Here is a 53,929-nt window from a genome sequence, read left to right as displayed (position 1 = left end):
CGCGGACGGTGCCCTGCGTGACGTGCCGGTGGTAGGTGATGTCGGTCAGGTCCTCGAATCCGGGGATCGGCTGCCACAGCTCCGGGTTGAAAGTCACGGAAACGACTCTACTGTGGGGGCCATGGTGGACGTCGACGAACTGGTCGCGGCAGCACGCGTGGTGAGTCTGCCGATGCGGGTGCGCTTCCGCGGGATCACCGCACGGGAGGCCCTGGTCTTCGAAGGCCCCGCCGGCTGGGGCGAATTCGGGCCGTTCCCGGAGTATCAGGACGCCGAAGCCGCGAACTGGCTGCGCGCCGGGATCGAGGCCGCGTACGACGGGTTGCCGGAACCGAGCAGGACCGGCGTCGCCGTCAACGCGACGGTCCCCGCGGTCACCGCCGAGCAGGTGCCCGACGTGCTCGCGCGCTTCCCCGGCTGCCGCACCGCGAAGATCAAGGTCGCCGAGAAGGGGCAGTCGCTCGCCGACGACCTGGCACGGGTCGCCGCAGTCCGCGCGGCGATGCCCGGCGGCGCGATCCGCGTCGATGCCAACGGCGGCTGGACGGTCGACGAGGCCACGGAGGCGCTGTCCCGCCTCGTCGCCGACGGCCCGCTCGACTACGCCGAACAGCCCTGCGCCACCGTCGAGGAGTTGGCCGAGGTGCGGCGCCGGCTCGACGGCGCGTGCGACATCGCCGCCGACGAATCCATCCGCCGCGCGGGCGATCCGATGCGGGTCGCCGAGCTCGGGGCCGCGGACGTCGCGATCGTCAAGGTGGCCCCGCTCGGTGGCGTCCGCGCGGTGCTCAAGGTCGCCGATGCGCTGAAAGCCGCTGCGGGCGTGCGGGTCACCGTCTCCTCGGCCCTGGACACCGCGGTCGGGCTCTCGGCGGGCATCGTCGCCGCGGCGTGCATCGAGGACGGCAACGCCGCCGGCCTCGGCACGGGCGGCTTCTTCACCGCCGACCTCGGCGAGCACCCGCTCGTCGACGGCGCCCTGCAGGTGCGCACCGTCGCGCCGACCGAGGAACAACTGGCGGCGGTGGAGGTCGTCGGGGAGCGCCGGGACTGGTGGCTGGCCCGCCTGCGTCGCTGCCATGCGCTGCTGTAGTCGGTTCGGCGCTCACGATGTCGTGTTCTGCTGCGTCGGAGGTGCGCGGGCGCGCCTCCGCGTCATCGAACGCCCACATCGTGAGTGGGCGGGTGCGGTCCCTACTTCCAGCGCGCGTGGCCCCGGCACAGCAGGCGGGTGCGGTCCCTACTTCCAGGGCGCGTGGGCCCAGCCCAGCAGCCGGTAGGGGCGCGGGTTCGGCGCATGGATCACCTGGATCTGGCTGCCGTCGCCGTAGCCGCGCTTGAGGCCCTGGACGCCGCCGCTGAGGTAGGTGCCGTCGCCGAGTGAGATGTCCACGTGGAAGCCGTAATCGCTCTCGGTGAAGACCAGCGCGCCGCGCGGCGCGGGCAACCGGGAGTGCCCGAGGCCCTTCGCCTCCAGCGCCTCGTAGTACGAGCGCGCATGGTCGCGCGGGATCCCGGTCGCCGTGGTCTTGCCGTAGGCGAAGTCGACGAAGTCCTCGCAGCCGTACTCGCCGAAGGTGTCGGTGCCGACCAGCGTCATGCCGCGGGCGATAGCGGCCTCCACATCGGCGGCGTGGACGGGCGGCGCCATCGTCAGGGCGAGCAACAGCGCGGAGAAGGCCGCCACCAGGATGCGTTTCATCTGTTTCTTTCTAGCAGTACCCACCCGGGGGATCTCGCGAACGCGCCGCGCCCGCGGCCCGCGTTCCTGTCGGTGCCGCCGTCTAGGGTGCGGGGCATGGAGAACCTGATGATCGATCTCGGCGCCGCGATGACGGGTGAGCCGGGGGAGCGCAAGCAGAAGCTCGAGGCGGTGTGGGCGCGGATCGATCCGTCCGATCACGCCGCGCGCTGCATCGCGGCGCACTACATCGCCGACGTGCAGGAGGAGCTGGACGCCGAGGTCGAGTGGGACGAGGTCTCCCTCGCGGAGTCGGCGCACGTCTCGGACGCGGAACTGCAGGCCATCCACCCGTCGCTCAGCGTGGCCGGGTTCATGCCCTCGCTGCACCTCAACCTCGCGGAGGGCTACCGCCGCCAGGGCCGCTTCGCCGACGCGGCGGATCGGCTGCAGACCAGCCGCGAGTTCGACTTCGCGCTCGACTCGGCGATCGATCCCTCCTACGCGACCGGCATCCGCGAGGCGCAGGAGGCGATGGCGGCCCGGATCGCCGCGGGCGACCGCGAGGGCCGAATGGGGCCGTCCGCCGCGTCCTGAGACGACGGGGCGCCCCGTCAGGCGGGGTGCTCGTCGCGGAGCGCGCGGGCCGCTTCCTCCTGCCCCTGCTCGAACAGGGCGCCGATCAGCATGGTGCGCAACGCCTTCTTCTTGACCTCGATGTCGGCGGCGCCGGGAAGGGCGGAGTCGATCACCGTGAATCCGTTGATGAGCGCGACCACGCCGCGCGCGGTCTCGGGGGTGATCGCGGCGCCGGCCAGTGCGCTGGCGCCCTGGGCCAGGGCGTCGGCCGCGCGCAGGTACTCCTCGATCACCACGCGGGAGGCGGGATCGCGGGCCGCGCGCAAGTAGGCCTCGATGAGGGCGAGGGACTCGGTGCCCCGTGCCTCGGTGGACTGCGCGAACGCGGCGATCACCTGATCCGGCGGCGCCGAGGTGTCGTCGAGGTGGGCGGAGAGCACGTCCAGGCGCTCGAACTCCTCCGCGACGAAGGTGCGCATCGCCTCGTGGGTGAGGTCGTCGATCGAGGCGAAGAAGTAGCCGATCGACGTGGTGGGCAGCCCGGCCCGCGCGGTCACCGCGCGGTGGGTGACCGAGGCGTACCCCGATTCGCCGACCATCTCGACCGTCGCATCCAGGAGCGCCCGCCTGCGCTCGAGGGTGCTCCGCCGGTGTTTGCGCTCCTCCACGCTCCGCAGTGTAGGCCGCACAGAAAGTCTGTACAAAGTTGCAGACTCGGGCTATCGTCCGTTTCTGTAAATTTGTACAAACTCGGCGGCCCGCCGCCGGAGGAGCAGCCATGACCACCGACATCACCCGCGCGGCCGGCCGCGCGAACGCCTTCACCGACGATGCGCTCGGCACCCTCGACGCCACCGGCGTCGCCGAGGCGATCGCGTCCGGCACGCTCGGCGTCGCCGAGGCCGCGGCTGCGGCGACGGCGCGCATCCGCACCGTCGACCCCGCGACCCGGGCGGTGCGCTGGTGGCTGCCCGAGGGCGGTGCGGGCCCGCAGGCACCCGCGGACGCGGCGTTCCACGGCGTCCCGTCGGCGATCAAGGAGAACACCGACTTCGCGGGCCTGCCCACCACGATGGGCTCGGCGGCCCTGCCCGCCACCCCGGCGAAGCGCTCCGGCCCGGTCGGCGCGCAGTTCGCCGCGACGGGCGTGAACGTCCTCGCCTCGACGGTCATGCCCGAGTTCGGGATGACGGCGAGCGCCGAGTTCGCCGACCGTGCGCCCGCCCGGAACCCGTGGAACACCGACTACTCCGTCGGCGGCTCCTCGTCCGGCGCGGCGGCGCTCGTGGCCTCGGGCGCGCTGCCGATCGCCCACGGCAACGACGGCGGCGGCTCGATCCGCATCCCCGCGGCCCTGAACGGCCTCGTCGGGCTCAAGGGCACGCGGGGCCGCCTCGCCGGGATGCCGGAGCTCGCGGTGCTGCCGGTCGACATCGTCTGCGAGGGCGTGCTCACGCGCACCGTGCGCGACACCGCGCGGTACGTCGCGGCCGCGGAGCGGCACCGTCGGAACCCCGCGCTGCCGCCGGTCGGGCACGTGCGCGGGCCCGGGCGGCGGCGCCGGATCGGGCTGGTCACCGAGTCGGTCACCGACTTCGGCATCGCCGAGGCGTGCCTGGCGCCGGTGCGCACGCTCGCCGACGACCTGGCCGACCAGGGGCACGAGATCGTCGAGCTGACCATGGCGGACCTGCGGATCGACGGCGGCTTCGTCGACGACTTCCTGCGCTACTGGGGCCTGCTGGCCGGGCTGGAGGTGGCGGCGACGGCCGTCGCGGCGCGCGGCCGCAGCTCCTTCGCCGCGCTCGACCCCGTGACCCGCAGCCTGCTGTGGTCGGGCGTGCGCGGCGCACCGTCGATGCCGGGAGCGATCGCCCGCCTGCGCCGCGTGCGCGGGAACTACGAGCGGATGTTCGTCGAGCGGGGCGTGGACGCGATGCTCTCGCCCACCATGACCAGCACGACGCCGCGGATCGGCCACCTCGCCCCGACCCTGCCCTTCGACGAGTTCATGGCCCGGACCATCGAGATGGTCGGCATCACGCCGCTGAACAACGTCTCGGGCGGCCCGGCGATCTCCGTGCCGTGCGGGTTCGACGATGCCGGGCTCCCGCTGGGTGCGCAGTTCGCCGGTCCGGCCGGAACGGAGGCGACGCTCCTCGAGCTCGCTTACGAGGTCGAGGAGCGTCGCCCCTTCGCACGGATCGATCAGTAGCGCCGGCTAGCGGCGGAACCAGCCCCGCTTGGCCGGCTGCTCGGCACCCGACGGTGCGGAGTGGCCCGGACACCAGTCCTCGGGCCGGACGGTGGCCCGGACGGCCTCGACGTGGGAGCCGCACCCGGTCCAGGTGGTCTTGCCGCACACGCGGCACGCGATCGGACTGCACATGGTGCGGACCCTACGCGCTCGGGCCGGGGAGGAGGCCGCCGAAGGGCTCGGTCATGGTGGCTCCTGGGTCGATGGTCGGGCGTCAGTCGTGGGCGAAGCTGATCTTCGGCAGGACCCGGTCGAGCCGGGCCGGGATCGCCCACGCCGTGCGGCCGGTGAGCCGCAGGGCGACGGGCAGCAGGATCAGCCGCACGAGGAAGGTGTCCAGCAGCACCGCGACGCCGAGGATCACGCCCATCTCCTTGGGCGGGAGCGGGCCGGAGAGCGCGAACGTGAAGAACACCGCGACCATCACCCCGCCGGCGGCGAAGATGACCCGGCCCGAGTGCGCGACCGCGCCGACCGCGGCCTCCTCGGCGTCGTGGGTGCGCTCCCAGTGCTCCTTCGCCGAGGACAGCAGGAAGACGGTGTAGTCCATGGCGATGGCGAAGATCATCGCGAAGAAGAACACCGGGGCCCACGCGTCGAGGAAGCCCTGCGACTCGAAGCCCAGCAGTCCCGCGCCGTGGCCGTCCTGGAAGATCAGCTTCGCCACGCCGAACGCCGCCGCGGTGGAGAGCAGGCTGACGGCGGTGCCGAGGAGCGCGATCAGCGGGGCGCGCACCGCGAGCAGCAGCAGCGCGAAGCCGAGGATCAGGATGATGCCGATGACGATGGGGGCGTAGGTGTCGAGCTGGGTCTTGAGATCGAGGTTCTCCACCGCCGCGCCCCCGAGGAGCGCGTCGTCGGGCAGCGCGGCCCGCAGCCGGTCGACGGTGCCGGACAGCTCCGGATCGGACGGGCCCACGGCGGGCACGGCCTGGATCATGCTCAGGCCGCTGCCGTCCCCGGCGGAGACGGCGGGCATGGCGCCGGCGATCCCGGAGTCCTCACGCAGGGTGGCCGCGGCCGCGTCCGCGTGCTCGGAGGGCACGACGATCTGCAGGGTGCCCGGCGCGCCGGGGCCGAAGGCGCGCTGCACCTCGGTGTAGCCCAGCCGGGCGCTCGCGTCGTCAGGGAGGACGGCGATCGACGGCATCGCCGTCTTCAGCCCGGCGACGGGGATCGCGAGGGCGACGAGCACGAGCAGGGCGCCCGCGCCCCAGACGGCGGGACGCCGCCACAGCCGCGCGCCCCAGCGCTCGAAGACGGGCGAGCGGTGCGTGTCGAACCTGGCCCAGGGCAGGGCGATCCGGTTGATCTTCGCGTCGAGCGTGAACAGCACCAGCGGGAGCAGCGTGAGCGTCGCGGCGAGCACGAAGATCACGGAGAGCACGATGCCGCCGGCGACCGAGCGGAACGACGGTGACGGGATGATCATCACCGCCGAGAGCGAGACCATGACGGTGATGCCGGAGAGCAGGACCGCCTTGCCGGCGGTGTCCATGGTCTGCGCGATCGAGCGCTCGCGGCTCAGTTTCTGCCCGAACCGGGCCGCGCGGTAGCGGACCACGAGGAACAGCGCGTAGTCGATGCCGAGCGCGAGCGAGAACATCATGGCGAAGTTCATCGCCCAGATCGACGTGGGCACGATCTCGTTGATCAGCACCAGCGATCCCGCGGACGCGACCAGCCCGGCCAGCGTGAGCAGGATCGGCAGGCCCGCCGCGACGAGCGCGCCGAAAGCGATGACCAGGATGGCCAGGGTGATCGGCCAGGAGAGCATCTCCGAGGTCAGCATCGCCTCGAGGTTGGCCGCGTTGAAGTCCGACCACAGCACCGACGAGCCGGTGGGGTTCACGGCGATCGACTCGGTCGAGAGCGCGTGCAGCGGGTCCTTCAGGTCGGTCGCCGCGCGCACCATGTCGTTCGGATCGGCGCCCGCGCCGCCGATGACGATCGCGGTGCGCCCGTCGGCGCTCAGCGTCATGCCGGATTGGGGCGGGATCACCTGGGAGATGCGCTGATCCGCGCGCAGGGTGTCGGTGACGGCGGTGAGGATGCGCGGACCGTCGCCCTCGTCGAGACGCCCCTCCGCGCTCGAGACCGCCACCTGGATGGCGCTGCTCGCGTTGCCGCCGAAGTGCTGCTGCGCCAGCTCGCGCGCCTGCACCGATTCGGAGCCGTTGGCCTGCCAGCCCGCGCCCGAGAGGTTCTTCTCGACGAAGGGCGCGAAGACGCCCAGGCCCACGACCACGGCGATCCAGGCGATTGCCACGAGCTTGCCGTGGCCGACGACCCAGAGGCCGAGCCTGCCCAGCGGCCCGGCCGCGCGGACCTCCGCGGCCGGCGCGGTGTGCGGCGCCGTCTCGTCGGTGGTCGATGACATCCCTGACTCCTTCCATGAACCCCCTGGGGGGATACGCACGCCCCGAAGCTAGCATCCCCCTGGGGGGTTATGCAATACTGGTGGCGCACCGCTGGTGACGGACGAAAGGAACGAACCCATGGCGGAATTCACGATGAGTGCGACGATCGAGGCGCCCTACGACGAGGCCGTGGAGCGCGTGCGCGCCGCCCTCGCGGACGTCGGTTTCGGCGTGCTGACCGAGATCGACCTGCGCGCGACCCTCAAGGCCAAGCTCGATGTGGATGTGCCGCCGAAGGTGATCCTCGGCGCCTGCCGGCCGCAGCTGGCGCACGAGGCGCTGGGGCTGGACCCGCGCGTCGCCGCGCTGCTGCCCTGCAACGTGGTCGTCTCCGCGCAGGACGCCGGGGCCTCGCTGGTGGAGGTCATGGACCCGAACGTGATGCCCGAGTTCACCGGCACGGCCGAGCTCTCCGGTGTCGCGGCCGATGCGCGAGATCGACTGGGCCGCATGCTCGACGGGCTGGCCTCGTGAAGATCCCGGACGAGGGCGCCAAGCCGATCCTCACCCGCCTCAAGCGCGCGCACGGCCACCTCGCGACGGTGATCCGGATGCTCGAGGAGGGCGAGGAGTGCGAGGACGTGCTGACGCAGCTCGCCGCCGTGAACAAGGCGCTCGGGCGCAGTGGATACGCCCTCGTCGCCACCGGGCTACAGCACTGCATCGCCACTGAGGGGCCGGAGAACGTGGACCAGCAGAAGCTGGAGAAGCTGTTCCTCTCGCTCGCCTGAACGTGTGCGCGCCGGCGGCTCGGGGAACCGGGAGCGCCTAGGTCAGCTCATCGACGGTGACGGTGAAGTCCTGCGCGCGTAGGCGATCCGCGAGCGCGTCGCCCAGTGCGACGGCGGGCGTGAGGACGCCGGCGTGCGCGGGCAGGGGCGCGCCGCCGCGGGCGGCGTCACCGTCGAGCGCGAGGGCGAGGCTGGACTCGCCCACCATGACGGCGGTGCCGCTGTAGCCGGGGTCGAGCTTCGCGCCGATGGTCGCGCGGTAGCGGCGCCCGCTCGTGGTGCGGGTGTAGACCTCGCCGCGGAAACTGCCCTTGGCCTGCGAGGACTCGCTCGGCCCTTCGCCCGGCGCGGGGAGGATGCGGTCGAGCACCGGACGCAGCGGCTTGATCGCGAGCGCGGCCATACCGACGGCCAGCGCGCCCTGCACCACGTGCGAGGCGACCTTCGTCACCAGCGCCGGACCGGGCACCGCCATCGTCTCGCGGTAGGAGAAGTCGGGCCCGTACGCGAAGTCCAGCAGTCCGTTCGAGCGGCGCACGACGCGGGTGTTGTAGCTCGCCATGAAGAACGGCGCGAGCGAACCCGAGAGCGACGGGTCGACGTCCTTCGCGTCCACGACGGACAGATCGCCCGGCTGCTTGGGGGTTTCGCGCGTGTGGTCGACGCTCAGCGAGTGCGGGCGGCCGGCGACGCGACGCGCGTCCCGGTCGGCACTCACCTCGTCGGCGAGGCCGATCGCGGAGGCGATGGTGCCGCCGCTCGCGCCGCCGCGCAGGTCGCGCATGACCAGTGTGGTGGAGCCGAGGGTGCCGGCACCGTCGGCCTTCGCCTTCTCGAAGACGAGGAAGGTGCCGAGGTCGGAGGGGATGGAGTCGAAACCGCAGGAGTGCACGATCTTCGTCCCGTTGGCGACGGCCTGCTCGTGGAACTTGTCGATCGAGCGGCGCGCGAAGAGCACCTCGCCGGTGAGGTCGGTGTAGTGCGTGCCGGCGTTGACGCACGCGCCGACCACTGTCTCGCCGTACAGCGCATACGGCCCGACGGTGCTGCACAGCACCGTGGTGCGCGCGACCATCGCGTCGAGGGTGGAGGGCTGGTCGACGTCGGCGACGACGATGCCGAAGTCCTTCGCGCCGTCGCCGAGCGCGGTGCGCAGCTTCTCCAGCTTGGCCTGCGTGCGTCCGGCCAGCGCGATGCGCACCCCGGCGGGCGCGTGCCACGCGAGGTGACGCGCGGTCAGCTCGCCGACGAAGCCCGTCGCGCCGAAGACGATGAGGTCGAATTCCCGGGTGCCCGCAGTCATGGTCGCGATGTTAGCAGCGTTCGCGTGGGGGTGCATGGCCCGCGTCACACACCGGTCGGCTCGCGCGCGCCGTCCTCGCGCCGGGAGCGGACACGCTGGAAGGCGCGGGCCGCGGCGGGCGCGAGGAAGAGCATCAGCAGCACGCGGATGAGCTGCGCCGCGACGACGAAGGTGATGTCGACGTTGGACGACGCGGCCACCGCGAGCACCGCGTAGATGCCGCCGGGCGTGGTCGCCAGGTAGCCGTCGAGCGCGGAGACGCCGGTCATGGCCGACAGTGCGAAACCGAGCCCGGCGCAGCCGATCCCGACGCCGATGATGAGCAGCACCGCCCACGGCAGGAGGCGCGCCATCGATCGCAGGGATTCGCGGGTGAAGCCCACGCCCGCCTGCCAGCCGATCACCAGGTACCCGGCGAAGACGAGCGCCGCGGGCACCGTCGCCCCCGCGGCGACGCCCGACAGCGACAGGGCGGCGGACGCGACGAGTGGCCCGAGCAGCCCGCCGGCGGGCAGCCGCGTGGCCAGCCCGACGGCGAGGCCCCCGCCCACGCACAGCGCGGTGAAGCCGAGGTCGAACCACCAGGCGCGCTCCGGGCCCGCGGCGACCGACGAGGATCCCGGCGTGTGCGGATACAACGCCGCGACGAGCGGCAGCGACACCGTCACCAGGCCGACGCGCAGGTACTGCACGACGGCGACCACCTTCTCGTCGCCGCCGAGCTCCCGCGCGATCGCGACCAGCCCGGACGCGCCGCCCGCGACCAGCGCGAGCGAGCCGGTGATCGAATCGGTGTCGCGGCGCCGGCCCAGCAGTGCCCCGGCGCCGACGGAGAGCAGCAGCGTCGCGAACCCGACGAGCAGTGCCGCCGGCCACCGCGAGCCCAGCGCCGCGACGGTGTGCGCCTGCATGAGCGTGCCGATGTACGCGCCGAGGACGCCCTGCGCGCCCAGCTGCACCGACCGCGGGATCGGCCCCGGCGCCCGGCCGGCCAGCGCCGCGACCACCGCGCACGCCAGTGCGGCGAACAGCGGCGCGCTCGGCACGCCGACGGCGATCAGTGCGGCGGAGAGGGCGCAGGAGGCGACGATCAGCCCTGTCCATCTCCCCCACGCACTTCGCATGACCACAAGTATCTGCTTGAAGAACACGCGGTGCAACTCGCGAAATGCGCAAAAATGTGAAGTAAAATCTTGCTATGTCCGATGTCAGCGACCTCCGCTACGGCGTGCACTCCCTGAGCCGCGAGATCCGCGCCCACCGCCGCCCCGGTGCGCTCACCGAGACTCAGTACCTGATCCTGGGCAGCCTCGACCGCGGCGGACCGGCCACGCCCGCCGAACTCGGCGACGCGCACCACGTCCGCGCGCAGACCCTCACGCCCGCGCTCAACGCCCTCGCCGACGCCGGCCTGGTGCGCCGGCGCCGGGACGAGGCGGACCGTCGCCGGCAGTACGTCGAGCTGACCGACCAGGGCCGCGCCGTGATCGAGGAGGACCGGGAGATCCGCAACGCCTGGCTCGAGGCGGCCATGACCGAACGCCTCACCGATCTCGAACGCGGCGTGCTGCTGCTCGCCGGTCCGGTCCTGGCGAAGCTGGCGGACGGATGATGCGGTCGTAAGGTGGTGCGCATGCACAAGCCGCCGAACCCGTCCACGCTCCAGGCGCGCGTGATCGTGGACGAGCTGGTGCGCGGCGGCGTGAGCGACGTGGTGCTGTGCCCCGGCTCGCGCAACGCACCGCTCGCCTTCGCCGTCCACGCCGCCGATCAGCGCGGCGAACTGCGGCTGCACGTGCGCATCGACGAGCGCACCGCGGGCTTCCTCGCCGTCGGCCTCGCGGCCGCCGCCCGGCGCCCCGTCGCGATCATCATGACCTCCGGCACCGCCGTCGCGAACCTGGCGCCCGCCGTCTACGAGGCCAACTACGCCCGCGTCCCGCTGCTGGTGATCAGCGCGAACCGGCCCTACGAGCTGCTCGGCTCGGGCGCCAACCAGACCGTCGAGCAGTTCGGCATCTTCGGCACCCAGGTCCGGGCGTCGCTCTCGCTGGGGCTCGCCGAGCCCGGCCTCGACCGCAACTCCCAGTGGCGCAGCGCCGTCTGCCGCGCGCTCTCCGCCGCCCGCGGCGCCCGCACCGGCAACGCCGGCCCCGTCCAGTTCGACATCCCGCTGCGCGAGCCGCTGGTCCCCGACGACCCGTCGCCCGAGTTCGCGCACGGCCGGCCCGACGGCGGCCCGTGGACCGTCGCGCCCGTCGCGACCCTCGACGTGCCGCTGCCGATCGACCTGACCCCCGACACCGTCGTGATCTCCGGGCACGGCGCGGGGGAGAACCCCGCGCTCGCCGCACTGCCGACGGTGGCCGAGCCGACGGCACCGTCGCCGGTGAACGCGCTGCACCCCTGGGCCCTGCCCGCCCTGCGGCCCAAGCAGGCGATCATCTGCGGCCGCCCGACCCTGCATCGCGAGGTGAGCGCCCTGCTCGCCGACCCGGAGGTCACCGTCTACGCCGTCACGACGGGCCCGCGCTGGCCCGACGTCTCGGGCAACGTCGCCGCCACCGGCACCCGGGTACTGCCCGTCGGCGAGCCCGATTCGGCCTGGCTGCAGCGCTGCGCCGACGCCGACGCGGCCGCCCGCGCGGCCGTCGCCGAGGGGCTCGCCGCCGAACCGGCGACGGGGCTGCACGTGGCCCGCGCCGTCTGCGCCGCGCTCCGCAGCGGCGATCAGCTGGTGGTGGGCGCCTCGAACCCGGTCCGCGACATCGCGCTCGCCGGGGACGTGCCCGCCGGCGTTCGGGTGCTCTCCAACCGCGGCGTCGCCGGCATCGACGGCACCGTCAGCACCGCCGTCGGCGCGGCGCTGGCCTTCCCGGACCGGCGCACCGTCGCGCTGATGGGCGACCTGACCTTCGTGCACGACGCGTCCGGGCTGCTCATCGGCCCCGACGAGCCCCGCCCGGCCAACCTGACCATCGTGGTCGCCAACGACAACGGGGGCGGCATCTTCTCCCTGCTCGAGCAGGGGGAGGAGCGCTACTCCGGGGCGGAGTACGACGGCGCCGCCGCCCGCGTCTTCGGCACGCCCCACGGCACCGACCTCGCCGCGCTGTGCACCGCCTACGGCGTCGAGTACGTGCGCGCCGACCTGGACGGCCTCGCCGAGGCCGCCCGCGCCGACGGGCTCCGGGTGGTGGAGGTGCGCACCCAGCGCACCGGCCTGCGCGCCCTGCACGCGGGGATGCGGGCCCGGATCAGCGCCGCGGCGTCGGGGGAGGACGCGTGAGCCGCACCGCGCTGCGCCGGGTGCAGATCGTGCTGCTCTGCGCCGCGATCCTCATCACCGGGCTCTGCGTTGTGCTCGTCGCCGCGGCGGTGCGCGACGACCGCACCATCGACGCCGACCGCGGCACCGCGACCGCCGAGGTGCTCTCCGCCGGCCCCCGCCGCTCGACGATCAGCTTCTACACGACCGACGGCGTCAACCACAATCCCCCGCTCGGGGTCCTGTACCCCAGCGAACTCAACGTCGGCGACCGGATCCAGGTCGAGTACAGCCGCTCCGACCCGGAGCTGGTGCGGGTGGCCGGACGGTCCGCCGCCGTCGCGGTGCTGCCCGCCGCCTCGGTCGCCGCGGGGACCTGGCTGGTGGTGGGCGTGATCATGGTGCTCATCGCCGCCGGTTACCACCGGGGCGAGAGTTCACCTGACGTTCCGCGCACCGTCGACGGGTAGGGAACCTCACGGTCACCGCCCCGCGCCAGACTGCTGACGTGCGTATCGCGATCGTGGCCGAGTCCTTCCTGCCGAACGTCAACGGGGTGACCAACTCGGTGCTCCGCGTCCTCGAGCACTGCCGCCGCACGGGAACCGAGGCGATCGTCATCGCGCCGGATGCGGTCGCGGGCGAGGAGCCGGCCCCGCTCGAGCACCTGGGCTTCCCGGTCCACCGGGTGCCCGCGCGGATGCTGCCGAGGATCTCGTCGCTGCCGATCGGCCAGCCGACCATGCGGATCGTCGAGGTGCTGCGCGAGTTCGCGCCCGACGTCGTCCACCTCGCCTCGCCCTACTTCCTCGGCGCCGGCGGCCTCGCCGCGGCCAAGCGGCTCGGCATCCCCGTCGTCGCGATCTTCCAGACCGACGTCGCCGGGTTCGCCGGCTCCTACGGCCTCGGGCCGCTCGAGCGGGCCGCCTGGTGGTGGACCCGGCAGATGCACAAGCAGTGCGACCTGACCCTGGCCCCGTCGTCGGCCTCGGTGGCCGACCTCGAGGCGCACCGCATCCCGCGGGTGCAGACCTGGGCGCGCGGCGTCGACGCGGAGCGCTTCGCCCCGTCGCACCGCTCCGCCGCACTGCGCGCGGAGTGGCTGGGGGACCGGCCCGACCGGCTCGTCGTCGGCTTCGTCGGGCGGCTCGCCGCCGAGAAGCACGTCGAGCGGCTCGCCGGGCTCGCGCACCGCGACGACGTGCAGCTCGTCATCGTCGGCGACGGCCCGGAGCGGGCGCGGCTGGAATCGCTCCTGCCCGGCGCCGTGTTCACCGGGGAGCTCGGCGGGGCCGAGCTCGGCGCCGCCTACGCCTCGCTCGACGTGTTCGTGCACGCCGGCGAGCACGAGACGTTCTGTCAGGCCGTGCAGGAGGCGCTCGCGTCGGGCGTCCCGTCGATCGCGCCGGACCAGGGCGGGCCGCGCGATCTCGTCGCGCACTGCCGCAACGGCTACCTGCTGCCCGTCGCCGAGTTCGCCGAGCTGCTGCCCGGCGTCGTCGACACCCTCGCCGATCCCGCCCTGCGCGCCCGCTTCGGCGAGGCCGCGCGCAAGTCCGTTCTGGCCCGCACCTGGCCCGCGCTGTGCGACCAGCTGTTCGAGCACTACGAGAGCGTGATCGCCGGACCAGCGGCGGGCCGCCCCGTCCGCGCGGTCGTGTAGCTTTCGGAGCATGGCAAGGGCCTCCCTGGACAAGAAACCGGGCGACGTCGCGTCGATGTTCGACGGTGTCGCCCGCCGGTACGACCGGACCAACACGCTCATGACGGGCGGCCTCGACCGGTACTGGCGCAGCCGCACCCGGCGGGCGCTCGCACTCAAGCCCGGGGACCACGTCCTCGACCTGGCCGCCGGCACCGGCGTCTCGACGGTCGATCTCGCGCGCTCCGGCGCGTGGGTCGCGGCCTGCGACTTCTCGACGGGGATGCTCCAGGCGGGCGCGTTCCGCCGCGTGCCGATGGTCGCGGGTGACGCCATGGCGCTGCCCTTCGCGGACGACTCCTTCGACGCCGCCACCATCTCCTTCGGCCTGCGCAACGTGCAGGACACCGCCGCGGGCCTGCGGGAGATGGCGCGCGTGGTGCGGCCCGGCGGCCGCCTCGTGGTGTGCGAGTTCTCCACCCCGACCAACGGCGCCTTCCGCGCGCTGTACGAGAAGGTCGCGCTCGAGGCGATTCAGCTCGTGGCGAAGGGCTCGTCGAACCCGGAGGCGTACACCTACCTCGCCGAATCGATCCGGAACTGGCCCGACCAGGCCGACCTCGCCGGAATAGTGCGCGAGGCCGGCTGGGGCGACGTGGCCTGGACGAACCTGACCGGCGGCATCGTCGCGCTGCACACCGCCACCCGCCCGCTAGGCTGAACACGTGGAGAAGACGGTAGCCGGGGTCTCACTGGGATCCGACGAGTTCGCGGCGGGGATCCGCGCCGATCTGGCCCGCGTGGAGCAGGTCATCGCGGACGGGATCGCCGAGGCCGACGGGTGCGTGATCGACGAGGCCCTGCACCTGTTCCAGGCAGGCGGCAAGCGCTTCCGGCCCATGTTCACGGTGCTCTCCGGCCGGATCGGCGGGGCACCGTCGGACCAGGTCATCACCGCCGCGGCGGCCATGGAGCTCACCCACCTCGCGACGCTGTACCACGACGACGTGATGGACGAGGCGGACACCCGCCGCGGCGCACCGTCGGCGAACGCGCGCTGGGGCAACTCGATCGCGATCCTGGCCGGCGACTACCTCTTCGCGCGCGCCTCCGCCTACGGCGCCGACCTCGGCCCCCGCGCCGTCGGCGTGATCGCGAAGTGCTTCGGCGAGCTGGTCACGGGCCAGATGCTGGAGCTCAAGGGCACCGGCGACGGCGACCCGGTGCAGCACTACCTCGACACCATCTGGGGCAAGACCGGCAGCCTCATCGCCACCTGCGGCCTGCTCGGCGCGCTGCACGGCGGCGCCGACGAGGAGACCGCGCAGCGGATGTACCGCATCGGTGCCGCGATCGGCATGGCCTTCCAGATCAGCGACGACATCATCGACATCAGCTCGATCGCGCAGGACTCCGGCAAGACGCCGGGCACCGACCTGCGCGAGGGCGTCTTCACGCTGCCGGTGCTCTACGCCCTGCGCGACGAGGGCCCGGAGGCCGACCGGCTGCGGGAGATCCTCGTCGGTCCCGTCACCGACGACGCCCTCGTCGATGAGGCGATCGAGCTCCTCGGCCGCTCCGCCGGCATGAAGCAGGCGCAGGCCACGCTGGCCCGCTACGCCGACGAGGCCCGCACCGAGCTGGCGGAACTGCCCGAATCCGAGCCCCGTTCCTCGCTCGAGTCCCTGGTCACCTTCACGGTCGCCCGCCTGGGCTGAGGTCGCTTTCCGTGCAGGGCCGGGGGAGTCGGACCGGCAACCAGATCCGCACCGCGCTGCTTCTGGCGCTGGTCGCGGGGTTCGTCATGGCGACCGGTGCGGTCTTCGGGCAGACGGCGTTCGTGCTGTCGATCGTGCTCGCCGCCGGCGTCTGCGCCTACCTCTACGTCAGCGGACCGTCGCTGCCGCTGCGCGCGATGCACGCGCGCCGCGTCTCCGAACTGCAGCAGCCCGTCCTGTTCCGGCTGGTCCGGGAGCTGTCCACGTCCGCGCGGCTGCCCATGCCCGCCCTCTACCTCTCGCCGACCGGCGCGCCGAACGTCTTCGCCACCGGGCACGGGCCCACCCACTCCGCGGTGTGCGTGACGATCGGCCTGCTGGAACTGCTCCCGGAGGACGAGTTGCGCGCGGTGTTGGCGCACCAGTTGGCGCGGATCGGCGCGCGGGACACGCTGACGGCCTCCGTCGCCGGGGCGCTCGGGGCGGTGATCTGCGGGTTCGCCGGCTTCGGATACCTGCTCGGCTTCGGTGACGGCGGCGCGCGTCGCAGCCGGGTCGTCGACGCCATGCTCTCGGTGCTCGCGCCCATCGCCGGCGCCCTGATCCGGCTCGGCGTCTCGCGGACCGTCGACTACCGCGCCGATCACGCCGCCGCGCTGCTCACGGGCGCACCGTCGTCGCTCGTCAGCGCCCTGCGCAAGGTCTCCGACGGTGCCGCCCGCGCACCCCTGCCGCCCGAGCCCGAGATCGCCGTGCACGCCAACACGATGCTCGTGCCGCCGTTCCGCGACAGCGACCGACTGGGCCGGATCTTCCGCACCCAGCCGCCCCTCGACAGCCGGGTCGAGCGCCTGCAGGCCCTCACCGCCTAGTCGCCCCGTTGGGTGCTGTCATCCGGCCGCACGCTGATCCCCCCCGATCCGTTCACTCCCCACCGGAACGCCCGGTGTTCCGGTGGGGAGGCAACGGATCGGGGGGGGCTGTGGCGTTCAAGGGGGGCGACGTGACGAGAATCCGCCGACGGGACGGGGCGTGAGGAAACACACAGCGCAACGCGACCGACGGTGACCGTCGCACCCGCTCGGGCGCGACGGTCACCGTCGGGATCGGGGGACTAGCGGTAGTTGACGAACTGGACCGCGATGTCGAGATCGGCGTTCTTGAGCAGCGACTGGACGGCCTGCAGGTCGTCGCGCGACTTGCTGGTCACGCGCAGCTCCTCGCCCTGGATCTGCGCCTTGACGGACTTGGGGCCCTCGTCGCGGATGAGCTTGCTGATCTTCTTGGCGTTCTCGCTGGTGATGCCCTCGACGAGCGTCCCGGTGATCTTGTACGTCTTGCCGGAGGCGACCGGGTCACCCGCGTCGAACGCCTTCAAGGACAGCCCGCGCTTGATGAGCTTCTCCTGGAACACCTCGAGGCCGGCCTTGGCGCGCTCCTCGGCGTCGGAGGTGATGACGATCTTGTCCTCGCCCGAGCTCTCGACGGTGGTGTTCGTGCCGCGGAAGTCGTACCGCTGGCTGAGCTCCTTCGAGGCCTGGTTGAGGGCGTTGGCGACCTCCTGGCGGTCGATCTTGCTCACGACGTCGAACGACGAATCGGCCATCTTTAGCTGGACTCCTAATCGGTTGACCTGCGGGTTTGCGCGCCCCCCACGGGGGCGTTGTAGTCTATCGTCCGCTGCCTTCACCGGTAGCGAAAGGCACGTTGCCCGAGCGGCCAATGGGAGCGGACTGTAAATCCGTCGGCTTTGCCTACGTAGGTTCGAATCCTACACGTGCCACAAGCTTCGGCCCCTGGTGTTCACGCACCAGGGGCCGAAGCGATAACGGACTGACCAGCGGATTTGTTTCAACTCCTCCGTCGTGTGTAGTCTCGTTGAGGCTCAAGGAGCGCCGGAAGCGGTGCCCGACGAGCACGCCCCCTTAGCTCAGTCGGCAGAGCGTTTCCATGGTAAGGAAAAGGTCGACGGTTCGATTCCGTCAGGGGGCTCGCTAGACCAGTGCTAGTGCTGATAGCTCAGGGCGGTGTAGCTCAGCTGGTTAGAGCGCACGACTCATAATCGTGAGGTCGGGAGATCGAGCCTCCCCACCGCTACAACTGATACAAGATCGCGAAAGAGGAACCGTCGTGGCTTCATCGACAGATGTTCGCCCCAAGATCACCTTGGCGTGCGAGGTGTGCAAGCACCGCAACTACATCACCAAGAAGAACCGTCGCAATGATCCCGATCGCCTCGAGCTGAAGAAGTTCTGCCCGAACTGCGGATCGCACCAGGCGCACCGAGAGTCGCGCTGACCTGATCGTCGACAAAAGGGAGGGCATCCGAGAAGGATGCCCTCCCTTTTGGCATACTGCCCTTCAGCCCATTCACGATAGGTAGGTTCGACTAGTGAGCAAGGATTTCGATGTGCCGGGCGGTCCGGTCACCGAGCAGCTCAGCCCCGAGGAGGTCGCCGAACGCACGCGCGCCGCGGTCGGCTACAACTACGAGTACTCCGAGAAGTACTTCGTCAGCCGCGAGAAAGTGCGCGAGTTCGCGAACGCGAGCCAGCTGCTCGATCCTGTCCATCACGACGTGGCGGCAGCGCAGGCCGCCGGTTACGCGGACCTGGTCGCACCCCCCATCATGTTCTCGCTGATCGGCATCATCGCGCACCGGCCGCTCTTCGAGAACGCGATCGTGGGCTACGGACGGCGCCCCGTGGTGCAGTCCGAGCAGAAGGTGCAGTTCCACGCACCCGTGCTCGCGGGCATGACGCTGACCACGCACGTCCACTTCGACGCCTTCAAGCAGGTCGCCGGCGTGGATCTGATCGTGACCCGCAACGAGATCCACGACCAGGACGGCAACCACCTCGTCACGTCCTGGACCACCCTGGCCGGCCGGTCGGGTGAGGACGAGGACGCCGGCTTCGTCGGTGCAATGGAAAAGGTGATGATGTATGGCGCTTCGTAACTTCGCGGACGTGACGGTGGGCGAGGAGCTCCCGGAGCGCACCTTCGAGCTGACCCGCGGCGACCTGGTGAACTACGCCGGCGTCACCGGCGACCCGAACCCGATCCACTGGTCGGATCACATCGTGAAGCTGGCCGGCATGGAGGACGTCGTCGCGCAGGGCATGCTGACGATGAGCCTCGGGTCGAACTACATCACCGAGTGGCTGGGCGACCCGGGCGCGCTCAAGGAGTACAGCGTCCGCTTCACCGCCCCCGTCTACGTGCCGGCCGATCAGAAGGCCGAGCTGCTGTACTCGGGCAAGATCAAGTCGCTCGACGAGGAGACCAAGACGGGCGTCGTCTTCCTCACCGTCAAGCAGGGCGAGCGCAAGATCTTCGGCAAGCCGGTCGCCACCGTCCAGTTCGCCTGACGGTCCGCGGTCCCTCTCGGACCGCGTGACCGCCCGTTTTGAGGTGCGGCACCGATGTGCCGTACACTGAACTGTCCGCACCAAACGGCGGGCGTGCGAAAGCGCGCCCATCGAACGGTGCGGGTGCGGAAGCCTTCGGGTTCCGCAAAGGGGTGTAGCTCAGTTGGTAGAGCAGCGGTCTCCAAAACCGCAGGTCGCAGGTTCGAGTCCTGTCGCCCCTGCATAGGCGGGCCCCGGGCCCGGCTGTCGAAATCGGCGGGCCGACGCCCGCTGGACGATCCAGCGGAGGGATGTGCGTGAGCGACGAGAAGGACGACGCGACCACCGGCGAAGCCGGCGACAGCGTCGCCGAAGACGCCCAGCAGGCCCGCCCGTCCGGTAAGCGCTCGAGCGGCCGTCGCGGCCGCACCGCGCTGGCCGAGGCCCCGGAAGCCGGCGAGGCGGCCGAGTCCGGTTCCGCGAAGAAGTCCGCGGCCCCGACGCGCTCGCGCAACCCGTTCGCCGCCATCTGGCTCTTCATCCGCCAGGTCGTCGCCGAGCTGCGGAAGGTGATCTGGCCCACCCGGAGCCAGATGATCAACTACACGATCATCGTGCTGGTGTTCGTGGTGGTCCTCACCGCGATGATCAGCCTCCTCGACCTCGGCTTCGCGAAGCTGATGTTGTGGGCGTTCGGCAAGTAGCCGGACCGCACGAGAAGACGAGACGGAAGGAACTTCGGCGCTGTGAGCACCCCGGAGCACAACGAGGCAGAGCAGAACGTCCAGGAGGACGTGCTGGTCGATGACGCTGCCGTGGCGACCGAGGTCGAGCCGGCTGAGGACACCACCGCCGTCGAGACCGACGAGGCCGCGACCGCCGAGGCGGACGCCCCCGAGGCCGAGGAGGCCGAGGAGGAGGTCGACCCCGTCGCGGAGCTGAAGGCGCAGCTGCGCACCGCCCCCGGCGACTGGTACGTCATCCACACCTACGCGGGCTACGAGAACAAGGTCAAGGCCAACCTCGAGACCCGTGTCCAGAACCTCGACGTCGGCGACTACATCTTCCAGGTGGAGGTCCCCACCGAAGAGGTCACCGAGATCAAGAACGGCCAGCAGAAGCGGGTCAACCGCAAGGTGCTGCCGGGCTACATCCTGGTGCGCATGGACCTCAACGACGAGTCCTGGGGCGCCGTGCGCAACACCCCCGGCGTCACCGGCTTCGTCGGCCTGACCAGCAAGCCCTCGCCGCTCACGATGAACGAGGTCGTGAAGTTCCTGCTCCCCGAGAGCGCCCGGACCAAGCCCGCCAAGGACAAGGCCGGCGCCGCGTCCGACGGTGCCGCCGCCTCCGGTGGTGCGGTCTCGCAGGGCCCCGCGGTCGAGGTCGACTTCGAGGTCGGCGAGTCGGTCACCGTCATGGACGGCCCGTTCGCCACCCTGCCCGCGTCCATCAGCGAGATCAACGCCGAGCAGCGCAAGCTCAAGGTGCTGGTGTCGATCTTCGGCCGTGAGACGCCCGTCGAGCTCGCCTTCAACCAGGTCGAGAAGATCTCCTAGCGAGACACATGCTTCCCGCGCCCGCTGCAAAGGGCGTGGGGTGATGAAAAAGGATACTGAGGATGCCCCCGAAGAAGAAGAAGGTCGCCGGGCTCATCAAGCTGCAGATCCAGGCCGGGCAGGCCAACCCTGCTCCGCCCGTGGGTCCCGCGCTTGGCCAGCACGGCGTCAACATCATGGAGTTCTGCAAGGCGTACAACGCCGCGACCGAGTCGCAGCGTGGCAACGTCATCCCCGTCGAGATCACGGTCTACGAGGACCGTTCCTTCGACTTCAAGCTGAAGACTCCTCCGGCCGCCAAGCTGCTGCTCAAGGCAGCCGGCGTGCAGAAGGGCTCGGGCGAGCCGCACAAGAACAAGGTCGCCAAGGTGACCTGGGATCAGGTGCGCGAGATCGCTGAGACCAAGAAGGAAGATCTGAACGCGAACGACGTCGATCAGGCCGCGAAGATCATCGCCGGCACTGCTCGCTCGATGGGCATCACCGTCGAGTAGGTCGCCAGGGCGCGCTCGCGCGCCCGAGTGTTACCGGGAGGCCCACGCCTCCCGTGGGAGGGCCGGCTCGGCCCGCAGAACCACTCACTGCCCGCACGCTGGGCAAGAAACGAAAGAGTTTTCATGAGCAAGAACAGCAAGGCCTACAAGGCCGCTGCCGAGAAGGTCGACAAGGACAAGCTGTACAGCCCGCTCGAGGCCGTCACGCTCGCCAAGGAGACCTCCTCCACCAAGCAGGACGCCACCGTCGAGGTCGCCATGCGCCTCGGTGTCGATCCCCGTAAGGCCGACCAGATGGTGCGCGGCACCGTCAACCTGCCGAACGGCACCGGTAAGACGGCCCGCGTGATCGTCTTCGCCGTCGGCGACAAGGCCGAGGAGGCCAAGGCCGCGGGTGCCGACGAGGTCGGCGCCGAGGACCTGATCGAGAAGATCCAGGGCGGCTGGCTCGAGTTCGACGCCGCGATCGCCACCCCGGACCAGATGGCCAAGGTCGGCCGCATCGCTCGCGTGCTCGGCCCGCGTGGCCTGATGCCGAACCCCAAGACCGGCACCGTCACGCCCGACGTGACCAAGGCCGTGGGCGACATCAAGGGTGGCAAGATCACCTTCCGCGTCGACAAGGCCGCGAACCTGCACTTCGTGATCGGTAAGGCGTCCTTCGACGCCAAGAAGCTGGTGGAGAACTACGGCGCCGCGCTGGACGAGATCCTGCGCGCGAAGCCGTCGGCGGCCAAGGGCCGGTACCTGAAGAAGGTCACCGTCTCGACGACCACCGGACCGGGCATCCAGGTGGACCCGTCGCGAGTGAACAACCTCACCGAGGAAGAGGCGTAAGCCTCCCTCATCAGGGTCTGACGAAAGCCCCCGGTCTCCGCGAGGAGGCCGGGGGCTTTCGCGTGTCCGGGCCTCAGAGGAGGGCGGTGGTGCTCGTGCCCGCCACGAGAGCGACGACGAAGATGATCACGTAGATGAGGCCGAGGATCAGCAGGAGTGCGCTGTAGACGCCGCCGATGATCGCGCCGACCATCGCGATGGTGTTCTTGTAGCCGCGCTCCTTCGACTTGTTGAGCGCGATCCAGCTGACGACGAGTCCGACGGGACCGCAGCACACGAAGTTCAGGACCAGCCCGACGATGCCCAGCGCGCTGTCGGGGTCCTGTACCTCGCCCTGCACGGGGTAGCCGGGGTAGCCCTGCGTTCCCGGGGAGCCGGCGGCGGGGTACGACGGGGGCTGGCCGTAGGGGTCGTACTGACCCGCGCCGTACGGACCTGCACCGTACTGGCCGGCGCCGTACGGGTCCTGGCCGGTGCCGGCCGGGCCGTAGGGCGCGGAGGCGTCGTCGCCGGAGCGCTTGGCGAACGGGTCCTGTCCGTACGGATCCTGCCCGGGACCCTGGGGCGTCGACATCGTGAATACTCTCCTTGTCACTGCGAAGAACGGTGTGCGCCCAGCGTATCGGGCGCCCCTGAACCGGCGCTTGGCGCGGGCCAGGAGGGCCCGCGAACCTGTCGGTGGGCGCCGGTATCGTCGCGACCATGGACGACGACAGGCTGCTCAGCCGGATCGGCGCGCTGCTGCGGCAGGCGGAGGGGACCGATAACGAGCACGAGGCGGCCACGTTCACCGAGGCGGCGCAGCGCCTCGCCACGGCCGCGTCGATCGACCTCGCGGTGGCCCGCGCGCACCAGCGCGGTGCCGAGCGGGCGCGTGCGGTGCCCCAGCAGCGCACCGTCCGGATCGGGGAGGCGGGGCGGCGCGGCCTGCGCACCTTCGTCGAGCTGTTCGTCGCGATCGCCCAGTCGAACGACGTGCGATGCGATGTGGCGTCCAACTCCACCTTCGTCTTCGCCTACGGCTTCGCGGAGGACATCGACGCGTGCGAGGCGCTGTACGCCTCCCTGGTGATCCAGATGGTGCGCGCCTCCGACGCGTACCTCCGGTCGGGCGCCTACAAGTCGGAGACGGTGCAGCAGCTCTACGAGGACCGGCGCACGCGGCGGCGCTGGGTCGAGACCAAGCCCGTCGCCGCGGTCACGGCGCGGATCAACTTCCAGTCCGCCTTCGCCGCCCGCATCGGGGCCCGGCTCGCGGAGGCGCGGGCCGCCGCGACGGCGCAGGCCGCCGAGCGGGACGAGCCCGGCACCGCGGTCGCCCTGCGCGACAAGGAGGTCGAGCTCGCGTCCTTCTACCAGGAGGAATCCTCCGCGCGGGGTCGCTGGCGCGGGTCCACCGCCTCGGCCGGCTACTCCGACGGTGCCCGCCGCGCCGGGGACCGGGCCGGCCGCTCGGCGCGACTGGGCGCGCACTCCGAGCTCGGTGGCGGCCGGGGCGCACTGGAGCGCGGGGCGCCGTGAACCCCGGCCCGCCGCCCGTCCCTCCGCCGCGCCCCGCGCGCGGCGGCACCGCGGTGTGGTGGGCCCTCGGGGGAGCCGTGGTGCTTGTCGTGGCCGTCGCCGTCGCCGCGGTACTGCTCGTGCGGGGCACGGGTGCGTCGACCACCGCCACACCGTCGTCGACGGCGCCGTCGGGGGCGGCGGGCGCCTGCGGCCTGCCCGGCCCGGGTTCGACGGTGCCCGTCACCGATCGCGCGGTCGCCGGACCGTTGTCCTTCCCGGTCGCCGCGGCACCCGGATGGACGCCGCAGCGCTATCAGCTCTTCTCCCCGGGGGCGCAGGCCGTCGGGCTGCGGACGGCGGTGCCGGGCCACCGCTGGGACGCGCACGTCGAGATCGGTCTCACCACCTTCGCGCCGAAGGTCTCGAACGCCGAGGCCGCGCGGCGCATCATCCCGTGCATCGTGGCGAGCAGCCGGTACGACGCGTTCGCGCCCCGCCTCGAGGGCCTGACCGGGCCGGAGGCGATCACCGTCGACGGGGTGCCGGCTGCCCGGGTCACCGGACGCATCCTGGTCAGCCGTCCCGGCCTCGACATCGAGGGCGATGTGGTGACGGTAGTGGTCATCGGCTCGGCTCCCCAGGCATACTTCGAGTCGGACACCCCGATCGGGGATACCGCCCTCGCGGCGGTGGCAGGACAGGTCTTCGAGCAGCTGAAGGTAGCGAGGGACGTATGAGTGACCCGCAGGATCCGCACGGCCGGCAGCCCGACCCGTACGCGCAGCCGGACCCGTACGCCCAGGGCGGCTACCAGTACGGGTACGGCCAGCAGCCGGCGAGCCCGTACCAGCAGGGGTACCCGCAGCAGGGCTATCAGTCCCCGGGGCAGCAGTACCCCGGCCAGCAGTACCCCGGGCAGCAGTACGCGGGCCAGCAGTACCCGGGACAGCCGCAGCCGCCGAAGAAGCCGAACCGTACCGGCCTGTTCATCGGGATCGGCGTGGCCGTGGTGCTGGTGATCGCCGTCGCGATCGCCGCGGTGGTCCTGGTCGTGCGCTCCGGCTCGGATGACGAGGGCGCCGCGTCGGCGCCCACCACCAGCGCTGCGACCGGGGGCTGCGGCATGCCGGGCACGGGGGCCGCCTCGCCGATCACCGATCGCGTCGCGTCCGGGCCGCTGTCGTTCCCGGTCTCGGCGGCGCCCGGATGGACCGCGGAGACGTACGCGATGTACGCCGAGAGTGTCGCGCCCGCCGGTCTGGTGAAGTCCCTGGGGGATCAGCCGTGGCAGGCCGGCGCGGAGGTCGGCCAGACCAACTTCGACTCGAAGGTGGACCCGAAGGACGCGGCCACCCGGATGATGCAGTGCATCGCCGACGGGCAGGGCTTCATGAACGCCGAGCCCCGGGTCGAGGGGCTCTCGTCGGCGGAGTCCATCACGGTCGACGGGGTGCCCGCCGCGAAGGTCACCGCGAAGATCATGGTGAGCCGGCCGGACATCACGGTGACGGGCGACGACATGACGGTGATCGTGATCGCCTCCGCGCCGCAGACCTACGCGATCATCGACATCCCGATCGGCTACCCCGACCTGGAGGCCGCGGGCAAGGCCATCGTCGAGCAGCTCAAGGTGGCCAAGGACGTCTAGGGACGCGCAGCGGGCCGCGGTCTACCGGGCGGAGGAGTTGGTCCGCGGCCTGTTCGAGCACGCCGGCGCGGGGCGGACCGTCGATGTGCTCGGGGTGCCGCTGACGCTGCCGCCCGAGGCCCGGTTCGCCTCCGTCGACGCGATCCAGGCGTACGCCGACCGGGTGCTGGGGCCCGGCGCGGTGCGGGTGCGCGCTCGCGCGGGAGCGGGCGGCGCGCACTACGAGAGCGGGCCCGCCGGTCCGGTGGTCGCGGTCCCCGCCGGGCGCGACGGTGCCTGGGCCCTGCGCGAGCTGGTGATCCTGCACGAGCTGGCGCACCACGTGGTCGCGGCGACGGGTGCCGGGGGCGCCGCGCACGGCCCGTCGTTCACGGCGGCGTTCGTCGATCTCGCGGCGCAGGTCATGGGGCCGGAGGCCGGCCTGGCGCTGCGGATCGTCTACGCCGAGTCCGGGGTCGCCGTCGGCTGACCCGGCGTCACCGCCGCCACCGGGCCCGGTGAGGTGGCGCACCATCGAGGCACGATTTGGCGCCCGGCGGGGAGTCCCGTACTCTGGTCCTCCGGAAACCGGTGTTCCACCGGATCGTTCCACCGAAGACCGTCGGTCGTCGGGCGCGAGCCCGATCGAAGGTCCGGCCCCGAGCCGGCGACCCACGCAGGAGGACGAGGTTTCATCTGATGAACCCCGTGCGCCCTGCGCCGGGGTTCTCGTCGTTTCGGGCCTGAACCTTCATCTCGACGGATGACACGTAGAGAGGAGGCGAAGTATGGCAAACGCCGAGAAGGTCGCAGCAGTCGCTGAGATCGCCGAGAAGTTCTCGAAGTCCACGGCCACCGTGGTCACCGAGTACCGCGGGCTGTCGGTCGGTTCCATCACCGAGCTGCGTCGTTCGCTCGGAGAAGGTGCCACCTACTCCGTCGCCAAGAACACCCTGGTCAAGCTCGCCGCCAAGGATGCTGGCGTCGAGGGCCTGGACGAGCTGTTCGAGGGTCCGACCGCGATCGCCTTCATCGAGGGTGAGCCGGTCGAGGCCGCCAAGGCGATCAAGAAGTTCGCCAAGGACAACAAGGCACTGGTCATCAAGGGCGGCTACATGGACGGCCGCGCGCTGTCCGTGGCCGAGGTCGAGCGCATCGCCGATCTCGAGTCGCGCGAGGTGCTCCTGGCCAAGCTCGCCGGTGCCATGAAGGGCAACTTGGCGAAGGCCGCTGGCCTGTTCAACGCTCCCGCTTCGCAGGTGGCCCGCCTGGCCGCCGCGCTGCAGGAGAAGAAGGCCGCCGACGAGGCTGCCGCTTAAGACCGCTGATCCAGCGAACCCCCGCGCGCACCGCTCGCGGGAACCATCACCACCTTGCCTCGCGGATCAGCGAGCAAGACTGAACGGAAGGACGCCACCATGGCGAAGCTCACCACCGACGAGCTGCTTGATGCTTTCAAGGAGCTGACCCTGCTCGAGCTCAGCGAGTTCGTGAAGGCTTTCGAGGAGACCTTCGAGGTCACCGCTGCTGCTCCGGTCGCCGTCGCGGCTGCCGGCGCTGCCCCCGCGGCCGGCGGCGACGCCGCCGCCGCTGCTGACCAGGACGAGTTCGACGTCATCCTCGATGGCGCCGGCGACAAGAAGATCCAGGTCATCAAGGTCGTCCGCGAGCTGGTTTCGGGCCTCGGCCTGAAGGAGGCCAAGGACCTCGTCGAGGGCGCGCCCAAGGCGATCCTGGAGAAGGTCGACAAGGAGGCCGCCGACGCCGCCAAGGCCAAGCTCGAGGAGGCCGGCGCCACGGTTTCGGTCAAGTAAGACCGTTCCCTCACGCCCGAACGGCCCCGTCGCCCTGTGCGACGGGGCCGTTCGCCGTTTCCGACCCCGACGGGGGAGCGGAGTGACCCGTCAGTAGGACAGAACCAGGTCCGGTACCGCGACCAGCGGGGACTGAGGTAGTGTCCATTCAGCGGTCTGTGGCGCGAGCCACATCTCGATGCGACGAAAGGTCCCGACAGTGGGTGTCGAAGTAACTACCAAGAACCTGACGAAGTCGTTCGGCTCCCAGAACATCTGGTCCGACGTTTCGCTGACCCTGCCCGCGGGCGAGGTCTCGGTTCTGCTCGGCCCGTCGGGTACCGGCAAGTCGGTCTTCCTGAAGTCGCTGATCGGTCTGCTGCGCCCCGAGGAGGGCGAGATCATCATCGACGGCACGGACATCCTGACCTGTACCTCCTCGGAGCTCTACGAGATCCGCAAGATGTTCGGCGTGCTGTTCCAGGACGGCGCCCTGTTCGGCTCGATGAACCTCTACGACAACACCGCCTTCCCGCTTCGTGAGCACACGAAGAAGAAGGAGAGCGAGATCCGTCAGATCACGATGGAGAAGCTCGAGATGGTGGGTCTGATCGGCGCCGAGGACAAGCTCCCCGGCGAGATCTCCGGTGGTATGCGTAAGCGCGCCGGCCTCGCCCGCGCCCTGGTGATGGACCCGAAGATCATGCTCGTCGACGAGCCGGACTCCGGCCTCGACCCGGTGCGTACCACCTACACCAGCCAGCTGCTGATGGACATCAACGCGCAGATCGACTGCACGACGCTGATCGTCTCGCACAACATCAACATCGCCCGCACCGTGCCCGACAACATGGGCATGCTCTTCCTCAAGCACCTCGTCATGTTCGGCCCGCGCGAAGTGCTGCTCACCTCGGAGGAGCCCGTCGTCAAGCAGTTCCTCTCCGGCTCGATGATCGGCCCGATCGGCATGTCCGAGGAGAAGGACTCGGCGCAGATGGAGGCGGAGCTCGCGCGCGTCGCGGCCGGCCACTCCGACGGTGGCGTCGACGTGCCGGACGAGATCGCCCCGCAGATGCAGCCCACCCCGGGCATGCCGCCCCGTAAGGGCGAGGCCCGCCGTAAGGCGCGCGTGCGCCAGATCCTGCCGACCCTGCCGCCCAAGGCGCAGATCGCGATCCGCCGCGACCTGGGCGACGACGTGGGCGAGTTCGCCACGACGGCCCCGGCCGCGCAGCAGGCCGAGGTGGCGCAGGCGCCGGAGACGGCCCCCGTCTCGATCCAGAAGGACTACTCGGGCGACGAGGCCCCGACCTCCGCCTACGAGGTCACCCAGGCCGACGAGAACCCCACCGACCACCTGCCGAAGGTGGAGGGCGGCCGCTAGCCGGCACGCGCGAGCGTTCGACTCCGACGCCGGCCCGGGAAGTTCTCCCGGGCCGGCGTCGTTGCATCGGGGGAGCGTCGGACTCGATATTCGAAGGAGATCGGCGGTTTCGCTTGACCTTCGCGCGGTTTCGGGTCAGAGTTATCGGCAGGACGCGACGTGCTCGTGTCCATGTGAGAGCACCCCCGGGTGTCTCCGCGCCGCCGGGTAGCCAGCCGAGGCCGGAGTCAACGGCGGTGCCGGCGGATGCCGATCGTGTTCGAACGACCGCATGCGCGTCGTGCTTGCGCTCAAGCCCTCGGGGGCTTAGTCTGGGCTGCTCCTTGCGGAATACATGCCGCTCTGCTAACGTTGGACGTTGCGCTGGCTGCCCCCTGTTCATTTGAATATTCGCGCCTCACTTCGAGGACGTTTGCTCTGCGGGTTGCCGTCAGCACAATTTGGCAACGTTACTAGTCACAGCAGAGGACGCATCTTGGCAGTCTCCGTCTCCAGCCAGACTCAGAACGATCAGAACGACGCCGTGGTGCCCGGAGCGCCCAAGCGCGTGTCGTTCGCGAAGATCTCCGAGCCCCTTCCCGTTCCGGGTCTGCTCGACCTGCAGATCGACTCGTTCGACTGGCTCGTCGGCACGCCCGCGTGGCGCGACAAGGCCGCTGCACGCGGCGAGGCACAGCCCACCGGCGGTCTGGAGGACATCCTCGCTGAGCTGTCGCCCATCGAGGACTTCTCGGGCTCGATGTCGCTGTCCTTCTCCGATCCGCGCTTCGACGAGGTCAAGGCCTCGATCGAGGAGTGCAAGGACAAGGACATGACGTACGCGGCCCCGCTGTTCGTCACGGCCGAGTTCATCAACAACAACACCGGCGAGATCAAGTCGCAGACCGTCTTCATGGGTGATTTCCCGATGATGACGGACAAGGGCACCTTCATCATCAACGGCACCGAGCGCGTCGTCGTCTCGCAGCTCGTCCGTAGCCCGGGCGTGTACTTCGACGAGAACATCGACAAGTCGACCGAGAAGCCGCTGCACAGCGTCAAGGTCATCCCGGCCCGCGGCGCGTGGCTCGAGTTCGACGTGGACAAGCGCGACACCGTCGGCGTCCGCATCGACCGCAAGCGCCGCCAGCCCGTCACCGTGCTGCTCAAGGCCCTCGGGTGGACCAGCGAGCAGATCCTCGAGCGCTTCGGCTTCTCGGAGATCATGCGCTCCACCCTGGAGAAGGACAACACGGCCGGCACCGACGAGGCGCTGCTCGACATCTACCGCAAGCTGCGCCCGGGCGAGCCGCCCACGAAGGAGTCGGCGCAGACCCTGCTGGAGAACCTGTTCTTCAAGGAGAAGCGCTACGACCTGGCCCGCGTCGGCCGGTACAAGCTCAACAAGAAGCTCGGTCTCCCGGCGAACTCCGACGGCACGCAGCCGCTGGTGCTCACCGAGGAGGACATCGTCGCGACGATCGAGTACCTCGTGCGCCTGCACGAGGCACCGTCGGAGCAGCTCACCTACATGACCGTCCCGGACGGCGACGAGGTGCCCGTCGAGGTCGACGACATCGACCACTTCGGCAACCGTCGCCTGCGCACGGTCGGCGAGCTGATCCAGAACCAGCTCCGCGTGGGCCTGTCCCGCATGGAGCGCGTCGTGCGCGAGCGCATGACCACGCAGGACGTCGAGGCGATCACCCCGCAGACCCTGATCAACATCCGCCCGGTCTCGGCGGCGATCAAGGAGTTCTTCGGCACCTCGCAGCTCTCACAGTTCATGGACCAGAACAACCCGCTCTCGGGCCTGACCCACAAGCGTCGTCTGTCGGCGCTGGGCCCCGGCGGCCTGTCGCGTGAGCGCGCGGGCCTCGAGGTCCGCGACGTCCACCCGTCGCACTACGGCCGCATGTGCCCGATCGAGACCCCTGAGGGCCCGAACATCGGCCTGATCGGCTCGCTGTCGGTGTACGCGCGGGTCAACCCGTTCGGTTTCATCGAGACCCCGTACCGCAAGGTCGAGAACGGCACCACCACCGACGAGATCGTCTACATGACGGCCGACGAGGAGGACCGTTACTACATCGCGCAGGCCAACGCGGCCACCGATGCGAACGGTCGCCTGACGGACGAGCGCGTGCTCGTGCGTAAGCGCGGCTCCGAGGTCGAGATGGTCCCCGTCTCGGCGGTGGAGTACATGGACATCTCGCCGCGCCAGATGGTCTCGGTCGCGACCGCGATGATCCCGTTCCTCGAGCACGACGACGCCAACCGTGCCCTCATGGGCGCGAACATGCAGCGTCAGGCCGTGCCGCTGGTCCGTTCCGAGTCGCCGCTGGTCGGCACCGGTATGGAGCTGCGCGCCGCGGTCGACGCCGGCGACGTCGTCATCACCGAGAAGCCGGGTGTCGTCGAGGAGGTCTCCGCCGACTTCATCACGATCATGGCCGACGAGGGCACGCGCAAGACCCACAAGCTGCGCAAGTTCGCGCGCAGCAACCAGGGCACCTGCGCGAACCAGCGTCCCATCGTCAACGCGGGCCAGCGGGTCGAGGCCGGACAGGTCCTCGCCGACGGACCCTGCACCGACAACGGTGAGATGGCGCTCGGCAAGAACCTGCTCGTGGCGATCATGCCGTGGGAGGGCCACAACTACGAGGACGCGATCATCCTCTCGCAGCGCCTGGTGGAGGAGGACGTCCTGACGTCCATCCACATCGAGGAGCACGAGATCGATGCCCGCGACACGAAGCTGGGCGCCGAGGAGATCACCCGGGACATCCCGAACGTCTCCGACGAGGTGCTGGCCGATCTCGACGAGCGCGGCATCATCCGCATCGGTGCTGAGGTTCGCGACGGCGACATCCTGGTCGGCAAGGTCACCCCGAAGGGCGAGACCGAGCTGACCCCGGAGGAGCGGCTGCTCCGCGCGATCTTCGGTGAGAAGGCGCGCGAGGTCCGCGACACGTCGCTCAAGGTGCCCCACGGTGAGACCGGCAAGGTCATCGGCGTCCGCGTCTTCTCGCGCGACGACGACGACGAGCTGGCCCCCGGCGTGAACGAGCTGGTCCGCGTGTACGTGGCCCAGAAGCGCAAGGTGCAGGACGGCGACAAGCTGGCCGGCCGCCACGGCAACAAGGGCGTCATCGGCAAGATCCTCCCCGCCGAGGACATGCCCTTCCTGCCCGACGGCACCCCGGTCGACATCATCCTCAACACGCACGGCGTGCCGCGTCGTATGAACATCGGCCAGATCCTGGAGACCCACCTCGGGTGGGTCGCCAAGACCGGCTGGGACGTGCGCGACGAGAACGGGAACATCCCGGACTGGGCGTCGCAGCTCCCCGAGGAGATGTACAGCCAGCCCAAGGACACCAACACCGCCACCCCCGTCTTCGACGGTGCGCGGGACGAGGAGCTGGCCGGCCTGCTCGGCTCGACCCTCCCCAACCGCGACGGCGACGTGATGGTGCAGGCCGACGGCAAGGCGACGCTGTTCGACGGCCGTTCGGGTGAGCCCTTCCCGTACCCGGTGGCCATCGGCTACATGTACATCCTCAAGCTGCACCACCTGGTGGACGAGAAGATCCACGCCCGCTCCACCGGTCCGTACTCGATGATCACGCAGCAGCCGCTGGGTGGTAAGGCGCAGTTCGGTGGCCAGCGTTTCGGCGAGATGGAGTGCTGGGCGATGCAGGCGTACGGCGCCGCCTACACCCTGCAGGAGCTGCTCACCATCAAGTCGGACGACGTGGTCGGCCGCGTGAAGGTGTACGAGGCGATCGTCAAGGGCGAGAACATCCCCGAGCCCGGCATCCCCGAGTCGTTCAAGGTGCTCCTCAAGGAGCTCCAGTCGCTCTGCCTGAACGTGGAGGTGCTCTCGTCCGACGGTGCCGCCATCGAGATGGCCGACGGTGACGACGAGGATCTCGAGCGCGCTGCTGCCAACCTGGGCATCAACCTCTCGCGCAACGAGAACGCCTCCGCCGAAGATCTCGCGAACTAGTACCCGCCAACCGAACGAATTAGGAGAGAAGTGCTCGACGTTAACTTCTTCGACGAACTGAAGATCGGTCTGGCGACCGCCGATGACATCCGTAACTGGAGCTACGGCGAGGTCAAGAAGCCCGAGACCATCAACTACCGCACGCTCAAGCCCGAGAAGGACGGCCTGTTCTGCGAGAAGATCTTCGGACCGACTCGCGACTGGGAGTGCTACTGCGGTAAGTACAAGCGCGTCCGCTTCAAGGGCATCATCTGCGAGCGCTGCGGCGTCGAGGTCACTCGCGCCAAGGTGCGTCGCGAGCGGATGGGCCACATCGAGCTGGCCGCTCCCGTCACCCACATCTGGTACTTCAAGGGCGTCCCGTCGCGCCTGGGCTACCTGCTGGACCTGGCGCCCAAGGATCTCGAGAAGATCATCTACTTCGCCGCCTACGTGATCACGGAGGTCGACGAGGAGCAGCGCCACAACGAGCAGTCCACGCTCGAGGCCGAGATCACCTCCGAGAAGAAGGTGCTCGCCGACCAGCGCGACGTGGACCTGGAGAACCGGGCCAAGAAGCTCGAGGACGACCTCGCCGTGCTCGAGGCCGAGGGCGCCAAGGCCGACCAGCGCCGCAAGGTCAAGGACGGCGGCGAGCGGGAGATGCGGCAGATCCGCGACCGCGCGCAGCGTGCCATCGACGAGCTCGACGAGATCTGGACGACCTTCGTCAAGCTCGCTCCGAAGGACATGATCGTCGACGAGAAGCTCTACCGTGAGCTGCAGGACCGCTACGGCGAGTACTTCAAGGGCGCCATGGGTGCCGAGGCGATCAAGAAGCTCATCGAGAACTTCGACATCGACGCCGAGGCCGAGATCCTGCGCGAGACGATCCGCTCGGGCAAGGGCCAGAAGAAGCTGCGCGCGCTCAAGCGACTCAAGGTCGTCGCGGCGTTCCAGCAGTCGGGCAACTCGCCGCTGGGCATGGTCCTCGACGCGGTGCCGGTGATCCCGCCGGAGCTGCGCCCGATGGTCCAGCTCGACGGTGGCCGCTTCGCCACGTCCGACCTGAACGACCTGTACCGTCGCGTGATCAACCGCAACAACCGCCTCAAGCGACTGATCGACCTCGGCGCGCCCGAGATCATCGTCAACAACGAGAAGCGGATGCTGCAGGAGTCCGTCGACGCGCTGTTCGACAACGGCCGCCGCGGCCGTCCGGTCACCGGACCGGGCAACCGCCCGCTCAAGTCGCTGTCCGATCTGCTCAAGGGCAAGCAGGGCCGGTTCCGCCAGAACCTGCTCGGCAAGCGCGTGGACTACTCGGGCCGTTCGGTGATCGTCGTGGGTCCGCAGCTCAAGCTGCACCAGTGCGGCCTGCCGAAGCTGATGGCGCTCGAGCTGTTCAAGCCGTTCGTGATGAAGCGCCTGGTGGATCTCAACCACGCGCAGAACATCAAGTCGGCCAAGCGCATGGTCGAGCGGCAGCGCCCGCAGGTGTGGGACGTCCTCGAAGAGGTCATCGCCGAGCACCCCGTGCTGCTCAACCGTGCTCCCACGCTGCACCGTCTGGGCATCCAGGCGTTCGAGCCGCAGCTCGTGGAGGGCAAGGCCATCCAGCTGCACCCGCTCGTCTGTGAGGCGTTCAACGCCGACTTCGACGGTGACCAGATGGCCGTGCACCTCCCGCTGTCCGCGGAGGCGCAGGCCGAGGCCCGCATCCTGATGCTGTCCTCGAACAACATCCTGTCGCCGGCGTCGGGTCGCCCGCTCGCCATGCCCCGTCTGGACATGGTGACCGGTCTGTACCACCTGACCACGAAGAAGGACGAGGCGAAGGGCGCGTACACGCCGGCCGCCAAGGATCAGCCGGAGACCGGCGTCTACTCGTCGCCGGCCGAGGCCATCATGGCCGTCGACCTGGGCGACCTGTCGATCCAGGCGCCGATCAAGGTGCGCCTGGAGCACCAGCGCCCGTCGGCCGAGGTCGAGGCGGAGCTCTTCGACGGTGCGTGGACCCGCGGTCAGGCCTGGACGGCCGAGACCACCCTGGGCCGCGTGCTGTTCAACGAGCTGCTCCCCGCGGACTACCCGTTCGTGGACGAGCAGATGCCGAAGAAGCGTCAGGCCGTGATCATCAACGATCTGGCCGAGCGCTACCCGATGATCGTGGTCGCGCAGACCGTCGACAAGCTCAAGGACGCCGGCTTCTACTGGGCCACGCGTTCGGGCGTGACGGTCTCGATGTCCGACGTGCTCGTTCCGCCGAGCAAGAAGGGCATCCTCGATCACTACGAGGAGCGCGCCGACGGCATCGAGCGCAAGTACGCCCGCGGTGCCCTCACCTCGGGTGAGCGTCGCGACGCGCTGGTGGAGATCTGGAAGCAGGCGACGGAGGAGGTCGGTAAGGCGATCGACGACTTCTACCCCGCCGACAACCCGATCATCATGATCCCGAAGTCGGGCGCCACCGGTAACCTGACGCAGGTCCGCAACCTGGCCGGCATGAAGGGCCTGGTGACGAACCCGAAGGGTGAGTTCATCCCGCGTCCGATCAAGTCCTCGTTCCGCGAGGGCCTGACGGTGCTGGAGTACTTCATCAACACCCACGGTGCTCGTAAGGGTCTGGCCGATACCGCGCTGCGCACCGCCGACTCGGGTTACCTGACCCGTCGTCTGGTGGACGTCTCGCAGGACGTCATCGTCCGTGAGACCGACTGCGGCACCAGCCGTGGCATCGTCGTGCCGCTGGCCGAGGTGCAGGCGGACGGTTCGCTGATCCGCGACGCGCACGTCGAGACCTCGGCGTACGCCCGCACGATCGCCGAGGACGCGGTGGCCAAGGACGGCACCGTCGTGGTCGAGCGCGGTCACGACCTGGGCGACCCCCAGATCGAGGCGCTGCTCGAGGCCGGCATCGCGGAGGTGAAGGTGCGCTCCGTGCTCACCTGCACCACCGGCACCGGTGTCTGCGCCACCTGCTACGGCCGCTCGATGGCGACCGGCAAGCTCGTCGACATCGGCGAGGCCGTCGGTATCGTCGCCGCGCAGTCGATCGGTGAGCCCGGTACCCAGCTGACCATGCGTACCTTCCACCAGGGTGGCGTCGGTGACGACATCACCGGCGGTCTGCCGCGAGTCACCGAGCTGTTCGAGGCCCGTGTCCCCAAGGGCAAGGCCCCGATCGCCGAGGTCTCCGGCCGCATCCGCCTGGAGGACGACGACCGGTTCTACACGATCACCATCACGCCGGACGACGGCAGCGAAGAGGTCGTGTACGACAAGATCAGCAAGCGCCAGCGCCTCCGCGTGTTCAAGCACGAGGACGGCACCGAGCGCCTGCTGGCCGACGGTGACCACGTGCAGGTGGGCCAGCAGCTCCTCGAGGGCGCTGCCGATCCGCACGAGGTGCTGCGCGTCATGGGCCCGCGTCAGGTGCAGGTGCACCTGGTCAACGAGGTCCAGGAGGTGTACCGGTCGCAGGGTGTGTCGATCCACGACAAGCACATCGAGACGATCGTCCGTCAGATGCTGCGTCGCGTGACGATCATCGACTCGGGTTCCACGGAGTTCCTGCCCGGCTCGCTCACCGAGCGTTCCGAGTTCGAGTCCGAGAACCGTCGCGTCGTGGCCGAGGGCGGCGAGCCCGCGGCCGGCCGGCCGGTGCTCATGGGCATCACCAAGGCCTCGCTCGCGACCGACTCGTGGCTGTCGGCGGCCTCCTTCCAGGAGACCACCCGCGTGCTCACGGACGCCGCGATCAACACCCGCTCCGACAAGCTGGTGGGCCTCAAGGAGAACGTCATCATCGGTAAGCTCATCCCGGCCGGTACGGGCATCAACAAGTACCGGAACATCCAGGTGCAGCCGACCGAGGAGGCCCGCGCGGCCGCGTACTCGGTGCCGACCTTCGACGACCAGTACTACGGCCCGGAGGGTGCGTTCGGCGCCCCGTCCGGCGCCGCGGTGCCGCTCGACGACTACGGCTTCTCCGACGGCTACCGGTAATCGGTCCTGAACTCGGCCCCCGATCTGCGTATGCAGGTCGGGGGCCGTTTTCATGTCCGACGGTGTGCGGTGGGCCCGGGTTTCGGCAGCGGATCGGAGCGGCGTGCGGGCCCGCGAGACGTTTCCTGCGGTTTCCGCGGCCGCGGCCTGCGATCCGCCCGCGGAAACCGCAGGAATCTCCGCGCGAGCCGGCGCGGTCGCAGCTGTTGACGCGCAGATCACCCGTGTGTACGGTGTGAACATTGCCTGATGTTCACGCCGTGAACACGGAACCGAGGAGCTGCCATGACCGCCGCGACCGCCACCGCACCGTCCGCCGCGAAGCCGTGGGCGGGACGATCGAAGTCCTGGATCGCGGGCATGGTGCTGACCGTGCTGATCTGGGCGTTCCTGGTCTTCGACGTGGTGGGCAAGCTGACCGAGCCGCAGGCCGTCATCGACGGGACGCTCAAGCTCGGCTTCCAGGAGAAGCACATCCTCGTGATCGGGCTGGTACTCCTCGTCGGGGTGATCCTGTGGACCATCCCGCGGACCGCGGTGATCGGCGCGATCTATCTCACCGGCTACCTCGGCGGCGCCGTCGCGATCAACCTCCGCGCCGAGCAGCCGATCGCCGGCTTCGTGCTCTCGGGCGTGTACGTGGGCGTGCTCATCTGGGTCGCCATGTTCCTGCGCCGCCCCGACCTGCGCAAGGCCGTTCTCGGCGCCTAGACCCGGCCGCCTGTGGGCGGCCTACTCGCTCTCCCCTCCGTTGCGCCTGCCCCCGCCGCGCCGGAGGGGAGAGCCCGTTTCAGAGCCGGTACACCCGCCGGGCCGTCCCGCCGAGCACCGCGTCGCGTTCCGTGGGGGAGGCGCCGTCGAGCAGGTCGACGGTCAGCTCCAGCACCTGCGCGTACGACGCCTGCAGCAGGCACACCGGCCAGTCGGAGCCGAAGAGCACGCGGTCCGCTCCGAAGGTGTCGAGCACGTGCCGGGCGTACGGTGCGATGAGGGCGCGGCTCCATCGCCGCGGTGGGCACTCGGTGACCAGTCCCGACAACTTGCAGGTGACGTTCGGCAACGCGGCCATCGCGTCGATCCACGCCGCCCACGCATCCCACTCGCCGGCGCCGATGTCCGGCTTCCCGGCGTGATCGATCACGAACGGGACGTCGGGCAGCGAGCGCGCCGACTCCAGGCCGGCGCTCCGCTGCGGCCGCCGGACGAGGAGGTCGAAGACCAGTCCACGGTCGGCGACGGTACGCAGCCCGCGGGCGACGCGAGGGCGCAGCAGCCACTGCGGATCCGGCTCGTCCTGGACGAGATGCCTGATGCCACGGAGCTTCTCGCCGCCGGGGCCGGCGACGAGAGCACTGAGCCGCTCGTCGCAGCGCGACGAGGCGAGATCCACCCAGCCGACGACACCCGCGACGGGGCGGGCGGCCGCGAGCAGCGAGTGCGTTTCGGCGGAGGAGTGCAGCGCTTGGACGGCGACGGTCGTCGTGACCGCTCCGGCGGCCGCGGCCGCGAGGTCGTCGGTGCCGAAATCGCGTCGGATCGCCTCCAGCCCGGGCGCATCGAGCCAGCCGTGGTCGTCCCGGGTCCGGTCCCAGAGGTGATGGTGCGCGTCGACGATCATCGATCCGACGGCAGCGCCCACACCAGCGGGATGCCGCGGTCGTCGCCGGAGTAGTCGTCCTCCACCTCGAGCAGTTCCGCCATCCGCGCCTGCCAGGGGACGTTCGCGGGGTGGTCGGCGAGGTGGTGCCGCATCGCCCGGTAGTCGTCGACCTCGACGAGGTGGAAGAGCTCCCGGCCGTCGCGCCAGATCCGCCACGAGCGCACACCCGCCTCCCGCAGCGCACCGTCGAGCTCGGCGGGGATCATCGCGTGCACCCGGTCGTACTGCTCCTCGGCGCCGGCACGCAGGCGCGTGTGCAGGGCGATCGTCTCGCTCATCGGCGGACCTCCTGGCCGGGGCGGGGGAGCGGCTGCATGCGAGTCAGCTGGGTGACGTGGCCGGGGCCGAGCTCGTCGAGCGAGTTGGCGCCGAGCAGCCGCATCGTACGACGCACCTCGTCGCCGAGGATGGTGATCGCGCGCTCCACGCCGGCCTCGCCGCCCGCCATGAGGCCGTACAGGTAGGCGCGGCCGACCAGCGTGCTGCGCGCACCGAGCGCGATCGCCGCGACGATGTCGGCGCCCGACATGATGCCGGTGTCCAGCAGGATCTCCGTCGAGTCGCCGAGTTCCGCGGCGACCGCCGGAAGCAGGTGGAACGGAACGGGGGCCCGGTCGAGCTGGCGCCCACCGTGATTGGACAGGATGATGCCGTCGACGCCGAGCTCGGCGCAGCGGCGCGCGTCCTCGAGCGTCTGCACACCCTTGACCACCACCTTGCCCGGCCACTGCTCCGTGATCCACGCCAGATCGGTGTAGTCGACGGTCGGGTCGAACATCGAGTCCAGGAGTTCGCCGACGGTGCCCGACCAGCGGTCCAGCGAGGCGAACGAGAGCGGCTCGGTGGTGAGGAAGTCGATCCACCAGTGGGGGCGCGGCACCGCGTCGATGATGGTGCGCAGGGTGAGCGCGGGCGGAATCGTCATGCCGTTGCGCTTGTCCCGCAGTCGAGCCCCGGCGACGGGGACGTCGACGGTGACGAGCAGTGTGTCGTAGCCCGCCTTCGCGGCGCGGTCGACCAGCGCCATCGAGCGGTCCCGGTCGCGCCACATGTAGAGCTGGAACCACTGTCTCCCGCGGGTTCCGGCGGGCGCGATGTCCGATGCGGCGGAAGCGACCTCCTCGATGGACGCGGTCCCCATGGTGGACAGGGAGAACGGGATGCCGGCGCGGGTGGCGGCCCGCACGCCCGCCAGCTCGCCCTCGGTCTGCATCATCCGGGTGAAGCCGGTGGGGGCGATCGCGAACGGGAGGGCAGACGGGCCGCCCAGCACGGTGCGCGCGGTGTCGACCTCGGCGACGTCGCGCAGGATCTGCGGGTGGAACTCGATGTCGGCGAAGGCCTGCCGCGCCCGGGCCAGCGAGAGCTCGGCCTCCGCGGCGCCGTCGGTGTAGTCGAAGGCGGCGCGCGGGGTGCGCCGCTGAGCGATCCGGCGCAGATCCCCGATGGTCTGCGCATCCTCCAGCCGGGCGGTGCGGCGGTCGAACCGGGGCGCCCTGACGCGCATGAGCGGCGCGAGATCTCGCACCTTCGGTACCTGGCGGCGCATGAGTCCTCCGATCATTGAGCGGTACTTTCTGCAACTGTACGACTCGGCGACGGATGAACGCAGGCGGTTGACCCAGAGACCTCCGATGTTTACAGTCGGATTCTGTGACTCCCGACACAACGACGCCGATCCCGCGGGTGGTGTACGCGATCGCAGTGCTCGGTGGCATGTCCGGGATCCTCTACGGCTACGACTCCGGGTCGATGTCGGGGGCGCTCCCGCTCATCACCGCACAGTTCGGTCTCGACGCCGATGGGCAGGGGCTCCTGACGAGCATGTTGCTCTTCGGAGCGCTTCCCGCGATCATCGCCGCGACCCTGGCCGCCCGCCGGTACGACCGGCGGCACCTGTTGATCCTCTGCGGCGCACTGTTCATCGCCGGCTCGCTCGGCTGCGCCCTCGCGCCCGACGTGACCACGCTGACGGTGTCCCGGTTGGTCCTCGGCTTCGCCTGCGGCATCGCCAACCAGTTCGGCCTGATCTACCTGAGCGAGCTCGCGCCGAAGCGGGTGCGCGGCACGCTCACCGCGCTGTATCAGCTCTCGGTCAACGTCGGCATTCTGGCCGCGTACGTCGTGGGGAGCGCCTTCACACCCTCGGGGCAGTGGCGGTGGATCCTCGGCCTCGGCGCGGTGCCGGCACTGATCTTCATGGTGGGCATGGTGATCGCGCCGGCGAGCCCGCGGTGGCTGATCATGCGCGGTGAGGTCGCCCGGGCGGAGACGGTCCTCGGACGGCTCCGGGGCGATGCCGGGGAGGCGCGCCGGGAGAGCCGCGAGATCGAACAGAGCCTGCACGAGCAGTCCGCCGGCTTCCGGGAGCTCTTCACCGGCCTCTATCGCCCCGCCCTGACGATCGCGCTCGTCCTCACCTTCTTCCAGGTCTTCACCGGTATCAACTCGGTGGTGTACTACGCGCCGATCATCTTCGAGCACACCGGCAACGGCTCCGCCGGCACCGTCGCCAACTACATGGTGGGCATCGCCCTGGTGCTGTCGACGGCGATCTCGCTGCCGCTCGTGGATCGGATGGGCCGCAAACCGCTGCTGATCGCGAGCCTGCTCGGTCAAGTGCTGCCCACGGTCGGGGTCGCCCTGTTCCCCGATGTCCCGGTCCTCGCGATCGGCTGTGTCTTCCTGTACACCTTCGCCTTCGGCTTCGGCTTGGGCCCGGTCTTCTGGCTGATCTGCCCGGAGCTGCTGCCGTTGCGCGCCCGCGCTCTCGGGATGGGGGTGATCACCTTCACGCAGTACCTGCTCAACGCGGTCTCCTCCCGGTGGTTCCCCAGCTTCCTGGAGGCGGTGGGAACGACGTCGTTCCTCCTGTTCGCGGTGCTCTCGCTCCTCGGCGCCGCGTACGTCTGGAGATTCGTCCCCGAGACCCGAGGGAAGTCGCTGGAGGAGATCGAAGAGTACTGGCGGGAAAAGGATTCGGCATCAGCCGAGAATCTGGCACTGAGCACGGAAGGACGCCGATGAGACTGCGACGAGTGGGGGAGCCGGGGGCGGAGCGCCCGGTCGTCTCCTCCGGAGACGGCCGGTGGTTCGACGCCTCGTCCGTCGTTCACGAGTACGAACCCGCGACGATCGGGGAGGCGCGCGCCCGGCTGGCCGACGCCCTCGACGGGGATCGGCTGCCGCAGATCGACATCGCGGGTATGCGAGTCGGCGCGCCGATCTCCCGGCCCGGCAAGATCGTGTGCATCGGGGTGAACTACCTCGCGCATGCGCAGGAGACCCAGCACGAGGAGCCGGCGGAGCCGGTGGTGTTCCTCAAGACCTCGGCGACGATCGTGGGCCCGCACGACGCGGTGCTGATCCCGCGAGGCTCGGCGGCCACCGACTACGAGGTGGAGCTCGCGGCCGTGATCGGCAGTACTGCAAGGTATCTCGACGATGCCGAACAGGGTCTCTCCTGCGTCGCGGGTTACACGGTCTCCGACGACGTCTCCGAGCGGGACTTCCAGATGAACCGCGGTGGCACCTGGGACAAGGGCAAGAACTGCGAGACCTTCAACCCCCTCGGTCCCGAACTGGTCACCGCCGACGAGATCCCGGATCCGCAGGTGCTCGACATCCGGCTCGCGGTCAACGGCGAGGTCCGCCAGCAGGCGAACACCGCGCAGATGATCTTCGGCGTGGGCGAGATCGTCCGCTACCTCAGTCGTTTCATGGTTCTCGAACCCGGGGACGTGATCAACACCGGCACGCCGGCCGGGGTCGCCTTCGGGTACCCCGATCCGAAGCCCTACCTGCGGCGCGGCGACGTGATCGAGACGCACATCGATCTGCTCGGCGGCCACCGATCCGTGCTCGAGGAGGCCTGATGTCCGCCGTGTTCACCGGATTCCGCACACTCGACGTGCGGTTCCCCACGTCCGCGGAGCTCGACGGCTCCGACGCCATGAACGTCGACCCGGACTACTCCGCCGCCTACCTGATCCTCGACACCGATGCCGGCGACGGCCTCGAGGGGCACGGCTTCGTGTTCACCATCGGTCGCGGCAACGACGTGCAGCGCGCCGCGATCGAGGCGCTGGCCCTGTACGTCCTCGGGCGCGACGTCGCGGCCACCCTCGCCGACCTCGGCGGCATGTGGCGTGAGCTGGTCCACGACGCGCAACTGCGCTGGCTGGGCCCCGAGAAGGGCGTCATGCACATGGCGATCGGTGCGGTGGTGAACGCGCTGTGGGATCTGCGGGCCAAGCGAGAGGGCCTGCCGCTGTGGCGTTTGCTCGGCGGACTGCGCCCCGAGGAGATCGTCGAACTCGTCGACTTCCGGTATCTCACCGACGCTCTCACCCCCGAGGAGGCGCTCGAGTTGCTCCGGGCGGCGGAGCCCGGGCGGGCGGAGCGGGCGGAGCTGCTGCGCGCCGAGGGGTACCCCGGCTACACCACCTCGCCCGGCTGGCTGGGCTACTCCGATGCGAAGCTGGAACGGCTCGCGAAGGAGGCGGTGGCCGAGGGCTTCACGCAGATCAAGCTCAAGGTCGGGGCCGACATCGACGATGACGTCCGCCGGTTCGCGCTGGCGCGCGCCGCGGTCGGCGGTGACGTGCGGATCGCCGTCGATGCCAATCAGCGGTGGGACGTCGCCGACGCCGTCGCGGCGATCGAGCGGCTCGCGCCCTTCGATCCGTGGTGGGTGGAGGAGCCGACCGCGCCCGACGACGTGCTCGCGCACGCCACGATCCGCCGGCGGGTGTCGCCGGTCCGCATCGCGACCGGTGAACACGCGCACAGTCGGGTGCTGGTCAAGCAACTCCTGCAGGCCGAGGCGGTCGACGTCCTCCAGCTCGATTCCACCCGCGTCGCCGGAGTCAACGAGAACATCGCGATCCTCTTGCTGGCCGCCAAGTTCGGTGTTCCGGTCTGCCCGCACGCGGGTGGTGTCGGGCTCTGTGAGCTGGTGCAGCACCTTGCGATGTTCGACTTCGTCGCGGTGTCGGGCACGCTCGAAGACCGCACCATCGAGTACGTCGACCACCTGCACGAGCACTTCGTGGACCCGGTTCGCATCGTCGGTGGGGCCTACGCGGCACCCTCGGCGCCCGGCTTCTCGGCCGAGATCCGGCCGGAGTCGCTCGCGTGGTTCGGCTTCCCCGACGGGGAGGCCTGGAAGGGAGCACAATGAGCAACGCGGACGAGTTCGCCGGGTTCCGGGCCGTGGTGACCGGCGGGGCATCGGGCATCGGGCGGCGGACGGCGGAGGAGCTGATGGCGCGGGGAGCGGAGGTCGCGGTGCTCGACCTGAATCCCGGTGATGCGCCGCCCGGTTCGGTGGGCATCGCCTGCGACGTCGCCGACGACGAGTCGGTCGCCGGGGCGGTGGCGGCCGCCGCCGAGTCCCTCGGCGGGATCGACGGAGTGGTGAGCAACGCCGGGATCGGTGCGCAGGGCACCGTCGAGGACGGGACGCTGGAGGAGTGGCGGCGAGTGCTCGACGTGAACGTCCTCGGCTCGGTCCGGGTGACGAGGGCGGCACTGGCGCACCTGCGACGGTCGCCGAACGCCGCCGTCGTGACCACCTGCTCGATCGCCGCGACGGCGGGGCTGCCCGGCCGTGCCCTGTACAGCGCGTCCAAGGGGGCGGTCGAGGCCATGACCCGGGCGATGGCGGCCGATCATGTGCGCGAGGGCATCCGGTTCAACTGCGTGAATCCGGGGACCGTCGACACCCCGTGGGTGCGACGGCTGCTGGACGCGGCCGCCGACCCCGAGGCGGAGGTGCAGTACCTGCGACAACGTCAGCCCACGGGACGTCTGGTCACGGATGCCGAAGTGGCAGGGGCGATCTGCTACCTGCTCGGTCCCGCGGCGTCGGCCACCACCGGCACCTCGCTGGCCGTCGACGGCGGCATGAGCGGCCTCCGACTTCCGGCTCCGCGATGAGCACGGCGCGCGCAGTGGACCGCGCGTTCGGACGCGGGGGACTGCGCGTGGCCCCGCTGTCCTTCGGTGCCGCCGCGATCGGCAACCTGTACGCCGAGGTCGCCGACGACGAGGCGACGGACGCCGTGCACACCGCCCTCGCGGAGGGGATCGACTACTTCGACACCGCGCCGCACTACGGCCTGGGCCTCTCGGAGCGCAGGCTCGGCACGGCGCTGGGGGACCGGTCCGATGTCGTCGTCTCCACCAAGGTCGGCCGGGTTCTGCGACCGGGGACCGGCACCGTCGCACAGGATTCCGAGGGCTTCGCCGTCGCGGCCGACGTGGAGCGGGTGTGGGACTTCAGCCGCGACGGCGTCCTGCGATCGATCGAGGAGAGCCTGCGCCGGCTGGGGCGCGACCACATCGACGTGGTCTACGTGCACGATCCCGACGAGCACTTCGCCGCGGCGATGGACGGCGCGTTCCCCGCCCTCGACGAGTTGCGCCGGCAGGGCGTGATCTCCTCGTACGGGGCGGGGATGAACCAGTCGGCGATGCTGACCCGGTTCGTGCGGGAGACCGATCTGGACGTCGTTCTCGTCGCGGGCCGGTACACGGTGCTCGACGGCGGTGCCGCCGAGGACCTGCTCCCGGCCTGCCTGGAGCGGGACGTCTCGGTCGCCGCCGGTGGCGTCTTCAACTCCGGGATCAGTGCCTCGGCGGAACCCGGGAGCGACGCCACCTACGACTACCTCCCCGCGTCACCGGCGATCCTCGACCGGGCGCGCCGCCTCGCGGCGCTGTGCCGCGAGTACGGGACCACGCTGCCGCACGCCGCGGTGCACTTCCCGCTCCGGCATCCCGCGGTGCGTACGGTGCTGGTCGGGATGCGCTCGCCGGGGGAGGTCCGCACCGATCTCGGCCTGCTGCGGACCCCGCCGCCGGAGGAGCTGTGGGCGGCCCTGGAGGCCACGTCATGAGGCCGATCCGGCCTTCGCGCCGGTATCCTTGACCGATGTCGACCAACGACGGTGCCGGCCGGATCTCGCGGACCGATGACGCGATCCTCAAGCTCAAGGCCATGATCACCGACGGCGAGCTGCCCGCGGGCAGCCGCCTGCCCCGCGAGGCCGACCTGGCCGCCCGGCTCGGGCTCTCGCGCAACTCCCTGCGGGAGGCCATCCGCGCCCTGGCGATGCTGCGCATTCTCGACGTCCGGCAGGGCGACGGGACCTATGTCACGAGTCTCGAACCCACGTTGCTGCTCGATACGATGGGCTTCGTCGTCGACTTCCAGCAGGAGGATTCGGTGCTGCACTTCTTCGAGGTGCGGCGGATACTGGAGCCCGCGGCCACCGCGATGGCCACCCATCGGATCAGTGATGACAAGCTCGCGGTGCTGGAGCGGACCCTGTCGCTCGGCGGGCCCGATGCCTCGGTGGAAACTCTTGTGCAGCAGGACATCCTCTTCCACCAGACCATCGCGGAGGCCTCCGGTAACCCGGTACTGCGCGCCCTCATCGCCGGCCTGTCCGCGCCCACGCTCCGAGCGCGGATCTGGCGTGGCTACGACGAGTCCGGGGCCCGCTCGCGCACGATGGAGGAGCACCGGCAGATCTACGACGCGCTGGTCGCCGGGCAGGCCGACGTGGCGTGCGCCTGCGCCACGGTGCACATCGCCGGCGTCGAGGGCTTCCTGCGGCGGGCGATGGCGCAGGACGGTGCCGGCGCGTAGCCGCTCAGGCCGGGACGATCTCGCTGCCCAGCGGCAGCAGTGAGAGGCGGATCATCTTGAAGTTCGCGACGGCCATCGGGATGCCGATGATGGTCAGGCACAGTGCGATGCCGGTGACGATGTGCCCGATGGCCAGCCAGATCCCCGCGACGAGCAGCCAGATGATGTTGCCGATCAGCGAGGCCGCGCCCGCGTCCGGCCGGTCCACGACGGTCCGCCCGAACGGCCACAGCGCGTAGTTGGCGATGCGGAACGACGCCAGCCCGAACGGGATGGTCACGATCAGCAGGCAGCAGATGATCCCGGCGACCGCGTAACCCACGGCCATCCAGAACCCGCAGAACACCAGCCAGATGATGTTCAGAATCGTCCTCATGGAACCAGTATGCCCAGACGCCGGGAAACTCGGTGGCCGCGCACGGGGATCTGCGTAGCCTGGCAGCATGAACCTCTTCCAGCGCTCGGCCAAGCTGTTCAACGCCGTCTTCACGCCGCTGCTGTCCCTGCCCGTCGTGGGGCCGGCGCTGGGGAAGTCGATGGTCACCATCAGCTACACGGGCCGCAAGTCGGGCAAGCACTTCTCCCTGCCGGTCGCCTACCAGCGCCGCGGCGACGAGGTCGTGATCGGCGTCGCCCTGCCCGAACAGAAGCAGTGGTGGCGCAACTTCTCCGGCGAGGGCGCCGACCTCACGCTCCATTTCCCCGACGGTGACCGTACCGGCCGCGCCGTCGCCACGAGCGGGCCGAAGGGCACATCGGTCACGGTCACCCTGACCTGACGGCATCTTCAGTGCCGTGAGGCACTGGTTCGTCGGTGTAGGTCATCGTCCTGCCTCCGCGCTGACCTACTCGTCGAGCGCGACGGACGCCTCGGCGAGCTTGGCGCGCAGCACGTCCCGGATGTCGGACGGGCCGTGCACGCGCACATGCGGCAGCGCGCTCCACAGCGTCCAGATCGCGCGGCCGACGTCGCTGAAGGCGAGGACGCCGGCACCGTCGGGCCCGGGCGGCGTGACGATCGTGCCGAACACGGCCAGCTTGGTCCAGCCGTACTCGTCCGCGCTGACGGACACCCGCACGCCCTCGTGCCCGGACCGGAAGGACGCGCGGGAGGATTCGAACTCGGCGGCGAGGTCCACCTCGGCGGGACGCCGCGCGGGCTCGGAGAGCACTGTCACGCTCGAGAAGCGCGACGTGCGGTAGGTGCGCCGCTCGCCGTCGCGCAGGGCCATCAGGTACCAGGCCTGCCCGGCGTGCACGAGGCCGACGGGGTCGAGCACCCGTTCCGCCGCGGTGCCGCCCCGCGGTCGGTAGACGGCGCGCACGCGCAGCCCGTCGATCACGGCGCGCTGCAATTCGCCGAGGAACGGGTCGGGTTCGGGCGCGCGGGCGAAACCGTCGGGGCGCACATGGATCCGCTGGGCGGCGGCGGTCGCCTCCCGACGGTGCGCCTCCGGCAGCGCCGCGGCGACCTTGCGCATCGCGTTCGCGAACGCGGGGGAGTCCGGCGCCCCGGCGAGCAGCGCCTTCGCCTCGTCGAGGGTGAGGCCCGTGAGGTCGGTGCGGTAGCCGGGGAGCAGGCTGATGCCGCCGCCGCGGCCGCGGTCGGTGTAGACGGGGACGCCGGCGGTCCCGAGCGCCTCGACATCGCGCAGCACGGTCCGGGTCGAGACCTCGAGCTCCGCGGCGAGTTGCGCAGCCGTCATGGTGCCGCGGTGGCGCAGCAGCATGAGGACGGACAGGAGGCGGTCGGCGCGCATGCCTCAAGACTCCCAAACAAACGTGACAGAAGGTGTCATGTTAGGCCGGTTGAATCGTTCCCATGACCAACGCAGCCACAGATCCCCGCCCCGCCTACGCCGCCGTCTCCGCCTGGATGCAGTCCCTGCTCGCCGGCGTCACGGAGGGCCAGCTCGCCGACCCCACTCCGTGCGACGAGTTCGACGTCCGCACGCTCGCGCGGCACCTCAACGCCGTCGGCATGCGCTCCGTCGCGCTGGCCGAGGTCGCCACCGTCGAGGGGCAGCCCTTCCTCGCCGACGAGTACGACGCCACCACCTACGGGGCGCTGCGCGAGCGGGCGCTCGCGGCGTGGGACGCCGCCCCGCTCGACCGCGAGGTCACCGTGCCCTGGGGCGTCGTCCCCGGCTTCGCCGCGCTGGGCATGTACGTCAACGAGACCCTTGTGCACGGCTGGGACCTCGCGGTCGCGACGGGACAGCCCGCCGAATTCCCGGAGCCGGCGGTGCCCGAGGGCGTGCTCGCGGTGGTGAAGTCCGTGCTGCCCGCCGACGTCCGGGGCGGCGACATGCCCTTCGGCCCCGTCGTCGAGCCGCGCGAGGGCGCCGGCCCCACCGAGCGCCTCGCCAACTGGAACGGCCACCGCTGGACCGCGTCGTGAGCACCGTCGCGCTGTTCCACTCCGTGCTCGGCGTGCGGGAGGGTGTCCGGCTCGCCGCGGAGCGGCTCCGCGCCGCCGGGCACACCGTGCACGTCATCGATCAGTACGACGGCCGCGTCTTCGACTCGTACGACGAGGCCTCGGCGTACGCGGAGGGGGTCGGGTACCCGGCGCTCATGTCGTCCGCACTGGCCGCAGGGCGTGCCGGCCCAGCTGCACTACACGCTGCACGACCCCTTCCGTCGACCCGGTTCGGTGGAATCGGTACTGCGATCGGTGGCGGAGGCGGGCGCGGTCGGCGAATTCCTGCAGTACCCCGGGGCCGGTCACCTCTTCACAGATCCCTCACTGCCCGAGGAGTTCGACGGTGCGGCCGCAGAGGTCTTCTGGGACGCGGTGCTGCGTTTCGTCGGCGCCCAGATACGGTCGTGAGCCATTGACATGAACGACGCTTGAGGTCCTAGCGTCGGGGTATGAGCATCGAACTGAACCACACCATCGTCGCCGCCACCGACAACCTCGAGACCGCGCGGTTCCTCACCGAACTGCTCGGTCTCGAGGATCCCGTGGACGTCGGGGGAGGCCACTTCCAGCAGGTGCGCCTCGCCAACGACGTGGTCCTCGACGTCATGACCGTGGCCGCGCCGATCCATCCGCAGCACTACGCCTTCCTCGTCTCCGAGCAGGAGTTCGACGAGATCTTCGCGCGGATCACCGAGCGGGGCCTCGGCTTCTGGGCGCAGCCCGACGGTTCCGGCGTCGGCGAGGTCAACCACCGCTTCGGCGGTCGTGGTGTCTACTTCCGCTCTCCCGACGGCCACGCCCTCGAGGCCCTCACCGCCGCCTGAGTCCCCGCCCCGCCACCCCACCGAGTGCACCCGCGGGCAGCCTGACAGTGCCGCGCGGGGGACGAACACGTCGACCTCCGAGCTCTCACCCCAGCGGCCCGAGACCGTCCGCGCAATGCCCGAGCCATGCGTCCGACGCATGACTCGCTGCTCGAAAAACGTCTCTGAACTGCGTGTTCGCGGGCATGCGTCCCGCGCATGGCTGTCGGGAGCAACCATCGCCCCGGCCCCGGCCCCGGCCCCGGCCCCGGCCCCGGGGCCCGGGGTGTCCTCGGTGGCGACGTCGTCGTCGACGATGACCACGTCGGTGGCGACGGCGGGGGCCCCGCCGTCCGGCGCGGCGACGAGGCGGCGGGCGACGGCGAAGTTCATCACGTCGCCGGTGTAGTTCTTCACGATGTGCAGGACGCCGGCGCCGGTGTCCACGGCGCGGGTCGCGGCGGCCACCTGCACCGCGTTGGGGGAGGTGAAGATCAGCCCGGGGCAGGCCGCGTCGAGCAGGCCGGCGCCGATGAGGCCGACGTGCATCGGCTCGTGGCCGGAGCCGCCGCCCGAGACCAGGGCGACGCCGGTGGCGCGGGGTGTGCGGCGGGCGACGAAGCCGCCGTCGTGCCAGGTCGCGTCGGGGTGGGCCGCGAGGAGGCCCCGCAGACCGTCGGTGAACAGGGATCCGGCGGAGTTCTCGAACCGTGCGCGTTGGGTCACGGCCCCACGTTAGCGAGGGATGTGCAGCTCCGCGCGGCCTTCCCGGACGACCGTGAACGCCGAGGTGGGGAACTTGGCGAAGGTGAACGTGGGGTCGAGGATCTGGGCGGCCTCGGGCAGGCCGGGGTCGTGCCCGACGACCAGCACCGTCGCGTGATCACCCCGCTCGGCCTCGACGATGGCGAGGATCTCCGCGCCCGTCGCGCCGTACAGATCCGGCAGGTACCGCACCGGCGCGTCGATCGCCGCCTGCTCCAGAGTCGCGCGGGCGCGCTCCGCGGTCGAGCACAGCACCAGGTCCACCGTGTGGCCGAACCGGCGGATCGCCTTGCCAGCGAGGCCGGCCTGCCGGACGCCGCGCGGGGCGAGCGGCCTATCGTGATCCTTCACCTTGTCGGGGTACGCGGACTTGCCGTGCCGCAGCAGGATCAGGGTGTCCATGAACGGACATCCTACGGGGTGTACCAGGACCGCAGCCGCCCCGAACCGGGCGCCGCCGGGCCGTCGTCGAGGTCGAGCAGGACGACGGTGCCGGGCGTGAACGAGGGCGGCTCGGCGGCGGGATCGAGCTGCGCGGCGGCCTCCGGCAGGCCGGGGAAGTGCGCCACCACGAGCAGCACCGCCACATCGCCCGGGACGCCGTTGATCTCGTCGAGGATCCGGCGGCCCGGGCACTCGTAGAGCGCGTCGGTGGCGGTCATCGGGCAGCGCAGACCGGTGGCGTGGAAGGTCTCGACGGTGCGCCGCGCGGACGAGACCAGCGCGTGCCCCGGCTCGAGCCCCTGCTCCGCGAGCCAGGCGGCGGACCGCGCGGCCTGTTCGCGCCCGTGCGCGCTGATCGGGCGGGCCTCGTCGGGGACCGACAGGGGCGCTTCTCCGTGTCGCAGCAGTGCCAGCACCGTCATGCCCCGATCTTGCCCTGCCGGGAATGCGTACATTGGTGACATGGCAGGAAAAGAGCTCGATCCGGCCCGCAAGCAGGCGGCGCTGGACGTGGTGAAGCAGCACCCCGGGATGGTCGCGGCGATGGCTGCGCCGGCGGTGATCATCGTGGCGGTCGGGTGGGTCTTCGGCGGCGCGGGCGTGGGCCTGCTGCTGCTGGTCGCGTTCGGCGTTCTCGGCGCGGTCGGCCTCTCGCGGCTGCTCCGCGCGCGCTGAGCCGTGCGGGTCGACGCCTGGCTGTGGGCGGTGCGGCTGACCAAGACGCGGTCGGCCGCCGCCACCGCCTGTCGCGGCGGGCACGTGCGCGTCAACGGCGCCACCGCCAAACCCGCGCAGCACATCGTGGTGGGCGACGAGGTGCGCCTGCGGCTGGGCGGCCGGGAGCGGATCGTCGAGGTCGCCACGCTGATCCCCAAGCGCGTGGGCGCGCCGATCGCCGCCACCTGCTACCTCGACCACAGCCCGCCCCCGCCGCCGCGGGAGATCGTGCTGTCCATGCCCCAGCGCGACCGCGGCGCCGGCCGCCCCACCAAGCGCGAGCGGCGCGAGACCGACAGACTCCTGGGGAGAGAATGACCACCACCGAGCCGCGCGTGCGGCGCGCCGCCGCCGACGAGGCCGCGGCGATCGCGGCCCTCGCCGCCCGCACCTTCCCCCTGGCGTGCCCGCCCACCCTCGCGCCCGAGCACATCGCGGACTTCGTGGCGACCCACCTCAGCGAGACCCAGTTCGCCCGGCACCTGGGCGATCCCGCGCACCGCGTCCTCGTCGTCGACGGTGCGGACGGCCCCGTCGGGTACGCCCTGGTGCTGCGCGGCGCGCACGAGGAGGCGCCGGAGGCGCTGCGCGGGGCACCGTCGGCCTACCTGTCCAAGCTCTACGTCGACCCGGAGCAGCACGGCGGCGGGGTGGCGCGCGCCCTGCTCGACGCGGTCCGCGCCGACGCGGCGGGCCTGCCCGTGTGGCTCGGCGTCAACGCCGACAACGCCCGGGCGAAGCGGTTCTACGCCAAGTCGGGCTTCGTCTCGGCCGGGGTGCGCGAGTTCACCGTCGGCGGCACCACGTTCGTCGACGACGTGCTCGTGCTCGCCGAGACCGTGGGGGCGTAGAGCCGGGTCAGCTCGTCGCGCCCGCGCAGCTCCAGCTCGTCCGCGAAACACCAGTGCTGCGATTCGGCCTCGCGGGCGCCCATGATCGCGGGCTCGGAGGCCACGGGCAGGGAGGTGTCGCGCTTGGCGACCTCGGACAGGCGCGCGGACTCGTTGACCGGATCGCCGATCACTGTGAACTCGTAGCGCTCGATGGCGCCCACGTTGCCCGCGACCACCACGCCGTAGGAGACGCCGATGCCCGCGCGCAGATCGGGGACGGCCGCGGGCAGCCGCGCCGCGATCATTCGTGCGGCCCGCAGCGCGCCGCCCGCCGGGTCCGGGTGGGGAAGGGGCGCGCCGAACACGGCGAGCACCGCGTCGCCCTCGAACTTGTTGACCAGGCCGTCGTTCTCCTCGACGGCGGTCACGATCACCTCGAAGAAGCGGTTGAGCAGTTCCACCACCTCGGTCGCCGGGCGCTGCCGCGCCAGCGTCGTGGAGCCCACGACGTCGACGAAGAGCACGCCCACGACCTGCTCGGAGCCGCCCAGCTGCACACCCAGCCCCAGCGCCGACTCGGCGACGTCGCGGCCCACGTGCCGGCCGAACAGGTCGCGCAGCCGCTCCCGTTCGGCCAGGCCCGCGGTCATCTCGTTGAACCCCGCCTGCAGCTCGCCCATGTCGGAGCCGTCGAAGATCCGCACGGCGACGTCGGTCTCGCCGTCGCGCACCCGGCGGATCGCGTTGCCCAGCACGCGCAGCGGTGCGGCGAGGGCGTCGATGTTGAGCAGGCTGATGAGCGGTCCGGTCAGGAGCGCGATCGCGGCCAGCGCGGCGACGGCGACGAAGATGTCGAGCTTGCTCGTGTCGTCGCGGAAGGTGCCGAAGAGCACCACGAGGAAGATGCCCAGGATCGGCACCCCGGAGCCGATGGCCCACGCGGTGGCCGCCCGCATCCGCAGCCGGCCCTTGCGGCGCGCGCGGTACCCGGCCTCCAGCGCCTGCGCCGCCGCGGGCCGCAGCGCGAACTCCGTGATCTGGTACGAGATGGCGCACACCACGACCCCGGACAGACCCGTGACCAGTGCGATCTTCGGGATGAGATCGGGGTCGATGGTGCCGTAGCCGACGGTCATGACCACCGTGCCGACGCCCCAGAGCAGTGCCTGCAGGGCCGTGAGCCGCCACGGGCCGACGATCGCGGCCTTCGCCTGCGCGGCGTTCGGCTCCTCCCGCCGGATGGACCAGCGCAGCGAGCGGACCAGCCGGACGGTGCCGATCGTCGTGCCGAGGACGAAGGCGATCCCGATGTACGCAGGGACCACCAGATAGTTCATCCACCACGCGTCCCAGGGGATGGACGGCTCGGGGATGCCGACGGTGGCCAGCGCGATGGCCAGGCCCACGCCGATCAGGTTGGCGACGATCACGCCGATCGTGATGACCAGCTGGACCCGCACCCGCGTCAGCCGCGAGCTGTCGTCGGCGGACCCGAGGAGGATCGACCCGTAGTCGGCGCGGAGCCGGGGCAGCTTCATGCTGCTAAGTTACCGGGTCGTCACCGCCAGACGGGAGAGCGTTTCTCCAGGAACGCGGTCATCCCCTCCTGCGCGTCGGGGATCACCGCATTGGTCGCCATCACCTCGGCCATCGCGGCGTAGGCGTCCGGCTCGGTGCGGTCGATCTGGTCGTAGAAGGCGCGCTTGCCGATCGCCAGCGTCTCGCCGCTGGACGTGGCGATGCGCTGCGCGAGGTCGGTCACCGTCGTCTCCAGGAGATCCGCGGGCACGGCGGCGTTGATCAGGCCCCATTCGACGGCGGTCTCGGCGTTGATCATCTCGCCCGTGAGCAGCATCTGCATGGCGCGCTTGCGGCCGATCGCGCGGGTGAGCGGGATCATCGGCGTGGAGCAGAACAGCCCGATCTTCACGCCCGGAGTGGAGAAGCGGGCGTCGGCGGCGGCGACCGCCAGGTCGCAGGTCGCGACGAGCTGGCAGCCCGCGGCGAGCGCCATGCCCTGCACCTGGGCGATGACCGGTTGCCGCGCGCGGTGCACCGCCGCCATGAGATCGGTGCAGGCGGCGAAGATCTCACGCTCCTCATCGAGGGTGCGGCCGACCATCTCGCTCAGGTCGTGCCCCGCCGAGAACGCCGGCCCCTCGGCGCGGATCACGATGACCCGCACCGCGGGGTCGGCGTCGAATCGCTCGAGCGCGGCGGTGGCCTCCCGCATGGTGGCCAGCGAGAGCGGGTTGCGCCGGGCGGCGGCGCCGAGGGTGAGCACCCCCAGGCCGTCGGCGACGTGCGTGCGAATCGGTGCGGCGTCCGTCATGCCTCGACGGTAACCACTACACCTCGCCGGCCGCGAGCAGTTCGTCGAGCTTGGCGTAGCCGTCGTTGATGCCCTTCTCCATGCCGCTGGCGAGCATGCCGTCCCGGCTCTCGAAGCTGTCGAGCAGCGAGACGGAGTGCATCCGGGTGCGGCCGTCGCCGAGATCCTC

General features: G+C 70.7%; 60 protein-coding genes, 4 tRNA genes and 2 pseudogenes (2 of these 66 cut by a window edge). 46 read left to right on the top strand and 20 right to left on the bottom strand.

Going from position 1 to position 53,929, the window contains the following annotated elements; translation table 11 throughout:
* Window positions 1–97, bottom strand: partial view of a 1,4-dihydroxy-2-naphthoyl-CoA synthase gene (locus BLQ62_RS20270; RefSeq protein WP_068564358.1) — the start only. It extends 830 nt beyond the left edge of the window; 97 of the gene's 927 nt are visible here — the first part of the coding sequence; the start codon lies at window positions 95–97; its stop codon lies beyond the left edge, outside the window.
* A gap of 24 nt (window positions 98–121) precedes the next feature.
* On the opposite strand from BLQ62_RS20270, the gene BLQ62_RS20265 reads away from it, so the two are divergent.
* A complete protein-coding gene (locus BLQ62_RS20265) occupies window positions 122–1,093 on the top strand; it encodes an o-succinylbenzoate synthase (protein WP_068564360.1) in 972 nt (323 codons plus the stop codon).
* Between the two features lie 147 nt (window positions 1,094–1,240).
* On the opposite strand, the gene BLQ62_RS20260 is transcribed toward BLQ62_RS20265, so the two are convergent.
* The gene (locus BLQ62_RS20260) at window positions 1,241–1,702 is read right to left on the bottom strand and encodes a C40 family peptidase (RefSeq protein WP_068564362.1); all 462 of its coding nucleotides are present in this window, start codon (window positions 1,700–1,702) and stop codon (window positions 1,241–1,243) included.
* A 96-nt stretch (window positions 1,703–1,798) separates the two neighbouring features.
* On the opposite strand from BLQ62_RS20260, the gene BLQ62_RS20255 reads away from it, so the two are divergent.
* Window positions 1,799–2,278 carry a hypothetical protein gene (locus BLQ62_RS20255; RefSeq protein ID WP_068564363.1) on the top strand — a complete coding sequence of 160 codons (480 nt, stop codon included), beginning with the start codon at window positions 1,799–1,801 and terminating at the stop codon, window positions 2,276–2,278.
* Window positions 2,279–2,295: 17 nt separating this feature from the next.
* Here the strand turns inward: BLQ62_RS20255 and BLQ62_RS20250 are convergent, their stop codons facing one another.
* Window positions 2,296–2,928: a TetR/AcrR family transcriptional regulator gene (locus BLQ62_RS20250; protein WP_068564366.1), complete on the bottom strand. Its 633-nt coding sequence runs from the start codon at window positions 2,926–2,928 to the stop codon at window positions 2,296–2,298.
* Between the two features lie 110 nt (window positions 2,929–3,038).
* Here BLQ62_RS20250 and BLQ62_RS20245 point away from each other — a divergent pair, with 110 nt between their 5' ends.
* A complete protein-coding gene (locus tag BLQ62_RS20245) occupies window positions 3,039–4,475 on the top strand; it encodes an amidase (protein ID WP_068564368.1) in 1,437 nt (478 codons plus the stop codon).
* Window positions 4,476–4,481: 6 nt separating this feature from the next.
* Here BLQ62_RS20245 and BLQ62_RS23935 read toward each other — a convergent pair whose 3' ends face one another.
* Window positions 4,482–4,649 (bottom strand): hypothetical protein, encoded by a 168-nt coding sequence (locus BLQ62_RS23935; RefSeq protein WP_165824444.1) that lies wholly within the window; start codon window positions 4,647–4,649, stop codon window positions 4,482–4,484.
* Between the two features lie 82 nt (window positions 4,650–4,731).
* Complete coding sequence (locus BLQ62_RS20240) at window positions 4,732–6,897, bottom strand: MMPL family transporter (protein WP_068564370.1); 2,166 nt, start codon at window positions 6,895–6,897, stop codon at window positions 4,732–4,734.
* Between the two features lie 118 nt (window positions 6,898–7,015).
* Between BLQ62_RS20240 and BLQ62_RS20235 the strand changes: the two genes are divergently transcribed.
* Both BLQ62_RS20235 and BLQ62_RS20230 read left to right on the top strand, forming a co-directional pair.
* Entirely contained in the window at window positions 7,016–7,411 is a 396-nt protein-coding gene (locus tag BLQ62_RS20235) for a DUF302 domain-containing protein (RefSeq protein WP_068527799.1), read from the top strand.
* A complete protein-coding gene (locus BLQ62_RS20230; protein WP_068527802.1) occupies window positions 7,408–7,668 on the top strand; it encodes a metal-sensitive transcriptional regulator in 261 nt (86 codons plus the stop codon). Before BLQ62_RS20235 ends, BLQ62_RS20230 begins: the two co-directional genes overlap by 4 nt.
* Before the next feature lie 37 nt (window positions 7,669–7,705).
* Here BLQ62_RS20230 and BLQ62_RS20225 read toward each other — a convergent pair whose 3' ends face one another.
* Window positions 7,706–8,971, bottom strand: coding sequence for a saccharopine dehydrogenase family protein (locus tag BLQ62_RS20225; RefSeq protein ID WP_082756217.1), 1,266 nt, complete (start codon window positions 8,969–8,971; stop codon window positions 7,706–7,708).
* Window positions 8,972–9,015: 44 nt separating this feature from the next.
* Entirely contained in the window at window positions 9,016–10,095 is a 1,080-nt protein-coding gene (locus BLQ62_RS20220) for an AbrB family transcriptional regulator (protein ID WP_068564687.1), read from the bottom strand.
* A gap of 74 nt (window positions 10,096–10,169) precedes the next feature.
* Here BLQ62_RS20220 and BLQ62_RS20215 point away from each other — a divergent pair, with 74 nt between their 5' ends.
* From BLQ62_RS20215 to BLQ62_RS20185, 7 genes are read left to right on the top strand one after another with little or no spacing between them, the layout of a single operon-like run.
* A complete protein-coding gene (locus tag BLQ62_RS20215) occupies window positions 10,170–10,583 on the top strand; it encodes a MarR family transcriptional regulator (protein ID WP_068527814.1) in 414 nt (137 codons plus the stop codon).
* Window positions 10,584–10,604: 21 nt separating this feature from the next.
* The gene (gene menD / locus BLQ62_RS20210; protein WP_068564374.1) at window positions 10,605–12,260 is read left to right on the top strand and encodes a 2-succinyl-5-enolpyruvyl-6-hydroxy-3-cyclohexene-1-carboxylic-acid synthase; all 1,656 of its coding nucleotides are present in this window, start codon (window positions 10,605–10,607) and stop codon (window positions 12,258–12,260) included.
* Window positions 12,257–12,709, top strand: coding sequence for a DUF3592 domain-containing protein (locus tag BLQ62_RS20205; RefSeq protein ID WP_068564375.1), 453 nt, complete (start codon window positions 12,257–12,259; stop codon window positions 12,707–12,709). The genes menD and BLQ62_RS20205 overlap by 4 nt, the downstream gene beginning before the upstream one ends.
* A 38-nt stretch (window positions 12,710–12,747) precedes the next feature.
* Entirely contained in the window at window positions 12,748–13,902 is a 1,155-nt protein-coding gene (locus tag BLQ62_RS20200) for a glycosyltransferase family 4 protein (RefSeq protein WP_068564377.1), read from the top strand.
* A 10-nt stretch (window positions 13,903–13,912) separates the two neighbouring features.
* Window positions 13,913–14,602: a demethylmenaquinone methyltransferase gene (locus BLQ62_RS20195; protein ID WP_068564379.1), complete on the top strand. Its 690-nt coding sequence runs from the start codon at window positions 13,913–13,915 to the stop codon at window positions 14,600–14,602.
* Between the two features lie 4 nt (window positions 14,603–14,606).
* Complete coding sequence (locus BLQ62_RS20190) at window positions 14,607–15,599, top strand: polyprenyl synthetase family protein (RefSeq protein WP_068564381.1); 993 nt, start codon at window positions 14,607–14,609, stop codon at window positions 15,597–15,599.
* Between the two features lie 11 nt (window positions 15,600–15,610).
* Window positions 15,611–16,471, top strand: coding sequence for a M48 family metalloprotease (locus BLQ62_RS20185; RefSeq protein ID WP_068564383.1), 861 nt, complete (start codon window positions 15,611–15,613; stop codon window positions 16,469–16,471).
* Window positions 16,472–16,713: 242 nt separating this feature from the next.
* On the opposite strand, the gene BLQ62_RS20180 is transcribed toward BLQ62_RS20185, so the two are convergent.
* A complete protein-coding gene (locus tag BLQ62_RS20180; protein ID WP_068527837.1) occupies window positions 16,714–17,205 on the bottom strand; it encodes a YajQ family cyclic di-GMP-binding protein in 492 nt (163 codons plus the stop codon).
* A 95-nt stretch (window positions 17,206–17,300) separates the two neighbouring features.
* Between BLQ62_RS20180 and BLQ62_RS20175 the strand changes: the two genes are divergently transcribed.
* The 11 genes from BLQ62_RS20175 to rplA all read left to right on the top strand — a co-directional run bounded on the left by BLQ62_RS20175 (window position 17,301) and on the right by rplA (window position 21,839).
* Window positions 17,301–17,382 (top strand) — tRNA-Tyr (locus BLQ62_RS20175).
* A gap of 136 nt (window positions 17,383–17,518) precedes the next feature.
* Window positions 17,519–17,591, top strand: a tRNA-Thr gene (locus BLQ62_RS20170).
* Between the two features lie 31 nt (window positions 17,592–17,622).
* Window positions 17,623–17,696: transfer RNA gene (locus BLQ62_RS20165), tRNA-Met, on the top strand.
* A 33-nt stretch (window positions 17,697–17,729) separates the two neighbouring features.
* Window positions 17,730–17,897 (top strand): 50S ribosomal protein L33, encoded by a 168-nt coding sequence (gene rpmG, locus BLQ62_RS20160; protein WP_013125415.1) that lies wholly within the window; start codon window positions 17,730–17,732, stop codon window positions 17,895–17,897.
* Window positions 17,898–17,991: 94 nt separating this feature from the next.
* A complete protein-coding gene (hadA, locus tag BLQ62_RS20155; protein ID WP_068564385.1) occupies window positions 17,992–18,558 on the top strand; it encodes a (3R)-hydroxyacyl-ACP dehydratase subunit HadA in 567 nt (188 codons plus the stop codon).
* A complete protein-coding gene (gene hadB, locus BLQ62_RS20150; RefSeq protein ID WP_068527842.1) occupies window positions 18,545–18,970 on the top strand; it encodes a (3R)-hydroxyacyl-ACP dehydratase subunit HadB in 426 nt (141 codons plus the stop codon). The genes hadA and hadB overlap by 14 nt, the downstream gene beginning before the upstream one ends.
* Before the next feature lie 148 nt (window positions 18,971–19,118).
* Window positions 19,119–19,191 (top strand) — tRNA-Trp (locus tag BLQ62_RS20145).
* Between the two features lie 69 nt (window positions 19,192–19,260).
* A complete protein-coding gene (secE, locus tag BLQ62_RS20140) occupies window positions 19,261–19,653 on the top strand; it encodes a preprotein translocase subunit SecE (RefSeq protein WP_082756219.1) in 393 nt (130 codons plus the stop codon).
* Between the two features lie 42 nt (window positions 19,654–19,695).
* The gene (gene nusG, locus BLQ62_RS20135; RefSeq protein ID WP_068564387.1) at window positions 19,696–20,508 is read left to right on the top strand and encodes a transcription termination/antitermination protein NusG; all 813 of its coding nucleotides are present in this window, start codon (window positions 19,696–19,698) and stop codon (window positions 20,506–20,508) included.
* 62 nt (window positions 20,509–20,570) lie between these two features.
* Window positions 20,571–21,002, top strand: a complete 432-nt coding sequence (gene rplK / locus BLQ62_RS20130) for a 50S ribosomal protein L11 (RefSeq protein WP_068527852.1) — start codon at window positions 20,571–20,573, stop codon at window positions 21,000–21,002.
* Window positions 21,003–21,125: 123 nt separating this feature from the next.
* Window positions 21,126–21,839, top strand: a complete 714-nt coding sequence (gene rplA, locus BLQ62_RS20125; RefSeq protein WP_068527855.1) for a 50S ribosomal protein L1 — start codon at window positions 21,126–21,128, stop codon at window positions 21,837–21,839.
* Window positions 21,840–21,912: 73 nt separating this feature from the next.
* On the opposite strand, the gene BLQ62_RS20120 is transcribed toward rplA, so the two are convergent.
* On the bottom strand, window positions 21,913–22,413 hold the full coding sequence (locus BLQ62_RS20120) for a DUF4190 domain-containing protein (RefSeq protein WP_068564389.1): 501 nt from the start codon (window positions 22,411–22,413) through the stop codon (window positions 21,913–21,915).
* 128 nt (window positions 22,414–22,541) lie between these two features.
* On the opposite strand from BLQ62_RS20120, the gene BLQ62_RS20115 reads away from it, so the two are divergent.
* From BLQ62_RS20115 to BLQ62_RS20070, 10 genes and pseudogenes are all read left to right on the top strand, one after another.
* Entirely contained in the window at window positions 22,542–23,360 is an 819-nt protein-coding gene (locus tag BLQ62_RS20115; protein WP_068530230.1) for a DUF2786 domain-containing protein, read from the top strand.
* Window positions 23,357–24,079, top strand: coding sequence for a hypothetical protein (locus BLQ62_RS20110; protein ID WP_068564391.1), 723 nt, complete (start codon window positions 23,357–23,359; stop codon window positions 24,077–24,079). Before BLQ62_RS20115 ends, BLQ62_RS20110 begins: the two co-directional genes overlap by 4 nt.
* Entirely contained in the window at window positions 24,076–24,990 is a 915-nt protein-coding gene (locus BLQ62_RS20105) for a hypothetical protein (protein ID WP_068564393.1), read from the top strand. Before BLQ62_RS20110 ends, BLQ62_RS20105 begins: the two co-directional genes overlap by 4 nt.
* Before the next feature lie 10 nt (window positions 24,991–25,000).
* Window positions 25,001–25,459, top strand: a pseudogene (locus tag BLQ62_RS20100) (TIGR04338 family metallohydrolase); the annotation flags it as partial.
* Between the two features lie 298 nt (window positions 25,460–25,757).
* Window positions 25,758–26,288 carry a 50S ribosomal protein L10 gene (gene rplJ, locus BLQ62_RS20095; RefSeq protein ID WP_068527871.1) on the top strand — a complete coding sequence of 177 codons (531 nt, stop codon included), beginning with the start codon at window positions 25,758–25,760 and terminating at the stop codon, window positions 26,286–26,288.
* 99 nt (window positions 26,289–26,387) lie between these two features.
* Window positions 26,388–26,783 (top strand): 50S ribosomal protein L7/L12, encoded by a 396-nt coding sequence (gene rplL, locus BLQ62_RS20090; protein ID WP_068527873.1) that lies wholly within the window; start codon window positions 26,388–26,390, stop codon window positions 26,781–26,783.
* Window positions 26,784–26,961: 178 nt separating this feature from the next.
* The gene (locus BLQ62_RS20085) at window positions 26,962–28,146 is read left to right on the top strand and encodes an ABC transporter ATP-binding protein (protein WP_082756220.1); all 1,185 of its coding nucleotides are present in this window, start codon (window positions 26,962–26,964) and stop codon (window positions 28,144–28,146) included.
* 475 nt (window positions 28,147–28,621) lie between these two features.
* Window positions 28,622–32,137 (top strand): DNA-directed RNA polymerase subunit beta, encoded by a 3,516-nt coding sequence (gene rpoB, locus BLQ62_RS20080; RefSeq protein ID WP_068527879.1) that lies wholly within the window; start codon window positions 28,622–28,624, stop codon window positions 32,135–32,137.
* A gap of 30 nt (window positions 32,138–32,167) precedes the next feature.
* Window positions 32,168–36,124: a DNA-directed RNA polymerase subunit beta' gene (locus BLQ62_RS20075; protein ID WP_068527881.1), complete on the top strand. Its 3,957-nt coding sequence runs from the start codon at window positions 32,168–32,170 to the stop codon at window positions 36,122–36,124.
* A gap of 285 nt (window positions 36,125–36,409) precedes the next feature.
* Complete coding sequence (locus BLQ62_RS20070) at window positions 36,410–36,835, top strand: DoxX family protein (protein ID WP_068564395.1); 426 nt, start codon at window positions 36,410–36,412, stop codon at window positions 36,833–36,835.
* 79 nt (window positions 36,836–36,914) lie between these two features.
* Here BLQ62_RS20070 and BLQ62_RS20065 read toward each other — a convergent pair whose 3' ends face one another.
* The 3 genes from BLQ62_RS20065 to BLQ62_RS20055 are packed head-to-tail and all read right to left on the bottom strand — an operon-like array spanning window position 36,915 to window position 39,333.
* A complete protein-coding gene (locus tag BLQ62_RS20065; protein ID WP_068564691.1) occupies window positions 36,915–37,742 on the bottom strand; it encodes an amidohydrolase family protein in 828 nt (275 codons plus the stop codon).
* On the bottom strand, window positions 37,739–38,062 hold the full coding sequence (locus BLQ62_RS20060; protein WP_068564397.1) for an L-rhamnose mutarotase: 324 nt from the start codon (window positions 38,060–38,062) through the stop codon (window positions 37,739–37,741). Before BLQ62_RS20060 ends, BLQ62_RS20065 begins: the two co-directional genes overlap by 4 nt.
* The gene (locus BLQ62_RS20055; protein WP_082756274.1) at window positions 38,059–39,333 is read right to left on the bottom strand and encodes an alpha-hydroxy acid oxidase; all 1,275 of its coding nucleotides are present in this window, start codon (window positions 39,331–39,333) and stop codon (window positions 38,059–38,061) included. The genes BLQ62_RS20060 and BLQ62_RS20055 overlap by 4 nt, the downstream gene beginning before the upstream one ends.
* 104 nt (window positions 39,334–39,437) lie before the next feature.
* On the opposite strand from BLQ62_RS20055, the gene BLQ62_RS20050 reads away from it, so the two are divergent.
* The 6 genes from BLQ62_RS20050 to BLQ62_RS20025 are packed head-to-tail and all read left to right on the top strand — an operon-like array spanning window position 39,438 to window position 45,441.
* Window positions 39,438–40,811 (top strand): sugar porter family MFS transporter, encoded by a 1,374-nt coding sequence (locus tag BLQ62_RS20050; protein WP_068527894.1) that lies wholly within the window; start codon window positions 39,438–39,440, stop codon window positions 40,809–40,811.
* A complete protein-coding gene (locus BLQ62_RS20045; RefSeq protein ID WP_068527897.1) occupies window positions 40,808–41,659 on the top strand; it encodes a fumarylacetoacetate hydrolase family protein in 852 nt (283 codons plus the stop codon). The genes BLQ62_RS20050 and BLQ62_RS20045 overlap by 4 nt, the downstream gene beginning before the upstream one ends.
* Window positions 41,659–42,966, top strand: a complete 1,308-nt coding sequence (locus tag BLQ62_RS20040; RefSeq protein WP_068527900.1) for an enolase C-terminal domain-like protein — start codon at window positions 41,659–41,661, stop codon at window positions 42,964–42,966. Before BLQ62_RS20045 ends, BLQ62_RS20040 begins: the two co-directional genes overlap by 1 nt.
* Window positions 42,963–43,724 carry an SDR family NAD(P)-dependent oxidoreductase gene (locus BLQ62_RS20035; protein ID WP_068564401.1) on the top strand — a complete coding sequence of 254 codons (762 nt, stop codon included), beginning with the start codon at window positions 42,963–42,965 and terminating at the stop codon, window positions 43,722–43,724. The genes BLQ62_RS20040 and BLQ62_RS20035 overlap by 4 nt, the downstream gene beginning before the upstream one ends.
* On the top strand, window positions 43,721–44,686 hold the full coding sequence (locus BLQ62_RS20030) for an aldo/keto reductase (RefSeq protein ID WP_068564402.1): 966 nt from the start codon (window positions 43,721–43,723) through the stop codon (window positions 44,684–44,686). Before BLQ62_RS20035 ends, BLQ62_RS20030 begins: the two co-directional genes overlap by 4 nt.
* Before the next feature lie 35 nt (window positions 44,687–44,721).
* Entirely contained in the window at window positions 44,722–45,441 is a 720-nt protein-coding gene (locus BLQ62_RS20025) for a FadR/GntR family transcriptional regulator (RefSeq protein WP_068564404.1), read from the top strand.
* Between the two features lie 4 nt (window positions 45,442–45,445).
* On the opposite strand, the gene BLQ62_RS20020 is transcribed toward BLQ62_RS20025, so the two are convergent.
* The gene (locus BLQ62_RS20020) at window positions 45,446–45,817 is read right to left on the bottom strand and encodes a YccF domain-containing protein (RefSeq protein WP_068527915.1); all 372 of its coding nucleotides are present in this window, start codon (window positions 45,815–45,817) and stop codon (window positions 45,446–45,448) included.
* A 67-nt stretch (window positions 45,818–45,884) separates the two neighbouring features.
* On the opposite strand from BLQ62_RS20020, the gene BLQ62_RS20015 reads away from it, so the two are divergent.
* On the top strand, window positions 45,885–46,220 hold the full coding sequence (locus tag BLQ62_RS20015) for a hypothetical protein (protein WP_068564406.1): 336 nt from the start codon (window positions 45,885–45,887) through the stop codon (window positions 46,218–46,220).
* A gap of 66 nt (window positions 46,221–46,286) precedes the next feature.
* Here the strand turns inward: BLQ62_RS20015 and BLQ62_RS20010 are convergent, their stop codons facing one another.
* A complete protein-coding gene (locus BLQ62_RS20010) occupies window positions 46,287–47,201 on the bottom strand; it encodes a helix-turn-helix transcriptional regulator (RefSeq protein WP_068564408.1) in 915 nt (304 codons plus the stop codon).
* A 62-nt stretch (window positions 47,202–47,263) separates the two neighbouring features.
* On the opposite strand from BLQ62_RS20010, the gene BLQ62_RS20005 reads away from it, so the two are divergent.
* From BLQ62_RS20005 to BLQ62_RS19995, 3 genes are all read left to right on the top strand, one after another.
* Entirely contained in the window at window positions 47,264–47,842 is a 579-nt protein-coding gene (locus BLQ62_RS20005) for a TIGR03086 family metal-binding protein (RefSeq protein WP_068564410.1), read from the top strand.
* 201 nt (window positions 47,843–48,043) lie between these two features.
* Window positions 48,044–48,274, top strand: coding sequence for a dienelactone hydrolase family protein (locus BLQ62_RS24045; RefSeq protein WP_068564412.1), 231 nt, complete (start codon window positions 48,044–48,046; stop codon window positions 48,272–48,274).
* A 41-nt stretch (window positions 48,275–48,315) separates the two neighbouring features.
* The gene (locus BLQ62_RS19995; protein ID WP_068564414.1) at window positions 48,316–48,690 is read left to right on the top strand and encodes a VOC family protein; all 375 of its coding nucleotides are present in this window, start codon (window positions 48,316–48,318) and stop codon (window positions 48,688–48,690) included.
* Window positions 48,691–48,966: 276 nt separating this feature from the next.
* Here BLQ62_RS19995 and BLQ62_RS19990 read toward each other — a convergent pair.
* From BLQ62_RS19990 to BLQ62_RS19980, 3 genes and pseudogenes are all read right to left on the bottom strand, one after another.
* Window positions 48,967–49,395, bottom strand: a pseudogene (locus tag BLQ62_RS19990) (dihydroxyacetone kinase subunit DhaK); the annotation flags it as partial.
* A gap of 9 nt (window positions 49,396–49,404) precedes the next feature.
* Window positions 49,405–49,836 (bottom strand): SixA phosphatase family protein, encoded by a 432-nt coding sequence (locus BLQ62_RS19985; RefSeq protein WP_068564416.1) that lies wholly within the window; start codon window positions 49,834–49,836, stop codon window positions 49,405–49,407.
* 11 nt (window positions 49,837–49,847) lie between these two features.
* Entirely contained in the window at window positions 49,848–50,300 is a 453-nt protein-coding gene (locus BLQ62_RS19980) for a SixA phosphatase family protein (protein WP_068527956.1), read from the bottom strand.
* Window positions 50,301–50,340: 40 nt separating this feature from the next.
* Between BLQ62_RS19980 and BLQ62_RS19975 the strand changes: the two genes are divergently transcribed.
* The 3 genes from BLQ62_RS19975 to BLQ62_RS19965 are packed head-to-tail and all read left to right on the top strand — an operon-like array spanning window position 50,341 to window position 51,446.
* A complete protein-coding gene (locus tag BLQ62_RS19975; RefSeq protein WP_068527960.1) occupies window positions 50,341–50,553 on the top strand; it encodes a hypothetical protein in 213 nt (70 codons plus the stop codon).
* Between the two features lie 3 nt (window positions 50,554–50,556).
* Window positions 50,557–50,913 carry an RNA-binding S4 domain-containing protein gene (locus tag BLQ62_RS19970; RefSeq protein WP_068564418.1) on the top strand — a complete coding sequence of 119 codons (357 nt, stop codon included), beginning with the start codon at window positions 50,557–50,559 and terminating at the stop codon, window positions 50,911–50,913.
* Window positions 50,910–51,446 carry a GNAT family N-acetyltransferase gene (locus tag BLQ62_RS19965; RefSeq protein WP_068564419.1) on the top strand — a complete coding sequence of 179 codons (537 nt, stop codon included), beginning with the start codon at window positions 50,910–50,912 and terminating at the stop codon, window positions 51,444–51,446. Before BLQ62_RS19970 ends, BLQ62_RS19965 begins: the two co-directional genes overlap by 4 nt.
* Here the strand turns inward: BLQ62_RS19965 and BLQ62_RS19960 are convergent.
* The 3 genes in view from BLQ62_RS19960 to BLQ62_RS19950 are tightly spaced (at most 20 nt apart) and all read right to left on the bottom strand, a layout consistent with a single transcriptional unit that may run on beyond the window.
* The gene (locus BLQ62_RS19960) at window positions 51,341–52,966 is read right to left on the bottom strand and encodes an adenylate/guanylate cyclase domain-containing protein (protein ID WP_068564420.1); all 1,626 of its coding nucleotides are present in this window, start codon (window positions 52,964–52,966) and stop codon (window positions 51,341–51,343) included. The two genes, BLQ62_RS19965 and BLQ62_RS19960, sit on opposite strands and share 106 nt — an antisense overlap.
* A 20-nt stretch (window positions 52,967–52,986) precedes the next feature.
* On the bottom strand, window positions 52,987–53,760 hold the full coding sequence (locus BLQ62_RS19955) for an enoyl-CoA hydratase (RefSeq protein ID WP_068564422.1): 774 nt from the start codon (window positions 53,758–53,760) through the stop codon (window positions 52,987–52,989).
* Window positions 53,761–53,776: 16 nt separating this feature from the next.
* A protein-coding gene (locus BLQ62_RS19950) for an SRPBCC family protein (RefSeq protein ID WP_068527976.1) crosses the window boundary here: on the bottom strand, window positions 53,777–53,929 show its 3' portion. The gene runs 333 nt beyond the window's last position; the window shows 153 of its 486 coding nt (coding positions 334–486); the start codon falls outside the window, past its right edge; the stop codon is at window positions 53,777–53,779.

The sequence above is a fragment of the Tsukamurella pulmonis genome, from assembly GCF_900103175.1.
Taxonomy (GTDB): domain Bacteria; phylum Actinomycetota; class Actinomycetes; order Mycobacteriales; family Mycobacteriaceae; genus Tsukamurella; species Tsukamurella pulmonis.
This window is presented reverse-complemented; position numbering and strand designations above follow the sequence as displayed.

Coding starts and splice junctions, on each gene's coding strand:
- BLQ62_RS20265 (WP_068564360.1), top strand. CDS start 122: ATGGTGGACGTCGACGAACTGGTCGCGGCAGCACGCGTGGTGAGTCTG.
- BLQ62_RS20260 (WP_068564362.1), bottom strand. CDS start 1,702: ATGAAACGCATCCTGGTGGCGGCCTTCTCCGCGCTGTTGCTCGCCCTG.
- BLQ62_RS20255 (WP_068564363.1), top strand. CDS start 1,799: ATGGAGAACCTGATGATCGATCTCGGCGCCGCGATGACGGGTGAGCCG.
- BLQ62_RS20245 (WP_068564368.1), top strand. CDS start 3,039: ATGACCACCGACATCACCCGCGCGGCCGGCCGCGCGAACGCCTTCACC.
- BLQ62_RS23935 (WP_165824444.1), bottom strand. CDS start 4,649: ATGTGCAGTCCGATCGCGTGCCGCGTGTGCGGCAAGACCACCTGGACC.
- BLQ62_RS20240 (WP_068564370.1), bottom strand. CDS start 6,897: ATGTCATCGACCACCGACGAGACGGCGCCGCACACCGCGCCGGCCGCG.
- BLQ62_RS20235 (WP_068527799.1), top strand. CDS start 7,016: ATGGCGGAATTCACGATGAGTGCGACGATCGAGGCGCCCTACGACGAG.
- BLQ62_RS20225 (WP_082756217.1), bottom strand. CDS start 8,971: ATGACTGCGGGCACCCGGGAATTCGACCTCATCGTCTTCGGCGCGACG.
- BLQ62_RS20220 (WP_068564687.1), bottom strand. CDS start 10,095: ATGCGAAGTGCGTGGGGGAGATGGACAGGGCTGATCGTCGCCTCCTGC.
- BLQ62_RS20215 (WP_068527814.1), top strand. CDS start 10,170: ATGTCCGATGTCAGCGACCTCCGCTACGGCGTGCACTCCCTGAGCCGC.
- menD (WP_068564374.1), top strand. CDS start 10,605: ATGCACAAGCCGCCGAACCCGTCCACGCTCCAGGCGCGCGTGATCGTG.
- BLQ62_RS20195 (WP_068564379.1), top strand. CDS start 13,913: ATGGCAAGGGCCTCCCTGGACAAGAAACCGGGCGACGTCGCGTCGATG.
- BLQ62_RS20180 (WP_068527837.1), bottom strand. CDS start 17,205: ATGGCCGATTCGTCGTTCGACGTCGTGAGCAAGATCGACCGCCAGGAG.
- hadB (WP_068527842.1), top strand. CDS start 18,545: ATGGCGCTTCGTAACTTCGCGGACGTGACGGTGGGCGAGGAGCTCCCG.
- secE (WP_082756219.1), top strand. CDS start 19,261: ATGTGCGTGAGCGACGAGAAGGACGACGCGACCACCGGCGAAGCCGGC.
- rplK (WP_068527852.1), top strand. CDS start 20,571: ATGCCCCCGAAGAAGAAGAAGGTCGCCGGGCTCATCAAGCTGCAGATC.
- rplA (WP_068527855.1), top strand. CDS start 21,126: ATGAGCAAGAACAGCAAGGCCTACAAGGCCGCTGCCGAGAAGGTCGAC.
- BLQ62_RS20120 (WP_068564389.1), bottom strand. CDS start 22,413: ATGTCGACGCCCCAGGGTCCCGGGCAGGATCCGTACGGACAGGACCCG.
- BLQ62_RS20115 (WP_068530230.1), top strand. CDS start 22,542: ATGGACGACGACAGGCTGCTCAGCCGGATCGGCGCGCTGCTGCGGCAG.
- BLQ62_RS20105 (WP_068564393.1), top strand. CDS start 24,076: ATGAGTGACCCGCAGGATCCGCACGGCCGGCAGCCCGACCCGTACGCG.
- rplJ (WP_068527871.1), top strand. CDS start 25,758: ATGGCAAACGCCGAGAAGGTCGCAGCAGTCGCTGAGATCGCCGAGAAG.
- rplL (WP_068527873.1), top strand. CDS start 26,388: ATGGCGAAGCTCACCACCGACGAGCTGCTTGATGCTTTCAAGGAGCTG.
- BLQ62_RS20085 (WP_082756220.1), top strand. CDS start 26,962: ATGCGACGAAAGGTCCCGACAGTGGGTGTCGAAGTAACTACCAAGAAC.
- BLQ62_RS20070 (WP_068564395.1), top strand. CDS start 36,410: ATGACCGCCGCGACCGCCACCGCACCGTCCGCCGCGAAGCCGTGGGCG.
- BLQ62_RS20065 (WP_068564691.1), bottom strand. CDS start 37,742: ATGATCGTCGACGCGCACCATCACCTCTGGGACCGGACCCGGGACGAC.
- BLQ62_RS20060 (WP_068564397.1), bottom strand. CDS start 38,062: ATGAGCGAGACGATCGCCCTGCACACGCGCCTGCGTGCCGGCGCCGAG.
- BLQ62_RS20055 (WP_082756274.1), bottom strand. CDS start 39,333: ATGCGCCGCCAGGTACCGAAGGTGCGAGATCTCGCGCCGCTCATGCGC.
- BLQ62_RS20045 (WP_068527897.1), top strand. CDS start 40,808: ATGAGACTGCGACGAGTGGGGGAGCCGGGGGCGGAGCGCCCGGTCGTC.
- BLQ62_RS20040 (WP_068527900.1), top strand. CDS start 41,659: ATGTCCGCCGTGTTCACCGGATTCCGCACACTCGACGTGCGGTTCCCC.
- BLQ62_RS20035 (WP_068564401.1), top strand. CDS start 42,963: ATGAGCAACGCGGACGAGTTCGCCGGGTTCCGGGCCGTGGTGACCGGC.
- BLQ62_RS20030 (WP_068564402.1), top strand. CDS start 43,721: ATGAGCACGGCGCGCGCAGTGGACCGCGCGTTCGGACGCGGGGGACTG.
- BLQ62_RS20025 (WP_068564404.1), top strand. CDS start 44,722: ATGTCGACCAACGACGGTGCCGGCCGGATCTCGCGGACCGATGACGCG.
- BLQ62_RS20020 (WP_068527915.1), bottom strand. CDS start 45,817: ATGAGGACGATTCTGAACATCATCTGGCTGGTGTTCTGCGGGTTCTGG.
- BLQ62_RS20015 (WP_068564406.1), top strand. CDS start 45,885: ATGAACCTCTTCCAGCGCTCGGCCAAGCTGTTCAACGCCGTCTTCACG.
- BLQ62_RS20010 (WP_068564408.1), bottom strand. CDS start 47,201: ATGCGCGCCGACCGCCTCCTGTCCGTCCTCATGCTGCTGCGCCACCGC.
- BLQ62_RS20005 (WP_068564410.1), top strand. CDS start 47,264: ATGACCAACGCAGCCACAGATCCCCGCCCCGCCTACGCCGCCGTCTCC.
- BLQ62_RS19995 (WP_068564414.1), top strand. CDS start 48,316: ATGAGCATCGAACTGAACCACACCATCGTCGCCGCCACCGACAACCTC.
- BLQ62_RS19985 (WP_068564416.1), bottom strand. CDS start 49,836: ATGGACACCCTGATCCTGCTGCGGCACGGCAAGTCCGCGTACCCCGAC.
- BLQ62_RS19980 (WP_068527956.1), bottom strand. CDS start 50,300: ATGACGGTGCTGGCACTGCTGCGACACGGAGAAGCGCCCCTGTCGGTC.
- BLQ62_RS19975 (WP_068527960.1), top strand. CDS start 50,341: ATGGCAGGAAAAGAGCTCGATCCGGCCCGCAAGCAGGCGGCGCTGGAC.
- BLQ62_RS19965 (WP_068564419.1), top strand. CDS start 50,910: ATGACCACCACCGAGCCGCGCGTGCGGCGCGCCGCCGCCGACGAGGCC.
- BLQ62_RS19960 (WP_068564420.1), bottom strand. CDS start 52,966: ATGAAGCTGCCCCGGCTCCGCGCCGACTACGGGTCGATCCTCCTCGGG.
- BLQ62_RS19955 (WP_068564422.1), bottom strand. CDS start 53,760: ATGACGGACGCCGCACCGATTCGCACGCACGTCGCCGACGGCCTGGGG.